At 69.2% G+C, this 56,524-nt stretch carries 53 protein-coding genes and 9 pseudogenes (1 of these 62 cut by a window edge); 36 read left to right on the top strand and 26 right to left on the bottom strand.

Annotated features, from left to right (window positions below; all coding sequences use genetic code 11):
* Positions 1-90: 90 nt before the first annotated feature.
* Positions 91-279, bottom strand: a complete 189-nt coding sequence (locus ACFYRY_RS40145; RefSeq protein ID WP_389157640.1) for a hypothetical protein — start codon at positions 277-279, stop codon at positions 91-93.
* A gap of 356 nt (positions 280-635) precedes the next feature.
* On the opposite strand from ACFYRY_RS40145, the gene ACFYRY_RS40150 reads away from it, so the two are divergent.
* The 6 genes and pseudogenes from ACFYRY_RS40150 (at position 636) to ACFYRY_RS40175 (ending at position 5,464) form a co-directional block, all read left to right on the top strand.
* Positions 636-1,451: an IclR family transcriptional regulator gene (locus ACFYRY_RS40150; RefSeq protein WP_389157642.1), complete on the top strand. Its 816-nt coding sequence runs from the start codon at positions 636-638 to the stop codon at positions 1,449-1,451.
* A 138-nt stretch (positions 1,452-1,589) separates the two neighbouring features.
* Positions 1,590-2,477 carry a 3-keto-5-aminohexanoate cleavage protein gene (locus ACFYRY_RS40155; protein WP_389157645.1) on the top strand — a complete coding sequence of 296 codons (888 nt, stop codon included), beginning with the start codon at positions 1,590-1,592 and terminating at the stop codon, positions 2,475-2,477.
* Positions 2,478-2,525: 48 nt separating this feature from the next.
* Positions 2,526-3,506: a 3-hydroxyacyl-CoA dehydrogenase NAD-binding domain-containing protein gene (locus ACFYRY_RS40160; protein ID WP_389157647.1), complete on the top strand. Its 981-nt coding sequence runs from the start codon at positions 2,526-2,528 to the stop codon at positions 3,504-3,506.
* Positions 3,503-3,994: a thioesterase family protein gene (locus ACFYRY_RS40165; protein ID WP_389157650.1), complete on the top strand. Its 492-nt coding sequence runs from the start codon at positions 3,503-3,505 to the stop codon at positions 3,992-3,994. The genes ACFYRY_RS40160 and ACFYRY_RS40165 overlap by 4 nt, the downstream gene beginning before the upstream one ends.
* Positions 3,987-4,701 (top strand): annotated as a pseudogene (locus ACFYRY_RS40170) (integrase core domain-containing protein); the annotation flags it as partial. The gene ACFYRY_RS40165 and the pseudogene ACFYRY_RS40170, both read left to right, overlap by 8 nt.
* A 196-nt stretch (positions 4,702-4,897) precedes the next feature.
* Positions 4,898-5,464, top strand: coding sequence for a HutD family protein (locus tag ACFYRY_RS40175; protein WP_389157653.1), 567 nt, complete (start codon positions 4,898-4,900; stop codon positions 5,462-5,464).
* Between the two features lie 3 nt (positions 5,465-5,467).
* Here the strand turns inward: ACFYRY_RS40175 and ACFYRY_RS40180 are convergent, their stop codons facing one another.
* The gene (locus ACFYRY_RS40180) at positions 5,468-5,566 is read right to left on the bottom strand and encodes a hypothetical protein (protein WP_389157656.1); all 99 of its coding nucleotides are present in this window, start codon (positions 5,564-5,566) and stop codon (positions 5,468-5,470) included.
* A 65-nt stretch (positions 5,567-5,631) separates the two neighbouring features.
* Here ACFYRY_RS40180 and ACFYRY_RS40185 point away from each other — a divergent pair, with 65 nt between their 5' ends.
* Entirely contained in the window at positions 5,632-6,030 is a 399-nt protein-coding gene (locus ACFYRY_RS40185) for a type II toxin-antitoxin system PemK/MazF family toxin (RefSeq protein ID WP_389157801.1), read from the top strand.
* Between the two features lie 283 nt (positions 6,031-6,313).
* On the opposite strand, the pseudogene ACFYRY_RS40190 reads toward ACFYRY_RS40185, so the two are convergent.
* Positions 6,314-6,394 (bottom strand): annotated as a pseudogene (locus ACFYRY_RS40190) (fumarate hydratase C-terminal domain-containing protein); the annotation flags it as partial.
* A 131-nt stretch (positions 6,395-6,525) separates the two neighbouring features.
* Positions 6,526-7,737, bottom strand: coding sequence for an ROK family protein (locus ACFYRY_RS40195; RefSeq protein ID WP_389157658.1), 1,212 nt, complete (start codon positions 7,735-7,737; stop codon positions 6,526-6,528).
* Positions 7,738-7,920: 183 nt separating this feature from the next.
* Between ACFYRY_RS40195 and ACFYRY_RS40200 the strand changes: the two genes are divergently transcribed.
* The gene (locus ACFYRY_RS40200; protein WP_389157661.1) at positions 7,921-9,555 is read left to right on the top strand and encodes a hypothetical protein; all 1,635 of its coding nucleotides are present in this window, start codon (positions 7,921-7,923) and stop codon (positions 9,553-9,555) included.
* Between the two features lie 438 nt (positions 9,556-9,993).
* On the opposite strand, the gene ACFYRY_RS40205 is transcribed toward ACFYRY_RS40200, so the two are convergent.
* Positions 9,994-10,581: an Imm21 family immunity protein gene (locus tag ACFYRY_RS40205; protein ID WP_389157663.1), complete on the bottom strand. Its 588-nt coding sequence runs from the start codon at positions 10,579-10,581 to the stop codon at positions 9,994-9,996.
* Positions 10,582-11,107: 526 nt separating this feature from the next.
* On the opposite strand from ACFYRY_RS40205, the gene ACFYRY_RS40210 reads away from it, so the two are divergent.
* The 4 genes from ACFYRY_RS40210 to ACFYRY_RS40225 all read left to right on the top strand — a co-directional run bounded on the left by ACFYRY_RS40210 (position 11,108) and on the right by ACFYRY_RS40225 (position 14,591).
* Complete coding sequence (locus ACFYRY_RS40210) at positions 11,108-11,257, top strand: DUF6207 family protein (protein ID WP_389157665.1); 150 nt, start codon at positions 11,108-11,110, stop codon at positions 11,255-11,257.
* A gap of 248 nt (positions 11,258-11,505) precedes the next feature.
* A complete protein-coding gene (locus ACFYRY_RS40215; RefSeq protein ID WP_389157668.1) occupies positions 11,506-13,359 on the top strand; it encodes a peroxidase family protein in 1,854 nt (617 codons plus the stop codon).
* A 203-nt stretch (positions 13,360-13,562) separates the two neighbouring features.
* Positions 13,563-13,952: a signal peptidase I gene (locus ACFYRY_RS40220; protein WP_389157671.1), complete on the top strand. Its 390-nt coding sequence runs from the start codon at positions 13,563-13,565 to the stop codon at positions 13,950-13,952.
* A 369-nt stretch (positions 13,953-14,321) separates the two neighbouring features.
* A complete protein-coding gene (locus ACFYRY_RS40225; RefSeq protein ID WP_389157673.1) occupies positions 14,322-14,591 on the top strand; it encodes a hypothetical protein in 270 nt (89 codons plus the stop codon).
* A gap of 144 nt (positions 14,592-14,735) precedes the next feature.
* On the opposite strand, the gene ACFYRY_RS40230 is transcribed toward ACFYRY_RS40225, so the two are convergent.
* The 4 genes from ACFYRY_RS40230 to ACFYRY_RS40245 form a co-directional block, all read right to left on the bottom strand.
* Positions 14,736-15,503 carry a DUF899 domain-containing protein gene (locus tag ACFYRY_RS40230; protein ID WP_389157676.1) on the bottom strand — a complete coding sequence of 256 codons (768 nt, stop codon included), beginning with the start codon at positions 15,501-15,503 and terminating at the stop codon, positions 14,736-14,738.
* Positions 15,504-15,569: 66 nt separating this feature from the next.
* Positions 15,570-16,124 carry a DUF2182 domain-containing protein gene (locus ACFYRY_RS40235; protein WP_389157678.1) on the bottom strand — a complete coding sequence of 185 codons (555 nt, stop codon included), beginning with the start codon at positions 16,122-16,124 and terminating at the stop codon, positions 15,570-15,572.
* Between the two features lie 139 nt (positions 16,125-16,263).
* A complete protein-coding gene (locus ACFYRY_RS40240; protein WP_389157680.1) occupies positions 16,264-16,614 on the bottom strand; it encodes an ArsR/SmtB family transcription factor in 351 nt (116 codons plus the stop codon).
* Positions 16,601-17,035 (bottom strand): SRPBCC domain-containing protein, encoded by a 435-nt coding sequence (locus ACFYRY_RS40245; protein WP_389157683.1) that lies wholly within the window; start codon positions 17,033-17,035, stop codon positions 16,601-16,603. Before ACFYRY_RS40245 ends, ACFYRY_RS40240 begins: the two co-directional genes overlap by 14 nt.
* A gap of 526 nt (positions 17,036-17,561) precedes the next feature.
* Here ACFYRY_RS40245 and ACFYRY_RS40250 point away from each other — a divergent pair.
* The 3 genes and pseudogenes from ACFYRY_RS40250 to ACFYRY_RS40260 form a co-directional block, all read left to right on the top strand.
* Positions 17,562-18,125, top strand: a pseudogene (locus ACFYRY_RS40250) (RNA polymerase sigma factor); the annotation flags it as partial.
* Between the two features lie 864 nt (positions 18,126-18,989).
* Entirely contained in the window at positions 18,990-20,117 is a 1,128-nt protein-coding gene (locus ACFYRY_RS40255) for a CHAT domain-containing protein (RefSeq protein WP_389157804.1), read from the top strand.
* A 3-nt stretch (positions 20,118-20,120) separates the two neighbouring features.
* On the top strand, positions 20,121-21,314 hold the full coding sequence (locus ACFYRY_RS40260) for a hypothetical protein (RefSeq protein ID WP_389157686.1): 1,194 nt from the start codon (positions 20,121-20,123) through the stop codon (positions 21,312-21,314).
* 106 nt (positions 21,315-21,420) lie between these two features.
* On the opposite strand, the gene ACFYRY_RS40265 is transcribed toward ACFYRY_RS40260, so the two are convergent.
* The 3 genes from ACFYRY_RS40265 to ACFYRY_RS40275 all read right to left on the bottom strand — a co-directional run bounded on the left by ACFYRY_RS40265 (position 21,421) and on the right by ACFYRY_RS40275 (position 24,874).
* A complete protein-coding gene (locus tag ACFYRY_RS40265; RefSeq protein WP_389157689.1) occupies positions 21,421-21,831 on the bottom strand; it encodes a VOC family protein in 411 nt (136 codons plus the stop codon).
* Positions 21,832-22,410: 579 nt separating this feature from the next.
* On the bottom strand, positions 22,411-23,106 hold the full coding sequence (locus ACFYRY_RS40270; RefSeq protein WP_389157692.1) for an alpha/beta fold hydrolase: 696 nt from the start codon (positions 23,104-23,106) through the stop codon (positions 22,411-22,413).
* A 211-nt stretch (positions 23,107-23,317) separates the two neighbouring features.
* Positions 23,318-24,874, bottom strand: coding sequence for an MFS transporter (locus tag ACFYRY_RS40275; RefSeq protein WP_389157695.1), 1,557 nt, complete (start codon positions 24,872-24,874; stop codon positions 23,318-23,320).
* Between the two features lie 125 nt (positions 24,875-24,999).
* Here ACFYRY_RS40275 and ACFYRY_RS40280 point away from each other — a divergent pair, with 125 nt between their 5' ends.
* Positions 25,000-26,022 (top strand): Lrp/AsnC family transcriptional regulator, encoded by a 1,023-nt coding sequence (locus ACFYRY_RS40280; protein ID WP_389157698.1) that lies wholly within the window; start codon positions 25,000-25,002, stop codon positions 26,020-26,022.
* 355 nt (positions 26,023-26,377) lie between these two features.
* On the opposite strand, the gene ACFYRY_RS40285 is transcribed toward ACFYRY_RS40280, so the two are convergent.
* Positions 26,378-26,920, bottom strand: a complete 543-nt coding sequence (locus ACFYRY_RS40285; protein ID WP_389157700.1) for an SRPBCC family protein — start codon at positions 26,918-26,920, stop codon at positions 26,378-26,380.
* 134 nt (positions 26,921-27,054) lie between these two features.
* On the opposite strand from ACFYRY_RS40285, the gene ACFYRY_RS40290 reads away from it, so the two are divergent.
* From ACFYRY_RS40290 to ACFYRY_RS40315, 6 genes and pseudogenes are all read left to right on the top strand, one after another.
* Entirely contained in the window at positions 27,055-27,939 is an 885-nt protein-coding gene (locus ACFYRY_RS40290) for a helix-turn-helix domain-containing protein (RefSeq protein WP_389157703.1), read from the top strand.
* 121 nt (positions 27,940-28,060) lie between these two features.
* Positions 28,061-29,023, top strand: coding sequence for an SMP-30/gluconolactonase/LRE family protein (locus ACFYRY_RS40295; protein WP_389157706.1), 963 nt, complete (start codon positions 28,061-28,063; stop codon positions 29,021-29,023).
* 115 nt (positions 29,024-29,138) lie between these two features.
* A complete protein-coding gene (locus tag ACFYRY_RS40300) occupies positions 29,139-29,504 on the top strand; it encodes an MBL fold metallo-hydrolase (RefSeq protein ID WP_389157709.1) in 366 nt (121 codons plus the stop codon).
* A 2-nt stretch (positions 29,505-29,506) separates the two neighbouring features.
* A pseudogene (locus ACFYRY_RS40305) lies at positions 29,507-30,348 on the top strand (AAA family ATPase); the annotation flags it as partial.
* Positions 30,328-31,621, top strand: a pseudogene (locus tag ACFYRY_RS40310) (hypothetical protein). The pseudogenes ACFYRY_RS40305 and ACFYRY_RS40310, both read left to right, overlap by 21 nt.
* Positions 31,617-31,905 (top strand): annotated as a pseudogene (locus ACFYRY_RS40315) (site-specific integrase); the annotation flags it as partial. The pseudogenes ACFYRY_RS40310 and ACFYRY_RS40315, both read left to right, overlap by 5 nt.
* 120 nt (positions 31,906-32,025) lie before the next feature.
* Here ACFYRY_RS40315 and ACFYRY_RS40320 read toward each other — a convergent pair.
* On the bottom strand, positions 32,026-32,886 hold the full coding sequence (locus ACFYRY_RS40320) for an NAD(P)H-binding protein (protein ID WP_389157712.1): 861 nt from the start codon (positions 32,884-32,886) through the stop codon (positions 32,026-32,028).
* Between the two features lie 124 nt (positions 32,887-33,010).
* Positions 33,011-33,892 carry an SDR family oxidoreductase gene (locus tag ACFYRY_RS40325; protein ID WP_389157715.1) on the bottom strand — a complete coding sequence of 294 codons (882 nt, stop codon included), beginning with the start codon at positions 33,890-33,892 and terminating at the stop codon, positions 33,011-33,013.
* An 85-nt stretch (positions 33,893-33,977) separates the two neighbouring features.
* Between ACFYRY_RS40325 and ACFYRY_RS40330 the strand changes: the two genes are divergently transcribed.
* Complete coding sequence (locus ACFYRY_RS40330; protein ID WP_389157718.1) at positions 33,978-34,556, top strand: TetR/AcrR family transcriptional regulator; 579 nt, start codon at positions 33,978-33,980, stop codon at positions 34,554-34,556.
* A gap of 89 nt (positions 34,557-34,645) precedes the next feature.
* On the opposite strand, the gene ACFYRY_RS40335 is transcribed toward ACFYRY_RS40330, so the two are convergent.
* The 6 genes from ACFYRY_RS40335 to ACFYRY_RS40360 all read right to left on the bottom strand — a co-directional run bounded on the left by ACFYRY_RS40335 (position 34,646) and on the right by ACFYRY_RS40360 (position 41,464).
* Positions 34,646-35,683 (bottom strand): ABC transporter ATP-binding protein, encoded by a 1,038-nt coding sequence (locus tag ACFYRY_RS40335; RefSeq protein WP_389157807.1) that lies wholly within the window; start codon positions 35,681-35,683, stop codon positions 34,646-34,648.
* Positions 35,684-35,772: 89 nt separating this feature from the next.
* A complete protein-coding gene (locus ACFYRY_RS40340) occupies positions 35,773-36,831 on the bottom strand; it encodes an ABC transporter ATP-binding protein (RefSeq protein ID WP_389157721.1) in 1,059 nt (352 codons plus the stop codon).
* A complete protein-coding gene (locus ACFYRY_RS40345) occupies positions 36,824-37,792 on the bottom strand; it encodes an ABC transporter permease (RefSeq protein WP_389157724.1) in 969 nt (322 codons plus the stop codon). The genes ACFYRY_RS40340 and ACFYRY_RS40345 overlap by 8 nt, the downstream gene beginning before the upstream one ends.
* Before the next feature lie 6 nt (positions 37,793-37,798).
* Positions 37,799-38,824: an ABC transporter permease gene (locus ACFYRY_RS40350; RefSeq protein WP_389157727.1), complete on the bottom strand. Its 1,026-nt coding sequence runs from the start codon at positions 38,822-38,824 to the stop codon at positions 37,799-37,801.
* Positions 38,821-40,545: an ABC transporter substrate-binding protein gene (locus ACFYRY_RS40355; RefSeq protein WP_389157730.1), complete on the bottom strand. Its 1,725-nt coding sequence runs from the start codon at positions 40,543-40,545 to the stop codon at positions 38,821-38,823. The genes ACFYRY_RS40350 and ACFYRY_RS40355 overlap by 4 nt, the downstream gene beginning before the upstream one ends.
* 22 nt (positions 40,546-40,567) lie before the next feature.
* Positions 40,568-41,464: a proline iminopeptidase-family hydrolase gene (locus tag ACFYRY_RS40360; protein ID WP_389157732.1), complete on the bottom strand. Its 897-nt coding sequence runs from the start codon at positions 41,462-41,464 to the stop codon at positions 40,568-40,570.
* A 301-nt stretch (positions 41,465-41,765) separates the two neighbouring features.
* On the opposite strand from ACFYRY_RS40360, the gene ACFYRY_RS40365 reads away from it, so the two are divergent.
* On the top strand, positions 41,766-42,533 hold the full coding sequence (locus ACFYRY_RS40365) for a FadR/GntR family transcriptional regulator (RefSeq protein ID WP_389157735.1): 768 nt from the start codon (positions 41,766-41,768) through the stop codon (positions 42,531-42,533).
* A gap of 93 nt (positions 42,534-42,626) precedes the next feature.
* Here ACFYRY_RS40365 and ACFYRY_RS40370 read toward each other — a convergent pair.
* Positions 42,627-42,746: pseudogene (locus ACFYRY_RS40370) on the bottom strand (IS3 family transposase); the annotation flags it as partial.
* 9 nt (positions 42,747-42,755) lie between these two features.
* Positions 42,756-42,911, bottom strand: coding sequence for a hypothetical protein (locus tag ACFYRY_RS40375; RefSeq protein ID WP_389157737.1), 156 nt, complete (start codon positions 42,909-42,911; stop codon positions 42,756-42,758).
* Positions 42,912-42,932: 21 nt separating this feature from the next.
* Here ACFYRY_RS40375 and ACFYRY_RS40380 point away from each other — a divergent pair, with 21 nt between their 5' ends.
* Positions 42,933-43,850, top strand: a complete 918-nt coding sequence (locus ACFYRY_RS40380; protein ID WP_389157740.1) for an alkaline phosphatase family protein — start codon at positions 42,933-42,935, stop codon at positions 43,848-43,850.
* 268 nt (positions 43,851-44,118) lie between these two features.
* Here the strand turns inward: ACFYRY_RS40380 and ACFYRY_RS40385 are convergent.
* The 3 genes and pseudogenes from ACFYRY_RS40385 to ACFYRY_RS40395 all read right to left on the bottom strand — a co-directional run.
* A pseudogene (locus ACFYRY_RS40385) lies at positions 44,119-44,716 on the bottom strand (response regulator); the annotation flags it as partial.
* A complete protein-coding gene (locus ACFYRY_RS40390) occupies positions 44,706-44,846 on the bottom strand; it encodes a hypothetical protein (RefSeq protein ID WP_389157743.1) in 141 nt (46 codons plus the stop codon). The gene ACFYRY_RS40390 and the pseudogene ACFYRY_RS40385, both read right to left, overlap by 11 nt.
* Positions 44,847-45,147: 301 nt before the next feature.
* Positions 45,148-45,849 (bottom strand): FadR/GntR family transcriptional regulator, encoded by a 702-nt coding sequence (locus ACFYRY_RS40395; protein WP_389157746.1) that lies wholly within the window; start codon positions 45,847-45,849, stop codon positions 45,148-45,150.
* Positions 45,850-46,112: 263 nt separating this feature from the next.
* On the opposite strand from ACFYRY_RS40395, the gene ACFYRY_RS40400 reads away from it, so the two are divergent.
* From ACFYRY_RS40400 to ACFYRY_RS40450, 11 genes and pseudogenes are all read left to right on the top strand, one after another.
* Positions 46,113-47,381, top strand: coding sequence for an aminotransferase class V-fold PLP-dependent enzyme (locus ACFYRY_RS40400; RefSeq protein WP_389157749.1), 1,269 nt, complete (start codon positions 46,113-46,115; stop codon positions 47,379-47,381).
* A 47-nt stretch (positions 47,382-47,428) separates the two neighbouring features.
* On the top strand, positions 47,429-48,727 hold the full coding sequence (locus tag ACFYRY_RS40405; protein ID WP_389157752.1) for an ABC transporter substrate-binding protein: 1,299 nt from the start codon (positions 47,429-47,431) through the stop codon (positions 48,725-48,727).
* Positions 48,724-49,716, top strand: coding sequence for a carbohydrate ABC transporter permease (locus ACFYRY_RS40410; protein ID WP_389157755.1), 993 nt, complete (start codon positions 48,724-48,726; stop codon positions 49,714-49,716). The genes ACFYRY_RS40405 and ACFYRY_RS40410 overlap by 4 nt, the downstream gene beginning before the upstream one ends.
* Positions 49,713-50,549 (top strand): carbohydrate ABC transporter permease, encoded by an 837-nt coding sequence (locus tag ACFYRY_RS40415; protein WP_389157758.1) that lies wholly within the window; start codon positions 49,713-49,715, stop codon positions 50,547-50,549. The genes ACFYRY_RS40410 and ACFYRY_RS40415 overlap by 4 nt, the downstream gene beginning before the upstream one ends.
* Before the next feature lie 537 nt (positions 50,550-51,086).
* A complete protein-coding gene (locus tag ACFYRY_RS40420) occupies positions 51,087-51,356 on the top strand; it encodes a hypothetical protein (protein ID WP_389157761.1) in 270 nt (89 codons plus the stop codon).
* 130 nt (positions 51,357-51,486) lie between these two features.
* Complete coding sequence (locus tag ACFYRY_RS40425) at positions 51,487-52,692, top strand: permease (protein WP_389157811.1); 1,206 nt, start codon at positions 51,487-51,489, stop codon at positions 52,690-52,692.
* 85 nt (positions 52,693-52,777) lie between these two features.
* The gene (locus ACFYRY_RS40430; RefSeq protein ID WP_389157764.1) at positions 52,778-53,077 is read left to right on the top strand and encodes a hypothetical protein; all 300 of its coding nucleotides are present in this window, start codon (positions 52,778-52,780) and stop codon (positions 53,075-53,077) included.
* Positions 53,071-53,514 (top strand): methyltransferase domain-containing protein, encoded by a 444-nt coding sequence (locus tag ACFYRY_RS40435; RefSeq protein ID WP_389157767.1) that lies wholly within the window; start codon positions 53,071-53,073, stop codon positions 53,512-53,514. The genes ACFYRY_RS40430 and ACFYRY_RS40435 overlap by 7 nt, the downstream gene beginning before the upstream one ends.
* 553 nt (positions 53,515-54,067) lie before the next feature.
* A pseudogene (locus tag ACFYRY_RS40440) lies at positions 54,068-54,544 on the top strand (site-specific integrase); the annotation flags it as partial.
* On the top strand, positions 54,541-54,888 hold the full coding sequence (locus ACFYRY_RS40445) for a helix-turn-helix domain-containing protein (RefSeq protein WP_389157770.1): 348 nt from the start codon (positions 54,541-54,543) through the stop codon (positions 54,886-54,888). The pseudogene ACFYRY_RS40440 and the gene ACFYRY_RS40445, both read left to right, overlap by 4 nt.
* Positions 54,889-55,020: 132 nt before the next feature.
* Positions 55,021-56,524: the 5' portion of a hypothetical protein gene (locus ACFYRY_RS40450; RefSeq protein WP_389157773.1), read on the top strand. Its footprint extends 722 nt past the window's final position; 1,504 of the gene's 2,226 nt are visible here — the first part of the coding sequence; the start codon lies at positions 55,021-55,023; its stop codon lies beyond the right edge, outside the window.

Consider the following 56,524-nt stretch of genomic DNA (forward strand, 5'->3'; position numbering starts at 1 on the left):
CAGCCACGTGATCATTCTGGCCCTCTGGGACTTCCCGACGCAGCAACTGGGCGACACATCACGACAGGGCGAACGAAGCTTGATGCGGCACTAGAAGTCCTGCTGGACGCTGGTGACCTGGACGTTGTGCGCCCTGGTGTTGCCTTCCGAAAGGACGGAGACCGGAACGCGCTTGGCGTTGACCAGGTTGAGGATGTCGGTGGCGTGCGCCGGCCCGGTGACTGCTAGCAGGGCGCCGCCCACGGCGGTCACGGTGAGGATGCGAGAGGTGATCTTCATGACCTGCGTAACGACCGGCTCGTACGACCGTCACCCACAGCTCCCACCGGACATGCGGGCCTGTGTCTGGCACGCATGCTGCGACGTTCAAACTTCGGTGCCATGCGCTCACGGTTCGCTGGCGCCGGACATCGGGACACACTCCCTGGCATGCTGACCAGCCGTGGTCGGGGCTGGACGCGGCACAGCCGAACGTGGTCGGGGCTGTTCCGCCTCAGCCGACCTTGTCTCTGTCTCAACCGCCAGACGTTCAGGGCGTTCATATGACGCGATGGCCGCACGGATGATGAGAAGATGGGGATGAGAGTCAGGTAGGTCAAGGGCCGGAACCGTCACGAGCCGAGGATGAGATGGGCATGCCGAAGTCCCAGCACACCACCGACACCAACAACTCCGCACCGGTCCCCGAGCAGGGCGGAACATCGGGCAAGGTCCAGTCGCTGGAGCGGGCCATCACGCTGCTGCAGGCGACGGCCGACAGCTCGCCGGACGGCGACACGGCCTCGAATCTGGCCGCGCAGTGCGGGCTCAACCGCGCCACGGCCTGGCGACTGCTGTCCACGCTGGAGCAGTTCGGCCTGGTGGAGCGCAGCCCGGTCACCAACCGCTACACGATCGGTTTCGCGGTCGCGCGGATGGCGTCGGCCGCCGGTTTCGACGGTCTGATCCGCCGGGCGCACGGCACGCTGCGCCGGGTCAGCGAGCAGACGGGGGAGACCGCCAACCTCGCGGTGGTGCAACAGCTGGGGCTGACGTACATCGCCGAGGTGACCCCGCCCGTCGTGCTGAGCGCCAAGTGGCTCGGCCGGCCGGTGCCGCTGCACGCCACGTCCACGGGGAAGGCGCTGCTGGCCTGGATTCCGGAGGAGGAGGCCCAGTCACTGCTCTCCGGGCCGCTGGACGCGTACACGGACACCACGATCACGGACCGGGCCCGGCTGCGGGCCGAGCTGGAACAGTCGCGGGAGCGCGGATACAGCGTCTGCGTGGGCGAGATGGAGCGGAACCTCTACGGGGTCTCCTCACCGGTGCTCGGCAGCCGGGGCCGACCGTTCGCGGTGGTCAGCATCTGGGGGCCGCAGGACCGGGTGCCCGAGTCGCGGTTCGCGGCGCTGGGCGCGCTCGCCCGGGCCGCGGCAGAGGAGATCGCGAAGGCGGCACAGGCGCTCTGAGCGTCTCCGACGTTCACTTCGTGCGACGCGCGCCCGCATCATGAAACCGGGGTATTGAGTTTTCCGTCTCCTCGCGGCTAGGGTCGACGTATCCCTTCCGTCGCCCCTGCCTCCGTTCCGAGAGGAACCCGCGCGACCATGAACCAGGACGTGATCATCACCTGCGCCCTCACCGGCGCCGGCGACACCGTGGGCAAGAGCCCGCACGTACCCGTCACCCCCGAGCAGATCGCCGCCTCCGCGGTGCAGGCCGCCGAAGCCGGCGCCGCCGAGGTCCACATCCACGTACGCGATCCCGAGACCGGAGCCCCCTCCCGCGATCCGCGGCTGTACCGCGAGGTCGTCGAGCGGATCAAGGAGACCGGGACCGACGTCGTCATCAACCTCACCGCGGGGATGGGCGGCGACCTCGTCATCGACCCGGAGGAGCCGCTCAAGCAGCTACCGGGCACCGATCTCGTCGGCGGCCTGCAGCGATTGCCGCACGTCGAGGACCTGCTGCCGGACATCTGCACCCTGGACTGCGGTTCGCTCAACTTCGGGGACGGGTCGAACCTCTACGTCTCCACGCCCGACATGCTGCGCACCGGCGCCCGGCGCATCCAGGAGCTGGGCGTACGGCCCGAGCTGGAGATCTTCGACACCGGGCATCTGTGGTTCGCCAAGCAACTGCTCGCCGAGGGGCTCCTCGACGATCCGACCGTGTTCCAGCTGTGCATGGGCATCCCGTGGGGTGCGCCCGCGGACCCCGGAGTTCTGCAGTCGATGGTGAACATGTTGCCGGAGGGCGCCCAGTGGGCCAGTTTCGCGCTGGGCCGTATGCAGATGCCCTGGGTGGCGCAGTCGGTGCTGCTCGGCGGACATGTGCGGGTGGGCCTTGAGGACAATCTCTATCTGGGCAAGGGAGTCAAGGCGACCAACGCCCAGTTGGTGGAGCGCGCCGTGACGATCGTCGAGGCGCTCGGGGCGCGGGTCGCGAGTCCCGACGAGGCGCGTCTCAAGCTCGGCCTCAAGCCGCGTGGCTGAGCGGCGGCACACCCCGGTTCACCCCTCCCCCTTTTCAAGGAGCCCTGGATGACGGAGACTTGTGCGCCCGAGCAGGTACGCCGTGTGGCCTGCGTGGGCGCCGGTGTGATCGGCGGCGGCTGGGTCGCCCACTTCCTGGCCCGCGGCTACGACGTCACCGCCTGGGACCCGGCCCCCGATGCCGAGGCCCGGCTACGACGACTCGTGGAGGCCGCCTGGCCCGCCCTCGAACAACTCGGCCTGGCCCCCGGCGCCTCGATCGGCCGGCTGACCGTCACGGCGACGCTCGAAGAGGCCGTCTCCGAGGCGCAGTTCGTGCAGGAGAGCGCCCCGGAGAAGCTCGACCTCAAACGCGAACTGCTGACGAAGCTGGATGCCGCGACGCCCGCGGGGGTGGTCATCGCCTCGTCCACCTCCGGCTACCCGATGACCGACATGCAGACCGAGGCGGTCACCCCAGGTCGCCTGGTCGTCGGACACCCGTTCAACCCGCCGTATCTGATCCCGCTCGTCGAGGTCGTCGGCGGGGAGAAGACAGACCTGGAGGCGGTGCGCTGGGCGTCCCGCTTCTACGAGACGGCGGGCAAGTCCGTCATCACCATGGACCGCGAGGTGCCGGGCTTCATCGCCAACCGCCTCCAGGAGGCCCTGTGGCGCGAGGCCCTGCACATGGTCGCGAACGGTGAGGCGACGGTCCGCGACATCGACCTGTCCATCACCGAGGGCCCGGGCCTGCGCTGGGCCATCATGGGGCCGATGCTCACGTTCGCCCTCGCGGGCGGCGAAGGCGGAATGGCCCATATGCTCGACCACTTCGGACCGTCCCTGAAATCCCCGTGGACCCGTCTCGAAGCCCCGGAACTGGACAAGGCGCTCTACGACGCCGTGGTCGCCGGGTGCGCCGACGCCGCGGACGGCCGTACGATCGCCGACCTGGTCTCCGAACGCGACCGGGGTGTCATCGCGGTCCTGCGCGCCACCGGACGTCTGCCCGGGAGCGAAACCGGTGACGAGGCCGGTGCCGAGTGAGCTCGCCACACCCGCCACGCCTGCCGCTGTTCCGCGAGACCGTGCGCCCCGAGTGGATCGACTACAACGGGCATATGAGCGAGGCGTTCTACGTCCTGGTCTTCGGCTTCGCGACCGACGCGCTCATGGAGCGGACGGGCATGGACTCCGCGTACCTCAAGAGCACCGGCTGCTCGATGTACACGGTCGAGTCCCACATCCGCTATCTACGGGATGTGCCGGAGGGCGCCTCATTGGCGGTACGTACGCGCGTGCTGGGCGCGGCGGGGAAGAAGGCGCGCTTCACGCACGAGATGTACGTCGTCCCCGACCCGCGGGCCGAGCCGGAGGCGGATGCCGACCCGGTCGCCACCACGGAACTGCTCGCCCTCCATGTCGACCAGGAAGCCGGCCGTGCGACCGTGTTCCCGGACGCGGTCCGCGACCGCCTCACGAAGCTGACAGAGCAGCCGCCCGGGTGGGCGGGGCGCTCGATCACAGCGCCCTGACACAGCAGCGAAGCCGGTCCAGGGCGCGCCTGGGGAAGAGGCCGTAGGGGTCGGCGAGGCCGATGCACTCGTGTGGCCGCGGCCAAGCTCTACCGCGCCGTGGGCGGGAAAGCGGACGTACGCGGCGGCGGCCGCGGATCTTTGGATCGCCGGGCAGCTGCCTATTTCGCTCCGGAGGTGAAGTGAGCCCTCGCCGCAGGGACTTCATCTGCGGGAACCGCGCCAGATTCGGCGTCAAGCGGATCTGCCGTGTGCTCGGAGTCTCCCGCTCGGGCTACTACCGGCACCTGGCCACCGCGCAGGCCCGCGCCGAGCGCCAGGCCGAGGAGAAGCGGACCGTGAGCGAGATCCGTGCCATCCACGCCGAGCACCATGGCGCCCTACGGCGCTCCGCGCGTCCATGCCGAGCTGCGTGCGAGGGAAAAGAGGATCACCGCGGCCGCGTTCGCGGCGTCGTCTTCCACACCGACAGGGGCGCCCAATACAGCGCGGCCGCCTTCGCCGAGGTGTGCCGCCGGCACGGCATCCGCCGCAGCACGGGCCGGGTCGGCTCAAGCTACGACAATGCCCTCGCCGAGTCGTTCGTCCAGGGCCTCAAGCGCGAATTGCTCCATGGCTGCCGCTGGACCTCGAAGGCACAGACCCGGTTGGAGCTGTTCCGCCGGCTGTCGTACTACAACCGGCACCGTCGGCACTCCCCGCTCGGCCCGGGGATCAACCTCAGACGGTTCACTGGTCCTTCGAGGCGGACAGCTCTTGCCCTGGCCGGCCTCCCCGCGTCCCGGCTTCTGCGAGGCGTCGGAGGTCGTCGCGTACGGTGCTGTGTCGAGGGCCTCAAGGCCTGTCCGGGCCGCCGAGCTGGGGGAACGGGCTCCGCAGCCGTCCGATCCGGAAGGAAAGCGCATGGCACTGCAGGTTCTGCGGGCGCAGGACAGAACACCCGCGCCGTGGAAGAACGGCGGAGGCGTCACCTCCGAGGTGGCGGCCCGCCCCGAGGGAGCGGGGACCGGCGATTTCGTCTGGCGTGTCAGCATCGCCGATGTCGCGCAGAGCGGACCGTTCTCCGTCTTCGAGGGCGTGGACAGGATCATCACCGTCGTCGACGGTCCCGGCATGGCCCTGACGGTCGACGGCACTTCGCACGAGATGGCCGCCCCGTACGAGCCGTTCGCCTTCTGCGGTGACTCCGAAACGGAGTGCGGGCTGCTCGGCGGCCCGATCGTCGACTTCAACGTCATGGTGCGGCGCGCCGAAGCGACGGCGGGGGTCCGGATCATGCGCGACCGCTTTGCGGTGCGGCCGGAAGCCGGAACCTGCGTGCTCGCAGTGGTCCTTCACGGGTCGGCCACCCTCGGCCGGGAGTCCGTCCGCCTCGACCGCCTGGACGCCGTACTGTGCGCCGAAGGGGACGCAGACGACATCGACGTCGACGGGGTTCTCGCACTGGTCACCGTTGCCGTCGCGCATTGAGCCTCACCCCTTGTAATGGAAACGCACCCTGCTCCCCAGCCAGACCGTGCGGGTGGTCTCCAGCAGGCGACCGTCGGCGAGGCGGGAGACCGACCAGACCACGAAGAGAGCGGCGTCCAGCGGCGTGCTGAGCAGCCGGGCCTCATCAGGGTCGGTCGTTCCGAGTACTGCTATCGGTAGACGACGCCTCCGGGATCTCGGCGATGCAGGTCATCGCTCCGGCAGGCGTGGACATCAGCGGTCTGGGCGTCGAAGTGCGAGTTGGCGCCATGGAAGGACTGCCCTTTGAAGGCGTGCTGCGGTTCGGCTTCGCGCATCCAGGCCATACCCCTTGCACGTGGCTGACCACCGTGTCCCGGGACGACCTGATCAAGCGGGCAGGCGTCCTGTCCTCCCCGAAACTCAGCGAGATTGAGGATGCCCTCCATCTCGTCGGACAGCCGAAGGAGTGGACCCCGGCGACAACCGCGAAGCTCAGCGAGATGAGGGACGCCCTTGCGGGACGTGTAGTTGTAGTAGGTGAGCGCCGGGACGCTGCCGGACCATTCGCTGTCGGTCACCAGTGAGGGAGTCTCCACGGGGGCGGGCTCGGGGGTAGGCCCAGTGAGGCCAGACGCAGAGGTTGCCCTGCTGGCAGTTCCCGGGAGGCCACGCTTCCGATGCTCCCGCGGTGCGTGAAATCGTGATAACCGTGGATCTGGGAAATGAATAACCCAAGTCAGGCTTGTCCGTAATCACCGCACACCGTGACCGCCACCCTCGCCCCCTCGCCGCCCAGGGCCGCCCAGGGCCGCCCAGGCCGGAACCCCGTACCGGAATGGACGTGAACGTCGGCTGCGGAGCCGGATTCTGGAAGAAGCCCTTGTCGTCCACCACGACGAACGCTGGGAAGTCCTCCACCTCGATCTTCCAGACGGCCTCCATGCCGAGTGCCCAGGGCGGCGTCGTTCAGGGGATCTGCCCGACTTGATGCCGGTTCAGGTGGCGGACGTGACTGTGGCGTTCGCGGACGAGGCGTGAGCGGAGGCAGGCAATGGCCTCCGGGCGATCTGGTGCCGGCGCTACGGGAGCATGAGCCCGCGGGCGGCCGCATTCGTGGTTTGTGCAAGGTGCGCGGCTCCGAGGAGCTCGGCGTCGTCGGCGAGCCGGCCGAGGGTGAGGGCCAGCGCGCGGTAGGCGCCGGCGGGCATGTGTCTGCGCAGCCCGTCGTGGAGACCCTCGATGACGGGAGCGGCGGCGGGTCCGAGCGTGCCGTCCACGACGATCATCTCAGGGTTGAGCATCACGCAGGCGGGGGCGAGGTGACTTCCGACGAGGCGGCCGAAGTCGTCAAGGACACGGCGGACGGTCGCCTCGCCCTGTGCGGCGAGTCCGAGGACGTCGTAGATGCTCACGTCGGGGCCGAACAGCGGGCGAGCGGCTTCGAGGAGGTGATCGGTGGTGGCGATCACACCGAGGCATCCGCGGGCACCGCAGCGGCACATGGGGCCGACGGAGTCGACGTGGAGATGGGACAGTTCGCCGGCCAGGCCGTTCGCTCCGCGCACGAGCTGCCCGTTGACGATGAGCCCCGCGCCCATTCCGGTGACCAGATGCAGGTGGATCACGTGCCGACGCCCTCGTGCCGCGCCGAACGCCAGCTCGCCGAGGGCGGCGAGGTTGCACACGTTGTCGACGCTCGCGGGTACCCCGAAGGCCCTGGTCAGATCCGGTGCCACATCCCTGAACAGCCACGCGGACATGGGCGGGCGGTCCGCGGGTACCGGGTCGGGTGCCGGCGCGAGCATCGACAGTCCGGCACCCTGCCGATAGGGCACTGGCAGACCGAGCACCACGCCACTCATGGGCGCCGTACTGCGTGCGTCGTCGCGGGCCCTGGCCAGCAACCGGACGGATTCGGCGACGATGTCGGGGCACTGCATCCAGTCGTACGGCGTCTCGAACCGCCCGAACACCTGGCCTTCGGTGGACACGAGCCCGGCGCGGGCGACGCGGTGCGTGATGACGACCGCGCCGACGAGGGTGGCGTGCCTGGCCAGCCGTAGCCTGGCGGCGGGGCGGCCTCGCCCGCGCGCCTCCTTTGCCGCGGGGCCGGGCGCCTCCTGAAGCAGTCCGCGCGCCAGGAGCCGGGCCGTTGCCCCGGCGACCGTGGAAAGCGGCAGTTGTGCGAGCCGGGCGAGCTGGGAGCGGGTGAGAGCCTCGTGCCGGCCGAGCAGCTCGACGACACTCCGCTCGGCACCGCGTGGGCCCGCCGGGCCGTGATTCACCGTCACAGTCGCACCGTAGGGCTTTTACAGCTGATTCCGCGAATATTAATCCGAACCGCAATGGTCGACTCGTTGTATCGGAGCCCCGGGGAGACGTCTACTTTTCCTCCGTGTGATCACGCGCCGCCAAGGACCGGTGAACAGCGCGAGCCCGCCTGTCCGTTCCCCCCGTACACGCCGAGGAGAGCCATGACCGAACCCCACGCCCGCTCAACTGGGCCCACGCGGCGCCAGATCCTCCTCACCGGTGCGGCCGCGGCCGGTACGGCCCTGGGCTCGGAACTGCTCGACGCCGGCCCCGCGGTGGCGGCCGACACCTCGTCCACCGCCGCTTCGGCCGCCGTGGACCTCACGCGGCCGACGTCGCCGTTCCCCCACGTGTGGGAGCGCGTCGTCAGCGGCGACTGGGCCAAGCAGGCGCTGAGACGCGACTATCAGGACCAGCTGTTCGACTGCCATGACGAGCTGGGCTTCGAGTCACTCCGCTTCCACGGTGTCCTCAACACTTCGATGAGCACGTACTTCCCGACCGTGAACGGACGGCCGAGGAATCCGGCGTTCTCGAACGACGACTACTCGTTCTTCAACGTCGACCAGATCTACGACGCTCTCGTGGATCGCGGCATGCACCCGTTCGTCGAGCTGAGCAGCATGCCTGCCAGTCTTCAGGCGTCCGCCCCGCCGTTCAGCCTCATGCTGTACGACTTCAACCAGATGGAGCCGAAGGACTACGCGCTCTGGGGCAAGGTCGTCGGCGACTTCGCGCGGCACATGGTGGACCGGTACGGTCTCCATGAGGTCCGCAAGTGGCCGTTCGAGGTGTGGAACGAGCCGAACCTGTCCGTGTTCTTCAACGGGGACCAGCAAGCCTATTTCAGGCTCTACCAGTACGCCGCGGAGGCCATCAAGAACGTCGACGCGAGCCTCCGGGTCGGTGGCCCGGCCACCTCGGCCGGACAGCTGAGCTTCGGGCCTCCCCGTTCGCCGGGTGTGCGGTACTACCGGGAATTCATGCAGTGGGCCACCGCCAAGGATGTCCCGGTCGACTTCGGCAGCGCCCACGGCTACGAGAGCGACACGGGAACGGGGCCCCAGGGCCCGGCGTCGTTCTTCAAGCAGAACCGCGCCGACACGCCGTCCGGCCTTCCGCTCTACATCTCCGAGACCAACGTCACCTCCGACATCGGAAACCCCGTCCTGGACCGGTCCGACGCGGCGGCGAGCTTCCTGCGCACGATCGCCGAGACCGTCGGGGTCGTCGACGCGCTCGCCTACTGGTCGTTCACCGACATCTACGAGGAGATGGGTCAGGCCGACAAGCCGTTCCACGGTGGGTTCGGGCTGCGGACCATCCACGGCGTCAAGAAGCCCGCCTACCGCCTGCTGCAGATCCTGCACAAGGTGGGCGAGCACCGCGTGCCACTGACCCTGGCAGGCGCCCCGGACACGGTGGGCGGGCTCGCGGTCATCGGCGGCGGGCGCGGCGGTGTCGACGTCCTGCTGTACAACCACGCCCTAGCCACCGGCGACGGCAGCGCCTCCGTCCCGGCGCGGCCCGCGACCCTCACCGTCACCCTGCGCGGCGTGCGGGCCGGGGCCCGGGCACGAGTCCGGCGGATCGACGAGGACCACACCAACCCCTACCGGGAGTGGGTGGAGCTCGGCTCGCCGGAGTATCCGACCCGCCGGCAGCTGCACGACATCGAGAAGGCGAGCGAGGTCGAGGACCGGCCCCTGGAGCTCAAGTCCGACCGCGGAACCGGTGTCGCCCGGTTCACCCTCACCCTGCCCCCCGAAGGCGTCGCCGCGGTCCACGTCGGCTGACGCTCCTCGTCCGCGCGTCGATCAGGGGTAGAACACCTCTTGGCCGTCGACAAAGATCCGTCGGGAGGTCGACGACCAGATCATCCGAGACGCGCGACGGCGGGAAATCTCAGATGATCTGCTCCCTGGGGCACGAACGGTGGCTGTTGTCTCAGACGATCGCTGCCGCGGCGTTCGAAGGACCGGACTTGATCGCGCTCAACTACGCTCGGCCAATATGACGAGCACCACCCCCCAGTCGACAGTCCGGAAGCCATCGAGCGGGCTGACGGGGACCTCGACGAGATGCCGAGCGAAACTGAACAGACCGACTGAGACCGGGACCAAGTCACCGAAGACGGAGCAGCAACAGGGGTTTCGGCGTGCCGGTCACGGGTGTCCTGCGACAAGAACTTGAGCGCGTGCCATCGAAGTTTGAGTGGCGGGGAGTGCTGACCTTCAGGCCGAGCCGTCCTCAGCAACAAGCTGCACCAAGCCCACCCATGCGAACTCGTTCTTCGTATGGACTGCGCGGACCCTCCATCGGCCTGCCGGAAGATGTACGGGAGCGTGTTCCGGCTGGCCCTCATCGGGATAATCCACTCCCAGATCGGCGCCCGCTTCAGCCGAATCCATCAACACAGCCGGGCCATCGGCGACCCACAGGCCGCCGTCTTCCCAAGCGGTGTCCGGATCAGCCAGGACCGCGTCGGCTGCCGCGAACAACTCGGCCTCGGAGTCCGCAGCCAGCCACCGCACGAACAGCAGCTTCTCTGGCAGGAAGCACGTCTTTGCAGGTTCATCGGCCAGGACAAGCGCAGTGACGGCGCCCGTGCCCACGGCGATCGCACCGGCCCAGTCCTCCACCTCGCAGGCGCGGTCGTAGTCATCACGGCCATCGGCATCACCGAGGACGGAGCCGGCCTCCGTGCATCCGCCCCAGGCGTTTACCGAGGACTCCGGAACGACGATCAAGGGGCCGCCCATCGACCGGACCCACACCAGCTCAGCCCGGTCACAGCGATCGGTGTCGTGAGAAACATCCATGCGCGCAGTCTGTCGCCACCCAGTGACACCCTCGGAGGCGGACCCTGGTCGGCCGACCTAGCCACTCAAGCTTCGATGGCATGCGCTCAAGGTTCACTGTCACAGGACAACGGGTCTGGAGACGACCAGGTCCAGCAGACCGACATACAATCAAACGCATATCCGATCTTCCACTTGCTGAGCGCCGAGTCACCATCCACGCCGCCGAATGCCCCAGGATCAGCCAGCCCGTCGCCACTCTCGACGCCGCCAAAGCCCGGTACGCGCTCATCAAAGACCCCGCCTTCCACCACCCCTGCCACTGCCGACCCGACAAGACGCTCGGGATCGTGAAGGGCTAGGCGGATACAGCCCTCAGCGTCGGGGCTCAGGAACCAGCTCTCTTACCCGGTCGGGTGAAGACGGCGGGATCGGAGAACTTCTGCGGATGCCCACGCGTAGTGCCGTGCATGGGGCCGACCGACGAAACGCATGTGGCGCAGCCGGGGCCGCCGTCCGGGGCGCGGGCGCCGCACGGGAGCTCTCTGTGTCCTGCCTGGCCGTGGTGGAGATCGCGGCGTGCGTCGGCCAGACCGCCTTCGCCGACCAGGAGCTGCTCGCCAAACGGTGGGCGACCGCGACAGCGGACCGTACGACCCGGGATCCGGGACAGCCCGGCGTCCGGCTGCGCCGCTGATTCCCCAGGCTGAAGTTCATGCACATCCCCATGGGGAATCAAAAGGGCTTCGCGGCCCAGGTCTCCTGGGTGCACAGCACGGTCGCGACGCGCGATGGTCAAAAACCGACAGCCGGTTCCCGTTCGCCGCCGGGCCCGGCTCGGCTGGAGGCCCCTTGTGCCACTCGAGGTGCGGAAAGGAGAAGGTCCCCATACTGTGTTGATCGGGGGCTTTCCTGATGTTCTGCCCCTCCCCCTGGAGCGCTGCGATGAGCAAGCAACGACGCGCCGCCCGCCATTCCCCGGCCGGTTACCGCACGTCATACCCCTGGCGGGTCGTCACCAGTGCCGCCCAGTACGTGGACCGGCGCATCGGCTGGGACAAGCTGCCCGTGATTCCGGGCCTGTTGACACTCCTCGGACTGCGTGTGAGGCTCCGGCAGAAGAACCTTTACGACACCGACCACCTGCCCTCCGTCAACCTGCCCGATCCCGCGCCGCCGTCCGAGAGCCACAAGGTCAACCGGACTCCCGACGGCAGCCACAACGACCTCGGTGATCCGCGGATGGGCATGGCGGGCGCCCGCTTCGGCCGTAACATCCCGCTGGACCGGATCGCCCCGGCCGCCCCCGAGGACGTCCTGTCCCGGCCGAACCCCCGCGACGTGAGCCGCGCACTGCTCACCCGCGATCAACTGGTCCCCGCCGAATCGGTCAACTCCCTGGTCGCCGCCTGGCTCCAGTTCATGGTCCGCGACTGGTTCAGCCACGGTACGAGCCCCGCCGACCACCCCTGGGAAGTTCCCCTCATGGACGACGACCCATGGCCGGAACGGCCCATGCGGATCATGCGGACACCGGACGACCCGACCCGCGACCCGCAGGCGCCCGCCGGCACGCCCGACACCCGGGTCAACACGTCCTCCCACTGGTGGGACGCGTCGCAGATCTACGGGACGAACGAGACCGAGCAGCGCCAGATGCGCACCGGCGAGCTGGGCAGGCTGCGTCTGTGGGACGGCGAGCAGGCTCCGGTGCCCTCGGATCCCTCCCGCGACCCCTCCCGCGTCCCCGGCTTCTGGCTGGGCCTCGCCATGATGCACGACCTGTTCGCGCGGGAGCACAACGCCATCTGCGACCATCTGCACGCCGCGTACCCGTCCTGGGGCGACGAGGAACTGTTCCAGCGCGCCCGCCTGGTCAACGCCGCGCTCCTCGCCAAGATCCACACCGTGGAGTGGACCCCCGCCGTCATCAGCCACCCCACGACCGTCACAGGTCTGCGTGCCAACTGGTGGGGCCTGGCCGGCGAACGCGTCCACAGACTCTTCGGCCGGATCATCGACAGCGAGGTCATCAGCGGCATCCCCGGAGGCGAAACCGACCACTACGGCGTCCCGTACGCCCTCACCGAGGAGTTCGTAGCCGTCTACCGCATGCACCCGCTGATCCGGGACGAGTGGCATCTGCGCTCCGCGAACGACGACGGAACGCTGCGTCACTGCACGCTCCGTGACATCTCCGGCCCGGGGGCGCTGAAGTTCCTGGAGACCACGGACATGACCGACCTGCTCTACAGCTTCGGCACACTCCACCCAGGACTGGTCACCCTGCACAACTTCCCCAAGTTTCTGCAGGAGTTCGAGCGCCCCGACGGGCACTTCCAGGACCTCGCCGCCACCGACATCCTGCGCACCCGGGAACTGGGCGTCCCCCGCTACAACGAGTTCCGGCGACTGCTGCGGCTCAAGCCCGCGGCGAACTTCCTGGACCTCACGGGGAACCGGGCGTGGGCCGAGCAGATCGAGCAACTCTACGAGGGCGACATCGAGAAGGTCGACCTCATGGTCGGGCTGTACGCGGAGAAGCTGCCCACCGGATTCGCCTTCAGCGACACAGCGTTCCGCATCTTCATCCTGATGGCCTCACGCCGGCTGAACAGCGACCGCTTCTTCAACGAGTACTACACCCCTGAGGTGTACTCGAAGGCCGGCATGGCCTGGATCGAGGACAACAGCATGATCACCGTACTGCTGCGCCACCATCCGGAACTGCGCACCGCACTCGCCGGTCTGACGAACGCCTTCGTGCCGTGGAACACCGCGGGACCGACGTCGGGCTGAGCTGTCACCCCGCGGTGCATCGTCCTGGGCCGTTTCGACCGGCGCCGCTCGCTACAGTTGCCCAGCTGCGAATGGGACCGGGACGAGAAGAGGGCATGGCCAAGGAAGGACTGTGGATCACCGTCCAGGGCGACCTGCCGGCCGAGGCCGTGTGTCGAAAGCGCTGACTGCGAGCACAAAAGCGGCTGCTAGCGTTCGGCCATGTGAACGACAGCGTGTACGTGGGCAACGCGGGCCAGGATGCGGCCCTGGACAGAGGATGGCTCCTCGGGCACTTCAAGGACGTTGGCGACCCGCGCCACAGCGAGGCCCTGGAAATAAAATGGGGCGTCCACCCCCGTGCTGATGCGCGATCGCAGTGGGTGAGAGGCGAGGAACGCACGGCTCTCCTGGTTCTCATCCGTGGCCGCTTCCGCGTCGAACTGCCCGGCCGAAGTGTCCTTCTGGAAGAGCAGGGTGATTACGTTGTCTGGGGGCACGGAGTCGATCACTCGTGGCTTGCAGAGGAAGAGTCGGTGGTACTGACCGTTCGATGGCCGTCCGTGCCAGGCTATGCAGTCACTGAGACGGACCAGACGCAACTGCGGGCCTGAAAGGACACCGGCCGGTGTGTGCTGTACTCGCGAGTCTGGGAGGAGTGCGGGAATCCGGTGCGATCGCCGCAGAACCGGCTGTGTCGGGACCGCCGGCGCCGAGCCGAACGGCTGGCCTCCCAAGAACAGTGTCCCCGCTGTGTAGGGGCCGGATATCTACGCGAGGCGACCGGCTGGTGCGGCTCCTGTTCGCGGCCCCGGCAGGAGAAACAGCCACCGCGGAACTGACGTCAGCGCGGGCAGCTCAGGCGTCATACCCGGCTGGTACTGTGCTCGGCCTACTGGCAACGACACCCCGGACACCCCTTCATCCGCGGCGAACATCTCCGTGACCAACTGCCCGACCCGCCCGCGTGGCTGGCCGAATTCGTGGCTCACGTCGCGGCCCGCCATTGCGTCGGCCGGGCGTGCGGCTTCGTCGTGGACCTGGGCCGCCTCCTTCAAGACGAGCACTCCAACCCGCCCCAGGCCCTCGCTCGCCACCTTCACGACGCCGGCGTCTTTGAAGGCGCGATCGGCAAGCCTGTGCCCGTGGTCCTTCACGAGCTCGATTACTACGACGGGATCGCCCGCCGAACCGAGGCCGCCAACCCGCTCGGACTCGCCGACGCCGTCACGGCATGGGTCCGTAATGGCTGAGGTATTCCGAGACTTCCAGTACCCGACTCCACCATTAGCGATCTACCCCAAGCACGCCATCGAGGCCCACCGCGCCGTCCTCGCCCAGCGCGCGGCGGCGAAGACGCAGCCGGGGGGGCGAGGTGATCATCCGCTGAGAAACCCTCACTGGTTGTCGTACTCATCGTGGCGGCGCCACCAGAAGCCGTTCTCGTTGCGCCCGAGGGGGGCGCGGTCGAGCCACTGGTACATGCCCCACAGGCCGTCCAGGCCGCGGGAATACGACGAGTAGGTGTGGTAGACGGCGTCGTCCTGCAGCGCGAACGCGCTCATGCCGGGGCCTTCTCGCCGATACGTCTGCCAGTCCGTGTCTACGATCGACTGGCTGAAGGCGTCGCGGGAACCCTTCTCTTCGGCCGTCGCCGGCCGCAGGTCCTGCTCACCGAAGTTGTACGCGACGGCTCCCGCTTCCCACTCCTGCTCGGTGTGTGCCACCCCGAAGTCGAAGTTGAAGTCGCTGCCGTAGGACGACGCCCACGGGAAGCTCCAGCCCATCCGCTGCCGGTACATGTGGAGCTTGGCGAGCGGGGCCCGTGACACCGCCCAGAACGCGACGTCGTGGTGGGCGAGATGGACCACGGAGCCGTCGAAGCCGTCGGCGATCGCCGAGCAGGACGGGCATCCGGCGGTGTAGTCGGGCCCGAACATGAAATGGTAGACGAGCAGCTGCGAGCGTCCCTGGAACAGGTCGGCGAGTGACACCGTGCCCTCGTGGGTCTCGAAGCGGTAGTCCTTGTCCACCCGGACCCAGGGCAGCTCCTGCCGTTGCCGTGCCAGCTCGTCACCGCGCCGGGTCAGCTCCTTCTCCGCCCTGAGCAGTTCCAGCCGCGCAGCCAGCCATTCCTCGCGTGTCCCCCTCTTATGAGTTGTCATCGCCTGTCTCCTTGTCTTGTTTCTTGTTTCTTGTTTCTTTCGATGTACTTGTCTTGCTGCCTGCCGTTACATCGGTGGTGGTGCGAGCCCCGGGACCAGGGAGGGTGCGACGACGATCACCAGTCCAAGCCCGGTGATCGCCAAGGCCGCCGGAACGTCGATCGCGATCTTCGCGGGCAGCAGCTTCTGGGCGCACATGAGGACGGCGACCACCGTCATCCACAGCGGGCTCATCACGTCCAGTGCCACCAGCATCGCCATCAGCCCGATGCCGGAGCCGACGCAGTACAACCCGAACCTGAGTCCGCCACCGGCGTCCTCGTGGCAGCGTTGCCGGAAGTGCCGCTTGACCGGCGTGAGTTCATAAACGCCCGCCGCGATCACCACCACGCCGGCGGCCGCTGACCCGTGTGGCCGGTCCAGCGCGTACGCCACCATGCCTACGAGTACCCAGACGGCCAGGTAGGACCCGGCGAACGGCAGCGCACCACGCAACCCGCCGTTCCGGCGGACATGCCTGGCGAGGACCGGAGCCGCGCCCGGCAGCATCATCGCCGCCATCATCGTCGTCCACGTCGCGGCGAAAAGCCCCGACGACCCGGGCCTGGTCGCGAGCCCCATGTCATGCCGCGCATCAGCCAGAGCGAGACCGCCCAGCAGGCCGCGGCGAGCCCGAGTGCCACGCCCGCCGCGATCGCCGGCTCGGTCGGCCGCTGGGATTCGGCGTGCACCATCGGATCTCCCTCCGCGCCGGTCCCCGTCACGTGGATCCGCGCGCCTGGTCGTCGAGGTGGTCCTTCAGCGCACCGAGCGGGCCGTCCCAGTCGCGCGCCAGCGCGGCCAGAAACTGTTGCGCCACCTGCATCGGCGCGGAGCACAGCCGGTACCGCACCCGGCGCCGCTCACCCGGTTCGGCCATCACCAGGCCGGCCTCGGCCAGCAGGGCCAGGTGTTTGGCGATCGCCTGCCGGGTGATCGGCAGCCGCGCGGCCAGGTCCGTGGCCGTGGCCGGCCCTCCCGAAGCCAGCGAGGCCAGGATGGCGCGCCTGCTCGGGTCGGCCAGGGCGGCGAAGACCTGTTCGGCGATCGCCTCGGTGTCAGACTGCGGCATCGAGGTGGTCTACCAGTTCGCCCAGTTCGTGCGTCCAGCCCTGGGTGTGGTCGTCGTACTCCTTGCCACGGACCTCGTCCGGGAGCTGGGCGAAGCCGGTCTCGACCACCGTCAGCCGGGTGCCGGAGGCGACCGGTTCGAGCGTGAACTCCACATAGGTGCGGCGCGGATCGTCCTCGGGCAGTCCCGGGACCTTCCAGGTGTAGCCGAACACCGTCGGCTCCTCCACCCGTTCCACCCGCATGTCGGCGGTGTGGCCGCCGTCCCATTTCATCCAGGCCGAGCCGCCCGGGCGCAGATCGATCCCCGCCTGCTGGCCGAACCAGGCGCTCAGTCCCTCGGCCGTGGTGAGCGCGGCCCACACCGTGGCCGGCGTGTGCGCGATCTCGATGGTCCGCTCGATGCGGTCAGGGAATGCCATGACTACCTCCACAGGTATAGCAACCATCTGATTGCGATATTATGGCAACCAGGTGGTTGCGTCAACGGCGACCGGCGTGCGCGGGCGGAACCCCGTCGCGGTTGCCGGGCCCCAGTGAGCCTGCCGAGGATCTGTACCTGCTTTTCCGGATCCTGGAAGACCCGGCCAGGGCGAGGAAGTCAGGATCCTGGGAGCGTTCCTCTCGGAGGAGGAGACTCACGAGGCGGCCTCAAACTGTCTGGAAGGTCGAACCCGCAGGTCATCGGAGGCTCACTGACGAAGGCCGCGCATACTCGAAGTGGTCCACACCGGATCCCGCAGAGACGTCGAAACTTAGCCTTTGAGAAAACCTCACTGCGCTCATTCGACACGACCGCGATCACGGCCCGACGCAGGCTGGAGGAACGGTAGCCGGCTGGACAGTCTCTGCCGCGTTCCGCCGTTCCTTGTCTGCTGAATTCCGTCGATCTCGCGCCGTCGCATTTCGAGACGTGCATACGATGGTTTGCCGTAGGAGGGGTGTGCTGTGGACCGAACAGAAGTTGGCGCGCTCGTCCGGTCGGCCGTCGATGGCGACGCGGCAGCATGGAAGGCGCTCGTGGAAGGGCTGAGCCCGCTGGTGTGGTCCGTCGTGCGCGCGCACCGGTTATCCGATGCCGATGCCCACGAGGTGTACCAGACTGTCTGGTTCCGCTTCGCCCAGCAGGCCGGGCGGATCCGCGAGCCGGACAAGACGGGGGTGTGGCTGGCCAGCACGGCGCGCCACGAGTGCCTGAAGGTGCTCAAGAGCCTAAGGCGGCTGGCCCCGACGGACGATCCGCAGCTGCTTGACACAGTCAGCGAGGACCGTACGCCTGAGCAGTCACTCCTCGACTCCGAGGAGGCGGCAGCTGAGACAGAGCGGGTCAGGCAGTTGTGGCAGGAATTCGAGCAACTCGGCGAAAACTGCAGGATGTTGTTACGCACGCTGATGGCCTCTCCGCCGCCCACCTACCAGGAGGTGTCCGCCGCACTGGGTATCCCCATCGGCAGCATCGGGCCGCTGCGCCAGCGCTGCCTGCGCCGCCTTCGAGCCCGCCTCGCCGCCAGGGATCGCAGTCATACTGACGCTGCCGCTCCCGAGCGGTCCGTACCCCAGTGCAACTTCACGTCCCATGCTCCCGCTGCCGAAGCTCCGAACGTATTCAGCCCCCGTGCTGAGAGCCCGCAGCGTCCTGCTCCCGGTCCACGGAGTGCCGCGCCGCCAGGTCCCTTCGAGCTATACCGGCTTACCACCGCAGTCGCGGTGCTCGAGGAGGCCGAAGCCAACGACGAGCTGGACGTCCCGGGTGCGCCAAGCGACGAGCCTGCTGCCTCGACGGGCCGGCTCACGGCGAATTGGGACCGTGACGGGTGGACGACCTCCGACGACGCTGGCGAAACGGGCGAGTCCACGATCGACTTCGTCCCGCCAGCCTGGTACATGCAGAGCGGCTCGGACGATTCGGAGCTCGCTTCGACGCCACCGTCTCCGGTGACCGGTCCCGCCGCCCCGCCCGCGCATTCCCCGCCGAACGTGACCTCGGCGAATTCTCCGCAGCCGCCGTTCACTGCGCCTTCTGGTCTCGACCCCAGCGAAGACGGTTCGATGGAACCGCGGTCGCTGGTCGCGGAGTTGGCCGAGCAAACCTCGCCCGGCCAGGTGGTGCCACTGCATGTGCAGATCGTCCAGGGCGGTAAGAGGGGTGTGCAACTGCGCTCCTTCCTTCTCCCGCCGGGCGGGGCGCAGGTGATTGTCACCGTTCACGCCCCTGGTCTTGAGGCCGTCGATGACCTGTACCAGGAACTGCACGTCGTGCCCGGCCGGGACTCGGACGTGCTGCTGTTCCGGCTGCGGGCAGAGAAGCCAGGGCTGCATGAGGTGATGGTTCGGGCGTTTCGGGGTGGCACCTTCCTCGGTGAGGTGACCTGTCAGATGTCGGTCGGGCTCGGCAGTGTCACAAGAGACGGTCCAGAGCGCCACGCACCGCTGGCCTCCGTGGCGTTCGATCCCGGAGAGGTCACTCTCCAGGTCCTGAAGGAGAGCGGGGACGGCGCCTTCAGCTTCCAGCTGATCAGCGAGACTTTCTATGCACGAGAGATCGTCGACTTCCGGGGTGGTGACCCCCGCAAGGCTTCGGAGGCCATCTACGCCGAGCTGAGGAAAGCCGCGAAGGCCGCAGCGACGGGTGGAGGCGGGGATATCTCGTGGCTGAGCAACCGTCTGAAGAGTCAAGGCGTAGAGCTGTGGAAATCCGTTGTCCCTCAGCGTATCCAGAGCCAGTTCTGGGAACAGGTCGACCACGTCAGAGCCTTCACCGTCCTGGGAGAACACGACATCATCCCCTGGGAGCTGCTATACCCGCTGAACGAGGGACATGAGGGAAGAGGTTTCCTGGCGGAATGGCTCCCCGTCGTACGCAGGGTGCACGGTCAGGACAGAGTCCGCAGCCTGAGCCTGCCGGGCGTAGCGTTCGTGGTACCTCCCGGCTCCCCGGACGACGCGGGCGAGGAAGTGACATCCCTTCGTGCTCGCTTGGGCACGGCGGTGTCCGATGCCGGAGTGGTGACCGAGCGGGCAGCGCTGACCGCGCTGATCGAGGGCGGGCACGCTGGCCTGCTCCACTTCGCCTGCCATAACGCCTTCACGGGCTCCGGTTCGTGCGTGACCATGGCCGACGGACCGTTCGACCCCATCGACCTGGCGTCGGCAGCACAACTGCGCTCCCTGCGCACCCACCGCCCTCTCGTGTTCTTCAACGCCTGCCGAAGCGCCGGAGAAATCGACTGGTTCGGCGAGAGCCTGGGATGGGCACCTCAGTTCCTCAACGCGGGGGCCGGGGCGTTCGTCGGCACTCTCTGGCCCGTACGGTCACGATCGGCACTGCAGTTCGCCGAAGCCTTCTACGACCAGTTGATCACCCACCGGCAGCCGCTCGGCAAGGCTTCACTCGTGGCCCGACAGGCAACCCGCGACCTGCACGAAGGCGATCCGACATGGCTGGCCTATGCCGTGTACGGCAGCCCGGCCGCGACCGTGCACATCACCGCATCGAGGGAGTAGTACGTGAAGGATCCGGTCTTCGTCATCCACGGCGTCGCCCATCGCGACCAGGCCGAATTCACCGCGGCCGTGTCGGCGCTCGCTGCGGCGGCCGGAGTGGACATGGTGCCGGTCCACTGGGGTGACCTGGGGGCACAGGACCAGTTCATCGACGCCGCACTGCCCACCTACTACCGCGATCGAGACACCTTGCGCGACGGCGAGGAACCGGAGCCCGTAGCGGCTGAGCCCGTCACTCCAGCCCTGTTCGCCGAAGCGATCGACGAAGCCCGGCAACTGTCGCAGTTCGAGGACGCAGTCCGTACACAGCTGAGTGAAGGAAACCCTGCGGAAGACGATGGACTGAGACAGGGAGACCGTCCCTGGCTCGATCCTGATCAGATCATGGCGTATGTGACGGAGGCGTGGGCCGACACTGAGTGGCTGTGCCGCACCGGCGATACACAGTTGCTGAGGGAGGCTGGGCGGTCTCCGGCACGGTCACTGCTGGATGAAGCCGATCCCGAGGGAGACGACTCGTACCACGGACTGCGCGGCAGCTCGGGCGTTCACAACCGAGTACGTTCCTTGGTGCGACGTCGGCTGAACGATCTCGACCGTGTCGCGGGCGCGGCCGTTCAGGCGGTGGGCGCGCGGCTGAACCACGCCGTACGGAGCCGATTCGCGCCCGGCACCACACGCTTCCTCGGCGATGTGCTCGTCTACCAACGCCACCGGGACGCTATCCACGCCCGCGTACGCCAGGTCATCGACAATGTACATCCCGACCTTGGGCGCAGCGCCGCCAGCCCGGTGCGCATCGCGGCCCACAGCCTGGGTGGTGTCATCGCCGTCGACATGGCCACCGCCACGGTGCCCTTGTGGACCGAGTCCCTGGTCACGTTCGGCTCCCAGGCGGCCTTCTTCCATGTCTGCGACCCACGGGGAGGACAACTGGCTCCCTACGGAGGCAGCATGCCCGTGGGCTTGCCGGCTTCACTGAACCGCTGGACCAATCTGTGGGAACCACTGGACGTTCTGGCCTTCGCCGCTTCCAAGGTATTCCAACTGCACGACGGTACGGCCCCGGTAGACCTCCCCGTCAGCCATCAAGCCAGCACCGGAATGTGGACCCACTCGGCGTACTGGAGCCTTCCCCACGTCGCCTCGGTCATTGGCGACGTCATGAGCCGCGATCAGCCGGCGGAGGCCCCGTGAAGCACGAGACCCGGACAGCCACCTCGTCGGCCTCCACTTACGCGCCTCGATGATCTGGATGAAAGACCTCACCCGAGGCGCCCCTTGATCACCGCCCTGTCATGCCTTATGGGCGGGCGTAAGGCCGAGTCATGACCTCCATATTGTGACCGTCCGGGTCGCTGAAGTAAGCGCCACGACCACCGAACAGATCGTTGACCCGGCCGGGGTCGGTGTGGCCAGGGTCCGCATAGTAGGTGACCCCGACCGCCTCCAGACGGGCGATCACGGCGTCGAACTGCTCGTCAGGCACGAGGAAGGCGTAGTGCTGCGGCTGGATCGGCTCGTCCCTCTTCTCGCAGTAGTCGAGCGTCACGCCGTTGCCGAGGTCAACTGGCAGGAACGGCCCAAACGGTGCGCCGACTTTCAGCCCCAGGATCGCGGCGATGAACTCGGCGGACAGGTAGCGGTCGCTCGCGTAGACAGCCGTGTGGTTCAGCTGGACGCCGGCATGTGGGTACGGCTGGTCGTAGGACATCAGTGAGGTGTCTCCGGTCTTGGGTTCCGTTGGAAAGGCGCCGTACGACGGCGCCGGGAGCAAAGACGCGGACAAGGGGGGCGGGCCTCTGGCCCGCCTCGGGCTCACGCCGAGGCCGGGAAACTCACTCGTGCATGGCCCAAGGCCGACCCGGCAGTCACGCGACCGACCTTAGTGATCACCGCAGGCGAGGGCAACACCGTTTCTCGGCCGTGCTCCGGCCGCGGAACTAACCGCTGTCTCTGGTGATCACGACTCGATACGCGCCCTGGCCCGCCGTGCCCCGTGCCCCCGCGCCGCCGCCAGTTCGATAGCCGCAGGCCGAAGCCGCAGGGCGGTCACCACCCCCTCTGAGCCATGACGGTCCCACCTGGCACAGGTCGTAAGGGCCGTCCAGGGGCGTTCAGTTGATCCAGGGCGGCGACGTAGGGCCAGGCGGGGCACGCACGTCGGCGGATCTCGCCGATGCCGCCGGGCTGAGCCCGGCGTACCCGCCGCGCTCAGCCCGCTTCGGCCCGCGCGGGACCGGACATGAACCGTGCCAGCGCTGGGAATCGAAGGGCAGGGCCGCAGCTCGGATCAGCTTGCGGAATCCTCTTCGGGCCGCAGCAACGCCGAGATTGCCGCGGCCACTTCCTCGGGATGGGACAGTGGCGAGAAGTGACTGCTGGGGAGCTCGGTGACTACGGCTCCGGCGCGTGTGGCGAACCATCGCTGCAGTTGCGGATCGAGGATCCGGTCGTGGGCGGAGAGCACGTAGCCGCAGGGGAGGTCGTGCCAGGCGCCCGCAGAGGCCGGGGCCGTCAGGCAGGCTCCATGGGTCGGTTTCTGCACGGCGGCGAGGCGCCGGGCAAGGCGGGGCGGCAGGTCGTGGGCGAGTACGTCACCGAACAGTTCCGGGTCCACGTCCGACCAGCCGTCCGCAGCGAACCGCAAGGCCGCGCGGCCCGGCATCTCGGCACCCTTGTCGCTCAGCATGCCGATCGTCTCCCCCGCGCCAGGCACGTAGGCGGCCACGAAGACCAAGGAGTTGACCTTGCGATGCTCAAGTGCCGCGCCGGAGATGACGGTGCCGCCGTACGAGTGTCCGACGAGGGTGACCGGTCCCTCAAGCGCGTGGATGTGCCGACGGGTCCAGGCGATGTCGTCCGCGAGTGAGGTCATCGGCAACTGGACGGCCAGTGCTTGATGGCCCTGTTCGTGCAGGTGGCCTATGACCTCCTGCCAGATCGAGCCGTCACTCCAAGCCCCGTGGACCAGCACTGCATTTCCCATTTCGCACGTCCTTCTGTCATGACTGTCTTGAGTGGTTCCTGCCACCGCTCGGTGTGTCCGCCTGCAGGCCGATCACTGGGCGCCGTGGGGTCAGCCCGTCGCCGCAGCCCGGCGGCTCGCGGGCGGCGACCGCGCCCTGTTCGCCGTCCTGTCTCCCACCGGTTCCGAAGCCATGGACCGCGCCCTCGTTCCCGCCGGTCCCGGCGTGGCGTCACGTCCGTGCAGGGGTGGATGCCTTGCCCGCGGTCTCGGTGGTTCGGTCGGAGCCGGACGCGGGTGACGGACGGACCAGGAGCAGTACGGCCACGGCGCCGGCGGCTGCGGCCAGAGCCGAGAGGAGGAAGACGTGGTCCAGCCCAGCGGCGAAAGCCTGGTGGGCGAGGTCGGCCGCCGCCTCGCGGTGCCCGGCCGGTGCGGAGGCGATCACCTCGTTCGCCTGGCCCGAGGCCAGGGCGTTGGCGGCGTCGGCGGCGTACGGCAGCTCGCCGTCTGCAAGCGTGGTGGCCGCATTGCTCGCGAAGACGGCGCCGAGGACGGCGATGGCCAGGGTCATGCCCAGTTGGCGCGCCGTGTTGATGGCTCCGCCCGCCATGCCGGCGCGCTGCCGCGGCACGGCGGAGGTGGCGGCGGAGACAAGGACGGGCGTGGCCAGGCCCACCCCGAGACCGGTGACGACCATCCCCCAGGTGAGCGAGGTCGCGCTCGCGCCCTCCGTCATACCGGCGCGCAGCAGGAGCATGCCCGCCGCCACCAGCAGCAGACCGAGCCCGATGGGCAGGCGCGGGGAGAGCCGCTGGATGTGCCGGCCGGTCACGGCCGAGACGAGGAACGACGCGGCCGCGAGCGGGGTCAAAGCGAGTCCTGCCCCGATGGGAGCGAGTCCGGCCAGGGACTGCAGCCACAGCGACACGAGCGCGAGGCAGCCGAAGGCGCTGGCCTGCAGGAGAAGCGCGCCGGTCAACAGCCCGGTGAAGGAGGCGTTGCGCAGCAGCGCCAGGTCCAGCATCGGGGTTTCGCCCCGGTGGGCGGTGCGGTGTTCCACCACCACGAAGGCCACGAAGGCCAGCGCGGCGACAGCGTAGGAGACCAGGGTGCCGGGCGAGCCCCAGCCGTCGTCGGACCCGCGGATGAGTCCGTAGACGAGGGCGCCGGCGGCCACGCTGAAGGTCGCGGCCCCGGGGAGGTCGATGCGGTTCTCCCGGTCGGCCGCTGCCGGCCGGTCGGCAGCCATGAAGCGCCGGGTCAGAACGATGGCTACGACCGCGACGGGCAGGTTGATCCAGAAGATCACGGGCCAGTTGAGGCGCTGCGTCAGGACGCCGCCCAGCAGCGGACCCGCCGCCGCCGCGGCCCCGTTGGTCGCACCCCACAGCCCGAAGGCCGTACCGCGGTCCCGCCCCTGGTAAGAGACGAGCAGCAGAGCGGGAGCGGTGGCGAACATGGCGGCTCCGCCGATGCCCTGCACAGCCCGGGCGGCGATGAGCGCCCCGGCATCGGGAGCGAAGCCGCACCCGAGCGAGGCCACGGCGAACAGTGCGAGCCCGCCCGCATAGGCTCGCCGGTGCCCATAGCGGTCGGCGAACGCGCCGGCGGCAAGCAGCAGCGCCGCCAGAGCCAGCGCGTAGGCGTCGATGACCCACTGCAGCGACGCGAAGGACGCGCCGAGGTCACGGGCCATGCTGGGCAGCGCGACGTTCACGATGGTGACGTCCACCAGCAGGATGCACGCGCCGAGACAGACCGCTATGAGCGGTCCCCACTTACGCATGTCGTCATCTCCATTCAGGGATCGGGGAACGGACCGAAACCCGGTCCTCGACAACTGTTGACGACGTGCGCGCGATCAGATGACTCCCGCGGCTGAATGTGCGCGGATTCCCTAGAATCGATGTCGTGAAGACGTATCTCGACAGTCCCGACAGTGTGGGGCGTCGCCTCACGGATGAAGACCTGGCCCTGGCACACGCCCTCCAGCTCAACGGCCGCGCCTCCTTCACCGAGATCGCGGCCGTGCTCGGCGTTTCCGACCAGACCGTGGCTCGCCGCTTTGCCCGCCTGCGCGCCACCGGGAAACTGCGCGTGCTGGGTCTGACCGATCCGTTCCGGCTGGGGGACCTGTCCTGGGTCGTGCGCGTGCGGTGCACTCCGGACGCAGCCTCCTCCATCGGTTCGGCGCTGGCCCGGCGCACGGACACCACCTGGGTCAACCTCACCTCGGGGGGAACGGAGACGATGGCCGCGGTTCGCGCGCGCGGGCCCGGCCTGGAGGAGCCCATCCTGGTGCAGGAGCTGCCCCGGACCCCCCGAGTGGTCGACGTCTCCGCGCACTGTGTCCTGCATGTGTTCTTCGGCCAGGACCTCGGCTCCATCAACAAGAGCGGACCGCTGACCGAGGCACAGGTCGCCGCGCTGACCCCGCGGCCGACGGACGGAGGGCGGACAGTCGGCTCGGAGCCCGTCGTGCTGGACGACCGCGACCGGCTGCTGCTCGACCTGCTGGCCCGCGACGGAAGGGCCCCGGTGGGCCAACTGGCCGCGGCCACCAAGCTGTCCGAGTCCACAGTGCGCCGCCGCATCAACGATTTACGCGCCGAAGGCGTGCTGTACTTCGACGTGGACTACCACCCCGACGTCCTGCACCGAAAGCTCAGGATCGCGCTCTGGCTGGAGATCGACCCCGCGCGGCTGGCCGAGGCAGGCCAGGCCCTGGCAGCGCATCCCGAAGTGTCCTTCGCCGCGGCGGTGACCGGCGCGACGAACCTGCACGCGAGCATCCAGGTGGACTCGGCGCAACTCTTGTACCGCTACCTGACCCAGAGTGTGGCCGGACTGCCCGGACTGCGCCACACAGTGACCTCCCCGATCCACCGAACCCTCAAGGGCCCGGGCCCCTACCCGCTGCCACCGGAACGGTAATGTCCTATGCCGCCTTGACAACGCGCGAGTGGGAACGGTTCCTGGCCGCGGCCTACGCCCGGCACTATGGCCGCCTACCCGGCAAGGGCGCAGGGGCCTCAACACCGGGACCGTGCTGCGGCGTTACTAGCAGATGCTGTGGCCAGCCTACGACCAGCGCTCCTGGTGGAAACGCGAGGTCTGGGATCCCGTGCTGGACCCGCGGATCCCGCCGCGGGCCCACGAACCGATGGCCGACCACAGCCTGTACTTCCAGTCCCTCCAGCCACTCCCTCGGTGAACATCGGAGAGGTTGACGCCAAGCCGGTGATCTTGGTTAGGGCGGGGCTCCGAGGGCGGTGTGGCGGTTCTCGTACTAGCTGGAGGTGCGGCGTGGGCTGCGTGCGGTGTGGGGGTGGCGTCCTTCGGCGATCCATTGGGCGAGGGCTGCCAGTGTGGTTTCGGCGCTGTCCGCCATGTAGTCGCGCAGTGCGTCGAGGTCGGCGGAGGTGGTGCCCAGCACCGGGTCGAGGCGCAGGAGTTGCCAGGACTGCTGGACGAGGGTTCCGCGCCCTCGGGGCTCGAAGGTCCAGCTCCATCGCACGATGCCGTCGTCGGCGCCGCCGACGACGAAGGTGAAGGCGGTGCCGGGTTCGGCCCGCGTGATCTGGGAGCGGGTGGTCCACTGCTTGCCGTTCCTGTGGTTGCGGCCGCTGAACCAGGCGCCGACCAGGGGTCCGGCGTTCTGGTCGTAGGCGACGTCGGTGGCGTTGGGGCTCCACCGGTGGATGGCGGACACGTCGCTGATGAGGTCGTAGACCCGTGCGGGGGCGGCGTCGACCCATGCGCCCCTGGTGAAGGCGAAATCCGACGCGTTCAGGATTTCGATGCGGTCGTGTTCGCGGGTCGTGCTACTCAAGGCGTTCCTCCTGTACGAGTGCGGGATGCGGTGGGACTCAGCTCATCGCCGTTCGGGCCGGGGAGCCAGTCCCGCTGGTGCCTATCCCCGGCGGGGAGAGGCTGTGCGTCGCGGGTCGGCACATACTCGGTGCCATGAACGGGACATCACAGCTCGGGGACTTCCTGCGGACGCGGCGCTCGCAGCTGCGCCCCGAAGAGGCCGGCGTGCCTACCTACGGAGAGCGCCGGCGGGTGCCGGGTCTTCGCCGCGAGGAGCTGGCGCTGCTGGCGGGGGTGAGCGCCTCCTACTACGCCCGCCTGGAGCAGGGGCACTCGCTGGGCGCCTCGCCCGACGTGCTGGACGCGATCGCCCGGGCCCTGCGCCTGGACGAGTCCGAGCACCGGCACCTGCACGACCTGGCCCGACCGGCCAAGCCCCGTAGCGGGCGGCGCCCGGCGCCGGAGCGCATGACGGAGGCGACCGCCCAACTGCTGGACGCGCTCGGGGACGTTCCCGCTGTCGTGATCGACCGGCGCAGTGACGTCCTGGCGTGGAACCGGCTGGGCCACGCGCTGTTCGCCGGGCATCTCGCCCCCGGTGCACCGGACGTACCGGCGCAGCGCCCCAACATGGCCAGGCTGGTATTCCTGGACGCCCATATCCGAGACCTGTACGCGCACTGGCCGGGCAAGGCCAGGGCGGTGGTGGGGAATCTGCGCCTGGTGGCGGGCCAGTACCCGCAGGACGCCGCACTGCACACGCTGCTGGGTGAGCTGAGCACGAAGAGCGAGGACTTCGCCTCGATGTGGGCCGACCACCGGGTCAAGGCCTGCGCGGTAGCCGAGTACGAGATGCGTCACCCGCTGGTCGGCTCACTGACCGTGATGCAACAGACCCTGAGCCAGGGGCCGGGCCCCAGCGTCGTCGTCGCCACCACCGCGGCGGGCTCACCCTCGCGCGCCGCCCTGGAACTCCTCGCCCAGGCCACCACCCGGGCCGCCCCTGCCCGTTCGGACAGCCGGCTCAGCACCGGCTGACCCCGTATCCCTCCCTCCCGTCGGCGCCCGCGCATGCTGGCCCGGCCGGGCATCTTTCCACCCTCCACCCTCATGCGTCGGCGTGCCGCTGCCGCATGCCCGAAAGCAGTGAAGGAACCCCGTGTTCACCAAGCTCTCCAAGGCCGCCGTGTCCGCCGCCGTCCTGGCCGCCGCGGTCGCGATGGCCGCTCCGGCCCCGGCGTCGGCCGCCTCCGACCCGCTCAGCTGCGCGCGTACCACCGTGCACTTCGACCTGGCCAAGGGCCAGACACCGGAGAACCTCGCCCTTGCCCCGGACGGCACCGCGTACGTCACCCTCGCCAAGGCCCGCCAGGTCGCCGCGATCTCCCGTGGCGGCGGCGTACGGATCCTGGCCACCCTGCCCGAACCCGCCGACGGCGGCATCCACACCCCGGCGCTGGGCTTCCCGCTGACCACCGGCGTCGTCCGGGCCCAGGACGGCACCTTGTACTTCCTGTACGCCACCGGCACCGCGGACCTGACCGGCGTATGGCGCCTGCGCCCAGGCGGCCGGCCGCAGCGCATCGCCGCACTGCCCGCCGCCGGCCTGCCCAACGGCCTGGCCCTGGACCCCCGTACCCGCACCCTGTACGTCACCGACTCCACCCTGGGCACCATCTGGCGCGTGCCCGCCTCCGGCGGCACCGCCACCACCTGGTCCACCGACCCGGCGCTGGCCCCCGCCGGGTTCCTCGGCGCCAACGGCCTGAAGATCCACAACGGGGCGCTCTGGGCCACCAACCTCGACAAGGGCACCATCGTCCGTATCCCGATCCTGGCCGACGGGCGCGCCGGCACCGCCCAGGTCACCGCCACCGGCCTGACCGGGATCGACGACTTCGCCTTCACCGGCCACGGCGACCAGATCATCGCCGCCCTCAACACCGTCAACCAGGTCGCACTGATCCGACCCGACGGCACCCTCACCACCGTCCTGACCGCCGCCGACGGCCTCCAGGGCCCGACCTCCATCGCCCTGCGCGGCAACACCGTCCACGTCGCGAGCGCCGCCTACCTCACCGCGAAGGACCCCAACCTCATCCTCGCCCACCTGGGCGGCTGAGCACCGCTCAGCACCGCGCCCGTCAGCGCACCCGGCCGGGGAGCACACCTCCCCGGCCGTCGCGGCGTGGGACCACCTGCGGCTGGACTACCTCGGCACCCTCGCCCGGGCCGGCGTGCGGCCCGAGGACGTCGACCTCGTGGTCAACGCTCACCTGCACGTCGACCACGTCGGCTGGACCACCCGCCTCGTCGACAGCGCCTGGGTGCCGACCTTCCCCAACACCACCTACCTGATGCCCCGGGCCGACTTCGAGCGCTGGAACCCGGCGACCCACCCGGACATCGCCGGCAGTGTCAACGAGAACGTCTTCGAGGACAGCGTCGCCCCCGTCCATCCCCGGCTCGGTGGCGTCGCGCACTTGTCCGCAAGTTCGGCCGGCAGGTCTGTATCCAGCGCTCGGCGACGGAGTTCATTCGCGGCATCTGGATCCGGGAAGGGTCGTATCGCGCCCAACAAGGCTTCACTGGCGAGGAGTTGAATATGGGCGCGCAGGACGCGCAGGACACGGCCAAGCGGCTGCGGGCGATCAGCGACGAGCTGTCGGACCGTTCCTACGAGCGGGATGACGTGGTACGGACCCTCGTGGTGACGCTGCTGGCCGGACAGCACTCGTTGGTGCTCGGCCCGCCCGGAACGGCCAAGTCCGAGATGGCCTGGGGCGAGTACCGCCAGGTCTACGAGGGCCGCGCCACGACCGCGCATGTCGCGTTCATCGACGAGATTTTCAAGTGCTCCACGGCGGCGCTGAACGAGACGTTGGGCTACCTCAACGAACGGATCTACCACCCCGAGAGCGGCGGCGAGCCGATCCGCTGCCCCCTGATCGGGGCCATCACGGCGAGCAACGAACTACCCGGCGAAGAGGATTCGGCCGCGATCTAGGACCGGCTGCTGGTGCGGATCGAGGTCGGGTATCTGGAAGACCCCTCGAACTTCGCCGCGCTGGTCCGCTCCGCCGTCCGCCGCCCGGAGGCGCCGACACGGACCACCATCGAACTGGCCGCGTTGCAGCACGCCGTGACCGAAGCCGTCCCGGCCGTGGACGTCCCCGACGTGATCGTGGACGCGGTGTGTACGCTGCGGGCCGCTCTGCGCCGCAAGGAACTCGTCGCCTCCGACCGCCGCTGGCGGCAGGCGGTGGGCCTGCTCCAGGCGTCCGCGTACCTCGACGGCCGCCCGGCGGCGCCGAGACCGACCTGTCGGTGCTGACCCACGTGCTGTGGGACTCCCCCGCCGAGCGCCCGACCGTCGAGCGCGAGGTGCCGCAACTGGTCAACCCCGACGCCAAGGAGGCGCTCGACCTGGCCGACACCTACGAACAGTCGGCCGGACTGCGCGATCTGGCCGAAGAGCTGAACGAGCGGTATGACCACTACGACCACACCACCGACCTCCTGACCGACGTGTTCCTGTCCGCCTACAAGGTCAGCCCGCGGTTGCGCGAGCGCGCGGAGATGACCCCCTCCCGGCTGGTCAACCACCAGGTCATCACCTCACTGGTGGAGTCACCGGAGTTCGCCGAGCTGCACCGGGAGACGGCCGGCGACCCCTACGCCGCCGCCATGGCCGTGCTCGCCCAGGCCGCCGCGCTGCGCCGGATGCTGGAGCGCTCCCTCGACGCCCAGGAACAGGCCGAGCAGGCTAGGAAGGCCCGGCGGGACGCCGAAGGCGCGGCGACCGCAGTGGGCGACGCGCTCCAGCAGGCTGCCGACGGGGCGGACTGGTCCGATGGCGCCGACGCCGTACACCAGGCGATCGAGGCTGCCGGTGCCGCCGAGGCCGCTGCGCGGCAGGCCGCCCAGGACGCCGCGCAGGCCCTCGCGGCTACAGCCCCCGGTATCCGTGCCGAGGCGCGGAACGTGGCGGCGAAGGCTGCCGAGGCTGCGCGGGAAGAGACCGCGCTGATGCGGGCATGGGGCGTTGGTCCCGGCGAGCTGGAGCGGATGCCGTTCGACCAGCGCGCCCGGCTCACCGAGCGGCTGCACACCGGCCATCTCGCACAGTGGGCCGAGCTGATCGGCCGATTCCGGCAGATGGCCGACGGTGAGCGCGCCCGCAAGGTGGAGAACGCCGTCGGGGAGCTGATCGGCGTCACGCTCGGCGATGACCTCTCCCGCATCATCCCCTCCGAACTGGCCAATCTCGGCCTGCCTGAGCTGCGTGCGGTGTTCGCCGCGCGCTACGCCGCCGGGGAGCTGATGCTCTACGACAGCCAGGGAGAGCAGACGACCGGCCGGGGCGCCATCATCGCGTGCGTAGACACCTCGCATTCCATGTACGAGGCAGGGCCCGGCGGGGTCACTCGGGAGGTGTGGGCCAAGGCGCGGCGAACTGATGGAGGAGGAGTTCAACGACGCCGCTCGCACACGCGGCGACACCGTGATGCTCACCGACGACGATTGCGGCGTCACCGAGGAATGGATGCGCGGCTGGAACGACGCCAAGCGACTGCTGGGCTTCCGGGTCTTCGGCGTGGCCGTCGGCGCTCCACGCGTCGCCGAAGCTGATTCGGTCCTGGAGGCTCTGTGCGACAACCTCCGCTCCGTCGAGGACCTCACCGACGTCCACGCCGCCGACCTCTTCCGCGTGATCTGACGACGAGATCGGCGAGGCCCTGGAACTGCGGTGGGGCACCGCAGCGGTCAACACCCTGGAACGCCCGCCGGGCGGCGGTGCGGTCGTGGCTGGGCTGGTGCGCGGAGTACGGCTACGACGGCCCGGCGGCCCCGGCCTGGACGAAGCGGCTGGCGGTGCCGGACTCCGAGACCCCGGCCCGCTCGAGGCTGGCCGTGGACCGGCTCATCGCCCGGCGCGAGGTTCACCTGCGGGAGAAGACGCTGTGGCGGATGCTCTACGAGACGGCTGGGCGGTCGGAGGAGGCCCCGGTGCCCGCTGCTCGCCCACGACTGCACGGTGGAGGGCAGGCGCTGGGGGCACGTGGTCGGCCTCGGGACACATCGGTACAGCGGTTGACGCCACGCCACTGATCTCCGACAAGCTCAGCGGAAGTCGTCGGCGTGGTCGACGGCCCACTGGGCGTATGTGTGCGCCGGCGTGCCGGTGATCTTTTCGGCGATGACGGAGGTCAGGGCCGGGACGCCGTCGGCAGCGGCCCACTGACTCACGATCGCCTCGGCCACGACCGGATGCATTGTTCTGCCGATGTCCACGCGAGCCTGCTCGTCGGAGACGTGTTCGACCCGGATGCGGCGGCCGAGGGCCTCGCCGATGTACTCGACCTGCCGTTGCAGGGTCAGGGACTGGGCTCCGTAGATGGTGTATGCCTGGTGCGAGTGACCCGGTTCGGTCAGGGCGGTCACCGCAAGCGCCGCGATGTCCTTCTCGTGCACCGGTGCCGACTGTGCGAGCGGATAGGGAAGACGGACGACGTTGTCCGTGCGGATCGATTCGGCCCACCAAGTGCGGGTGTTGATCGCGAACGTCCCTGGCCTGACGAACGTCCAGTCCATGCCGGACCGTTGGATGACCTGCTCGATCGTGCGGTTCAGGCGGGGGACCGGGTGGTCGGCGTCGTGGTTCACCACCGACACTGACGAGAGCAGGACCACCTGCCGGATCCCCGCGGCTGTGGCCGCCGCAGCGACCTTCTCGATGTCGTAGGGCTTCTGGGGGTCGAGCATTCCGTACAGGAACATCTTGTCGGCGCCGTCGAGCGCCGCGGGCAGCGTCTCGGGACGGTCCAGGTCGGCGGCGACGGCTTCCCACCCGGGCGTCGAGCCCGAGGATGAGGTCCTGCTGACTGCTCTGACCTGCTCACCGGCGGCCAGCAGCCCGTCGGCCACGTGACGAGCGACGTTACCGCGAGCGCCGAAGACAACTGCCACCACGATGGGGGCCACCTATGTGGTGTGGACCTGTTGGTTGTGGACGTGAATGGCCGCTAAGCGGCGATGCGGAGTGGGTGGGGGGTGAGGGTCTGCCACTGTCGGCGCGAGCGCCGTAAGCGGACCTTCCGGTCGCCGCTCAGGGCTGGATGTTCTCCAGGTCCTCCAGGAGGCTGAGGTGCTTCGGCTCCCAGCCGAGGGTCTGCCGGGTGCGGGCGCTGGACGAGGCCTGGTCGTTCGCGAAGATCGGGCCGAGAGGGCCGTACGTCTGCGACGGCACCGACTCGACCGGCAGGTCCAGCCGTCGGCCGATGACCGCGGCGATGTCACGCACCTGGTCTCCCTCGTCGGCCACGGCGTGCCAGGAGGTGCCGGCTTCCGCCTGTTCCAGCGCGAGCCGGAAGAGGACTGCCGCGTCGAGCGCGTGCACGGCCGGCCAGCGCTGTGTGCCGTCGCCCGGGTAGCCGGACACTCCGGTCCGGCGTGCGATGTCGGTCAGCAAGCCGGCGAACCCGCCCGTGCCCTGGTTGTGGACCGTGCGCGGCAGGCGTACGGCCGTGCTCCGGACCCCGCGCGAGGCCAGGCCCAGGACCGCTGTGACGGCGCGGCCACGCCCACCGACCGGCCCGTCGGTCGGCAGCGGGTCGGCCTCGGTGGAGGCACGGCCCGGCACATGGGGCGTACCCGAGCAGGTGGCCAAGGGCCGGTCGCTGCCGACGAGTTCCTCGCCGAGGGTCGCGAGGGCGGCACTCTCCTCGGCGACCGCCTTGGCGACGGCGTCGGGGCTGCTGAAGTCGTTGGCGAATGCCAGGTGGATCACCCCGTCGGCCTGAGCGACGCCGGAGCGAAGGACGTCCAGATCTGCGAGAGCTCCCCGGAGGGGCTCGGCGCCGGCCGCCTCGGCGGCCAGCGCGGAGGCGTCGGAGCGGGCGAGCGCGAGGACGCTGTGGCCGTTGCCGAGCAGTTCGGCGATGACGGCGGAACCGATCAGACCGGTGCCACCCGTGACAAAGACGTGCATGGAGCTCTCCCCCAAGTGATGGGACTCTTGTCCCGTCACCCTAGCAGGGTGACGGGACAAGAGTCCCATCACGTATGATGGGGCCATGGCTCGATGGGAACCAGGCGCACGCGAACGCCTTGTCGTGGCCGCAGTCGACCTGTTCACCGAGCAGGGATACGACGCCACGACGGTCGCGCAGATCGCCGAGCGCGCCGGGGTCACCAAAAGCACCTTCTTCCGGTACTTCCCTGACAAGCGAGAGCTGCTGGTGGCCGGACAGGAGACGCTGAGCCGGCTGCTGACCGAGGGGATCGCCGAGGCGCCCGATGACGCCAGCCCGCTCGAGGCGGTCGCTGCCGGTCTTGAGCGCGCGTCGAGCGCGATGGGTCCCATGAATCGCGAACTCGCCCCGCGCCTGAAGGCTGCCGTCGCCGCCAGTGTCGAGCTTCAGGAGCGTGACGCACTCAAGACCGTCAGCCTCGCGGCCGCGATGACGACCGCCCTGGTCGCCCGCGGCCTGTCCGACCCTGCCGCGGCCCTCGCGAGCGAGCTGGGCATCCTCGCCTTCAAGCGCGGGTTCGCCGAATGGTCCGAGGGCGACCGTGACGGAAAGGACGGGCTCACCGGGTACGTCCTGGAGGCCCTGGACGAGTTGCGTACGGTGAGCGCATCGCTGGGCTGAGCGGACAGATCGTCCCGCTCATTGGTTTCACACATCTCCAGGCTCGACGCTCCTGGGAATTCCGGGAGGGCGCAGGTTCACGATTTCCGTCATATACGGGGTTGCCGCGATGCGGCGTCAGCCGCATCTCCCACGTCGGGTGACGCGCTCGTCAACGGGTAGTGGCAGGCGGTCTGGCGGCCGTTGCCGGTCGGGGTGAGCCGGGGACGTTCCAGCGCGCAGCGCTCGCGGGCGTACGGACAGCGGGTGCGGAAGGGACACCCCGTGGGCTTGTCCACGGGGTTGGGCACCTCCCCGGTGAGGACGATCCGTTCCCGACGCGCACCGTCGGCCGCCGGGCTGCCGTCGTCGATGTCGGGGACCGCGGACAGCAGGGCCTGGGTGTAGGGGTGGTCGGGGGCCTCGTACAGCGCCTCGGTCTCGGCGAGTTCGACGATCTCGCCGAGGTACATGACGGCGATCCGGTCCGAGACGTGACGGACCACGCCGAGATCGTGGGCGATGAAGACGTAGGTGAGCGCGAACTCCTCCTGGAGGTCGGCGAAGAGGTTCAGCACCTGGGCCTGGATCGACACGTCGAGGGCGGACACCGGTTCGTCGGCGACGATCAGCTTCGGGTCGGTGGCCAGCGCCCGGGCGATGCCGATGCGTTGGCGCTGGCCGCCGGAGAACTCGTGCGGATACCGGTCCAGATGCCCGGCCGCCAGCCCTACGACGTCGAAGAGCTCGGCGACCCGGCGGCGGACCGCGGCCGCGTCCCCGTAGCGGTGCACCAGCAGGGGCTCCGCCACGATGTCCCCGGCCCGGCGGCGAGGGTTGAGAGAGGCCTGCGGGTCCTGGAAGACCAACTGCATCCCGGGCCGCACGGGCCGCAGCCGGCGCGTGGACAGGGTGCTGATGTCCTGCCCGTCGAACTCGACCCGGCCGCCCGTGAGGTCGGTGAGACGGACCAGACAGCGGCCGAGGGTGGACTTGCCGCAGCCCGACTCGCCGACGACGCCGAGCGTTTCTCCGGCGCGGACCTCCAGGGACACCCCGTCCACGGCGCGCAGCACCCTGCGCCGCCGGGTGAGTCCGTCGGCCCGCAACTGGTAGTGCTTGGTGACGTCCGTGGCGCGCAACAGCACGTCCCCGTCGAGCCCCGCGTTATTGGAGGGGTCCACCCGGTCGGGCCGGGCGTCCCTGGTGTCGTCCGCCGCCGCGATGTTCTGCGCCGTCACGGTGTCGCCTCCTTCTCCATGTCGGGCTCCAGGGTTGGACCCCCGGTCGCCGCCGCCCGTGCCGTCAGGCGCAGCGAGCCGCGGTCGTCCGGAGGCAGCCAGCAGGCGTCGCGGTGGGTGGCGTCGCCGTCGCCCGCGGCCAGCGCGGGCAGCTCGGCGCAGCGGTCGTGCCGCAGCCGGCAGCGCGGCGCGAACGCGCATCCCTGCGGGAGCGCGCCCGGAGAGACCGGCACGCCCGCGATGGTGGGCAGGCGCCGCAGCCGGGCACCGCCGACCCGCGGCACCGAGTCGAGAAGGCCCCAGGTGTACGGGTGCCGAGGGCCGTGGAACACCGCCCGACGCGGGCCTTCCTCGGCCGCCCGGCCGCCGTACATGACCAGGACCCGGTCGGCGATCTGCGAGATCACCCCCATGTCGTGGGTGATGAGCACGACCGCCGATCCGCGCCCGTTGAGCTCCCGCATCAGGTCGAGGATCTGCGCCTGCACGGTCACGTCGAGGGCAGTGGTCGGTTCGTCGGCGATCAGCAGGGCGGGATCGCAGGACAGGGCCATCGCGATGACCGCGCGCTGGCGCATGCCGCCGGAGAACTCGTGCGGGTACGCGTGCACCCGCGAGCCCGCGTCGGGGATGCCGACGTCCGACAGGAGCCGTACCGCCCGCGCCCGGGCCTCCCGCCGGGACACCCGGTCGTGGGCCCGTATCTGCTCGGCGATCTGCCAGCCGACCGTGTACACGGGGGTGAGCGCGGTCATCGGATCCTGGAAGACCATGGCGATCTCCCGGCCCCGCACCGCACGCATCTCCTTGTCGGGGAGCGCGAGCAGGTCGCGGCCCCGGAAGCGGACCTCGCCCGACACCGTCACGTTCGGGTTGGTCAGCAGCCGCAGCACGGCCAGCATGGATACGCTCTTGCCGGAGCCCGACTCGCCCACCACGCCCAGGATCTCGCCGGGCGCCACCGAGAGGGAGAGGCCGTCGACGGCGGTGACGGAGCCTTGGCGGGTGCGGAAGGACACCCGCAGGTCACGTACGTCCAGCAGGGGTTCAGGCATGGCGGGCCCTCGGATCGAGTCGCGCGTACAGGATGTCCACCAGAGCGTTGGCGAGGACCACGAAGAACGCCGCGTACAGCACGGTTCCCATGATCACGGGCAGGTCCAGGTTCTGCAGGGCGTCAAAGGTGAGCTTGCCGATGCCGGGCAGGCCGAACACCACCTCGGTGAGCAGCGCGGCGCCGCCCACCAGCGCCCCGAAGTCCAGGCCGAACAGCGACACGATGGGGATGAGGGAACAGCGCAGGGCATGACGGACCAGGATGCGCCGCTCCGACAGGCCCTTGGCGCGGGCGGTGCGGACGTAGTCCTCGTTCAGCGCGGTGACGACCTCGCCGCGCAGCAGCCGGGCGTAGATACCGGCGTACAGCAGCGCCAGGGTCAGCCAGGGGAAGAGCATGTGCACCGCCCACTGGCCCGCGTCCTGGCTCAGGCCGACGTATCCCGGTGGCGGCACCCAGGAGAACACCGAGTCGTGCAGCTGCTTCTGGGTGATGAGATTGACCACCTCACCGAGCCAGTACGCCGGCAGGGAGACGCCGACCACGCCGACGAGCATGATCAGCGGGTCGGCGGCCTTGCCGCGCAGGGCCGCCGCGGCCGTGCCCATGATGATGCCGACCGTCATCCAGATCAGCGCCGCGCCGATGACGAGCGACAGGGTGACCGGGGTGGCCTGCAGGATCTGGGGGATGACGCGGGAGCCCCGGTTGACGAACGACTCCAGGTCCCGGTCGACGAGCAGGTGACGCATCATCAGCAGATAGCGGACGGGCATCGGCCGGTCGAGTCCGAAGGAGTGCCGTACCTGGGCGAGCGTGGCCGGGTCGGCGTTGCGTCCCGCGATGCGGGCCGCGGGGTCGACTCCCGGGGTGGCGAAGAAGATCAGGAACACCAGCACGCTGATCGCGAACATCACCAGCAGGGCCGAGCCGAAGCGCTTGAGCGCGAACTGGAGCATGGCCGGTCACACCCCTCCGCGCAGTCGGGCGCCCGGATCGAGCGCGTCGCGCACTCCGTCGCCGAGGACGTTGAGTGCCGCCGTGGTCAGGGCGATCAGCAGGCCGGGGGCGATGGTGACGGCGGGGCGGGTGTAGAGCAGCCCCAGACCGTCCTCGATGATCGTGCCCCAACTGGCGTCCGGCGGCTGGACGCCGACGGACAGGAAGGACAGCGCCGACTCGGTGAGCATGGCCAGCGCGGTCATCAGCGGAACGAAGACGATCGCCGTGGGCAGCACGTTCGGCAGCACTTCCCGGCGCAGGATGCGCAAGGTCGGGGCGCCGGAGCCGACGGCCGCGTGGATGTACTCCTTGTTGCGCAGCACCAGCACCTGACCGCGCAACGGCCGGGCGATGTACGGCACATAGATCGCCGCGATGATCGTGACCGGCAGCCACAGGCTCCCCGCGTCCACGGTGAGCGGCCCCAGACGCAGCCCGTCGGTGAGCAGGACGACCGACAGGCAGATGGCCAGCAGGTACACCGGGAACGCCCAGACGACGTCCAGGATCCGGGAGATGACCGCGTCCACGACACCGCCCGCGTACCCGGCGACCACTCCGACAGCCGTACCGAGGACGCAGGTGAGCAGGGCCGCCGTGAACCCGATGAACAGGCTCGTACGGCCGCCGTACAGCAGGCGGGCCATCACGTCGCGGCCCTGGTTGTCGGCACCGAGGAAGTAGTGGGCCGGATCCCAGGTGGGGCCGATGGGCGTGACGCCGAGGCCGAGCCCGGTGCTGCTCGGGGTGAGCACCGGAACCGTTGTGCCGTCGACGACCGTGGTGCCGGAGACATGGGACTGGAACGGGTCGGTGTGGGCGATGTGGCCGGCGTACAGCGGCGCGCACAGGGCTGCCACCACGACGATCAGCAGGACGACGGCCGCGGCCGTCGCCGACCTGTTGCGCACCAGGTCGGCGGCGGCCGTCCGCCAGGGGCCCGGCGAACGCCGGGCCTCGGTCGACGGAGCGGGAAGCGTGCGGCTCATTTGACCCACGTCTGCCCGACGAGCATGTAGAACTGCTTGCTGAACTGGTAGTTGCCGACCCGCTTCGACGTGAAGTCGATCAGCTTCGGGTTGATCAGCGGAACGACCGGGGACTGGGCCATCAGCTCCTGGTCGATGGTGCCCCACTGCTGGTCGGCACTCTTCTGGTCGGTCTGCGCGGTCTTCAGCGCGGTCTGCATCTTCGCGTCGATGCCCTTGTCGCAGAACCCGGCGATGTTGATGCTGGAGTCGCTGCCGGGGTGGTACGAGGCGCAGGACAGCAGCACGTTGAGGAAGTCGGAGGCCGCCGGATAGTCCTGGTACCAGGACGTCAGCGCCAGCTGCACCTTGTTCTTGGTGTTCTGGATGTAGGTGAACTGGATGTTCGCCGACAGCGGCTTGAGCTTCGCCTTGTAGCCGAGCTGGGTGAGCAGGCTCTGCAGGTACTGCCCGATCGATTTGTTGACGTCGTCGTCCTGGACGACGATGCCGACCTCCTGCCCCGCCGTACCGGACTGCTTCACCAGCTCCTTGGCCTTGGCCAGGTCCGCGGCCGACCAGGTCGTCCCGCCGCCCTTGGTGTAGGCGCACGTGTCGACGTGCCCGGGGAAGCCCGCCGGCAGGATCGTGCACGCGGGAGAGGCGAGGTTCTTGCCGCCGTACAGCCGCACCACGGCGGACCGGTCGACGGCCCAGTTGATCGCCTGGCGCGCCAGCTTGTTGTTGAAGGGCGCCATGTTGACGTTGAGCGTCGCGTACCAGAACGCGGTCAGCGGGTTCACATGCGCCTGGGAGGTGTACTTGGTGCCGATCTCGTTGAGCCGGTCGGCGGGCGGCGGGTCGTACATCCAGTCCGCCTGGCCGTTCTCGACGGCGGTGACCTCGGACTCGACGGTCTGTCCGAAGGCGTAGTCGATGACGTCGGGATAGCCTTCGGGCTGGGCCGGCCGCGACCACTCCTTGAAGTGCGGGTTGCGCACCAGCTTCAGCGCCCGGTTCGGGTCGTACGAGGCGGCCATGTACGGGCCGGTGGTCGGCAGCGGCGTGGTGCCGGCGTCCTTCGTCGGCGAGTCCTTCGGTACGACGCTGGCGTGCGGGACGGCCAGCTTGTACGGGAACTCCGAGTCCGGGGCGGTGAGGTTGACGGTGACGGTGTTGGCCGTCGCGTCACCGACCACGCCTGCCTTGAGCGTGCAGGAGGCAGGCGTCTTCAGACAGGCGTCGGCGCCGACGATGCCGTTGTAGAAGGTGCCCGCGGTGGGGCTGGAGACCTTGAAGATGCGCTGGAAGGACGCCACCACGTCGTCGGTTGTCAGGGCCTTGCCGTTGGAGAAGGTGATGCCCTTGCGGAGCGTGAAGGTGTACGTCTTGCCGCCGTTGGTCACTTTCGGCATCGCCGTGGCGAGATCCGGGACCACGGTGAACGACTGCTGGCCGCCGACCTTCTTGAACGAGAGCAGCCCGTCGTACATCGACTGGTACAACTGCCAGTACTGGAGTGTGTAGTTGACCTGCGGGTCGAAGCTGCCCGCGGCCGCGTGGGCGACGAGCTTCAGCGTGCCGCCTTTGTGCTGCGGCTGGAACGCGGCGGAACCGGAACCCGACGTGGACGCGGTCGGGCCGGAGGAGGAGCCGTCGTCGGAGGACGAACAGGCGGCGGCGCTCAGGGCCAGGACGACGGTGGCGGCGGCGACCGCGCTGCGTCTTGTGGTGCGGGACATCGAGGGAACTCCCGTCGGAGGATCAGTCGGTGGAGTCGAGAAAGGAGCCCACGACCCGGAGGAAGAGCTCCTCCTCCTCGACGTGCGGCATGTGGCTGGAGTGCTCGAAGAAGTGCCAGCGCACATCGGGGATGTGGTCGGCGAAAGGCTTGACGGTCTCGGGAGTGGCCTCGTCGTACCGTCCGGACACCAGCAGGGTCGGCGCCTCGATCAGATGCAGCCGGTCGATGACCGACCAGTCCTTCAACGTCCCGACGACATGGAACTCGTTGGGCCCGTTCATCGTGTGGTACACGGTCGGGTCGGACTCGATGTTGTCCCAGGTGGCCTGTACTTCCGGCGGGTTGGGGACCAGACGGCACACATGGCGCTCGTTGAAGACCTGCTCGGCGGCCCGGTAGTCCGGGTGGTCGGTGGTCCCGGCCGTCTCATGGGCCAGCAGGGTGTGCTGCACCTGAGGGGGCAGGGCCGCACGCAGCTCGTGCGCCGCCGCCAGCCACAGTTCCATGGAGGCGGGAGAGTCGGCGATGACCAGGCCGCGCAGGCCGGGCGGTTGGCGTACGGCGTGCTCGGCGGCCAGCATGCCGCCCCAGGACTGGCCGAGGAGGTGGTAGCCGTCGGCCATGCCCAGCGTCTTGAGCAGGCAGTCCAGCTCGTCGAGGAAGAGCTGCACGGTCCAGAAGTCGGCGCCCCTGTCGGGCAGGTGGGTGGACAGCCCGGTGCCGAGCTGGTCGTAGTGCACCACGGGGCGGCCCTGCCGGGCGATGCCCGCGATGCTCAGCGTGTAGTCGTGACCGGCGCCGGGCCCACCGTGCAGGACGACCAAGGGTGTCCTGCCCGGCTCGCCCGTGATCCGGTACCAGGTGGACCAGCCGTTGAAGTCGACGGTTCCGGTGTGGTTCGGTTCGGGGATCGCCACGAAGAAGCCTCCCAGACCGGCCGGGAATCAGCCGACCTCTGTCTGAAACGAGATGGGTGTGACGGATGGATGAGATAGTGAAGGGGTAAAAGGTCAGCGCACAAGACCTTTTGGTCGGGGCTGGGCGAGACGTAACAGCGAGTTCACGTGGAGCCCGCGCGTTCACAGAGGCGTCGCTTGCTGGGGAGGACTCCTGACATCCGTATCTGAGTCACCGGAACCCGGGTCACGGGAACGTGAAGCACCGGAGCCCGCGTCACAGGAGCCCACGTCTCCGGAACCGGAGGACGAGTTCTCCCGCGTGCTCGACCGTGTCCTGCTCGCCGGTACACCGACGTCCTCGCTGCGCCCGGTCCGCGTGACCTCGGCGGTCGACGAGGTCTCCGACCGGCTGCTCACCGCGATCGCCGTCGGGGACTTCCTGCCGGGCGAACGGCTGCCGCCCGAACGCGAGCTCACCGGGCTGCTCCAGGTGAGCCGCCCCACCGTGCGCGAGGCCGTCGCCCGTCTGCAGGCCCTCGGTGTCATCGAGACCCGCCGGGGCCGCAACGGCGGCGCCTTCGTCCGCGACAGCTGGACCGCGTCCTCCGGGGCCGCGGTCCGCCGTACGCTGCTGCCCCGGTGGGAGGAGTTCGAGCAACTCTTCGACCTGCGCGGGCTGGTGGAAGGCATGGTGGCCGCGACGGCCGCCCGGCGCCGGAAGCCCGAGGACCTGGAGCCGATGCGCGAGGCACTGGCCGCTCACCTCTCCGCGAGCAGCCCCCGTGAGGAACAGGCCGCCGACAGCGCGTTCCACCGGAGCATCTGCGCGGCCACCCACAACCCGCAGATCGCCCTGCTCAGCCGGGACCTGCTGACCCGGATCAGTCTCGGCTTCCCGGTCGAACCCTGGGGTCGAGGCGAGCGGACGCACTTCCACCGGGCCGGCGAGGGACACACGGCCCTGTACGAGGCCATCGCGGCGGGCGAGCCGGAGCGTGCCGAGGAGATCTCCCGCGAACACTTCATGATCAGCGCCGGGATGATCCGGGACGTACTGGCCCGCGTCCGGGCCGCGGAGTCACCGTGACCATCTGTCCCGCCTGCTGCCCCACCGGTCGACGTGCGCGCCGGACCGGCCGGTAGGGCAGCAGCAAGTCCCGGTCGCGCCACAACGGCCTTGTGCGGCGGCCAGGGCCTCGTTGAACAGTTCGGAGCGCATGTGGTCGGCGATCGCCCAGCCTGCCAGGCGCCGGGAGGCGAGGTCGATGACCGTGGCCAGATACATGAACTTCCCGGCGGCGGAAGCGGTTCAGCAGCGCGTCTCCCCGGCGAAATACTTCGCCGCCTTCCGCGGGATCTCGCGCTCCTCCCCCAGCTCGCGGACCTTCTTGCGCAGGGCCGCATTCTCCGCTTCCAACTGCGTGGGCGGCTCGGCGGGTACCTCCGCCCGGCGTTCCCGGGTCAAGGCTCCCCCTATAGTTCCCCCATGCTTCGCGCGCATCGCCCCACCCCACACGGCAGGGTGCTGGTCGTCGGTATGGACGGGCTGCGCTACGACCGGCTGACCCGCTCGCCGCCCGTCGCGCCCGTCCTGCACGGTCTGCTGGCCTCGGGTGCCCACGGCACCAGCCTGTTGCCCTACGGCGAGGCGGACGGTCAGGCCGACGCGGGGCCGACGACCAGCATGGCCTACACCGACTCCGGGCCCGGCTGGTCGAGCGTGCTCACCGGGGTGTGGCCCGACCGGCACGGGGTGACCGGCAACGACTTCACCGGTGCCGACTACCTCCGCTACCCCGACTTCCTCACCCGCGCGACCACCGTAGGGCCCGGTCTGCGCACGGCGGCGACGGTGTCCTGGGCGGAACTGGTACGCCGCGGCACGCTGGGCTCCGCCATCGGCGACCTCGTGCACTACGACGGCGACCGCGACGGCTACGGCCCGTCGGACGCCCTCGTCGCCGACAACGTCGCGCGCCTGCTCGCCGAAGACGACCCGGACGCCGTGTTCGTGTACTTCGGCGCCACCGACGAGGCCGGACACGACACGGGCCCCCTCAGTCCCGCCTACGACAGAGCTCTGCGGGACCAGGACGCCCACCTGGGTCGCCTCCTGGAGGTGATAGAGGCCCGCCCCTCCCGAACCGACGAGCACTGGACCGTGCTGGTCACCACGGACCACGGCCATCTCGACGCCGGCGGCCACGGCGGCGACACCCATGCTGAGCGAGAGGTCTTCGTCATCCTCGCCGAACCCGGGACGCCGGGCGGCACGCGCCTCGACGATCCCCGGCTCATCGACATAGCCCCCACGGTTCTGGACCGTCTCGGCATCGACCTCGACGCCGAGTGGCAGTTGCAAGGCCGCGTGCTGCCCCGGAACATCAGTTTCGATGCGGTGTAGTTTCGTGCGGTCGGGGTGAACTTGCGGCAGGTGGCCAGCTCACGGCCCAGCGGCCGACCGAACCAGGACCGCATCTGGTCCAGGTGCCCCACGTCCCCGCGGGTGGTGCCGTCCGCCAGGCCCGCGCAAGCACGAAGTCGGCGAGCACGTCGGTCTCGAGCTGCTCCAACTCCTCCGCTTTACAAGGATCCTGAAGTTACGTCACCAGCTCGAAGAGCACCCCAAGGAGACAGAACACCCTGACCACCGGGACAAGGACCAGCAGGGCTCAGGGGAACTCATGGAATGTCGCACACCCCGTACCGCACCCCGCCCCCGGTGTAACCACCCCCGACTCGTACGCCACGATCACCAGCCGGGCCCGGTCCCGCGCGGCCAGCTTGCCCATGATCCGGCTGACGTGGGTCTTCGCGGTCAGGGAGCTCAGACCCAGGCTTTCCGCGATCTCCGTGTTGTTGAGGCCCTGGACGACCAGTCTCAGCACCTCGCGTTCCCGAGAGGCATTCGGGGCCGCCCGTCGGGGTCGGTGCCTCGGCGTTGCGCAGGAGGCGGGCGATCAGGCGGGCCGTGGGACCCGGTGAGAGCAGTGCCTCGCCCGCCGCCACCGTGCGGATCGCGTCCAGGAGTTGCGCGGGCCTGGTGTCCTTGACCAGGAAGCCCGACGCGCCCGCGCGCAGCGCCTCCACCATGTGCTCGTCCGTGTCGTACGTCGTCAGGACCAGCACCTTCACGCCCGCCAGGTCCTCGTCGGCGGCGATCAGACGGGTCGCCTCGATACCGTCGAGGTCGGGCATCCGGAGGTCCATGACAACCAGGTCGGCGCGGGCACTTCGGGCCAGTTCGACGGCCTGATGGTCAGATCCTGCACACGCTCGCGGTGGAGCGGGAGGAGAGGCGCACGCCTCGCAACCGGTCGGTCTTCAGGCCGACCAGTTGCAGCACGGCGCGGGCGCCGTCGATCTCCATGCGGTCCATGGTGATGTTCCGCACGGACACCGGCAGTGCCCGCCCTCGCTGCGCAGCTTCTGGCCGGCGTGGATCTACGCGCCACCACCCTGATCACCCATATCGCGGCGCTCGCCCGCGACGCCGGCCGCACCGACGCCGACATCGACGACCGCGATCAGGTGCTGCCAACGCCTCCGGAGCCAGGACGGGCCTCACCGAGGTCAGGGTGTACAACCGGGGCGGCGCCCAGCCACCGGCCAACCTGGCGGGGTCCGCGACGGCCTCCGCGTCGTACACCTCCTCCTGGGAGAGCGTCGCCGCCGTCACACGGCGCCCGCCCCGTGCACCGTCAGTCCGTGTCGTCGTCCTCCTCCACGGGAGGCGTGAAGGCGCGCAACCATCGCTCGGTCTGGGCTACGTGGGCCTGAGCCGCGCCGGCCGCGGCGACGGGGTCGTGGTCGGCTATGGCGGTGGCCAGCACACGGTGGTCCTCGTCGCTCTTGTGGCGCAGTTCGGGACCCTCGGGGAGGGTGAAGACCTGGTACTTGCGGGACCGGGCGCGGAACACCGACAGCAGTGAGGCCAGGGTGGGATTGCCGCCGATCCGGGCGACCTCCGAATGGAACCGGTGGTCGAGTTCGGAAGCCTTGGTGGGATCGTCGGTGGCCTCCATGGCCTCGATGAGCGAGAAGAGCGTCCCCACCTCCTCCGGGGTGCAGCGGGCCGCGGCCTGGGCGGCGACATGGGCCTCCAGCACCCGCCGGATCTCGTAGACCTCCAGCAGGCCGGACAGCGGCAGGAGTTCCAGGGTCAGCGAGAGGCTGCCGATGACGTCCTCCGGCCTGAGCTGGGAGACGTACGTGCCGGAGCCGTGCCGCGGCTCGATCACTCCCAGGGCGGCGAGCATCCGCACGGCCTCGCGCAACGAGCCTCGCGACACGCCGAGTTCCTCGCAGAGGTCGCCCTCGGGCGGGATGCGTTCCCCCGCAGAGAGGCGGCCCGTGGCGATCATGTGCCGTAGGCCGTGGAACGCCTTGTCGACTGCGGACATCGGTCTCCTCCCCTGGCGGGCCCGTGGCACGGCCAGGGCCCTGCCCGGTGCACTGTACCGAGGTCCAGTCATCAGATGTCTCCCCCGTATCGAACGCGAGTCATCTGATGACTTTTCCTTGCAGGGCTCTTGTAGGCCTGAAATCGACGTGCCAGCATCCAAGTCATCATACGTCTCCCGGCGCAGAATCTGATGTCCGACTGATGTCCTGACTGATGTCCTGATGCGCGCCGGGGCGCCCCGTGCGGCAGAAGTGGAGTCTTGTGAGCGAGACCGAGGTCACCACCGCACCCAGCCCCCTGCTGCTGGCGAACGGACGGCCCGCCGACCGGGCCTGGTCCCTGGACCCCGCCCTGCGGCACCTCAACCACGGTTCGTTCGGGGCGGTCCCCCTGGTGGCACAGGAGCGGCAGAACCAGCTGCGCGCGGAGATGGAACGCTCTCCCGTGGTGTGGTTCCCGGCGCTGCCGCCACGGCTGGCCGCCACTCGGGTCGACCTCGCGGCCTTCCTCGGGGCGGCCCCCGACGATCTTGCCCTGGTGCCGAACGCGAGCGCCGGCGCCAGCGTCGTGTACGCCTCCCTCACGCGCCGTCGCGGCGGGGAGATCCTCGTCACCGACCACGGGTACGGGGCCGTGACCATGGGTGCCGAGCGGCTGGCCCGGCGCTGGGGCGGCCGGGTCCGCACGGCGGAGGTACCGCTGGACGCGGACGAGGGGCAGGCGTACGAGGCCGTGATCTCCGAGGTGAGCGAGGCCACCGACCTCGTCGTCGTCGACCAGATCACCTCGCCCACGGCGCGCCGGATGCCGGTGGAGCTGATCGGCGCGGAGCTGCGCCGGCGTGACATCCCGTTCCTCGTGGACGGCGCGCACGCCCCCGGTCTCCTCGCCGCCCCACTTGCCGGTGCGACGGGCGACACATGCGACTTCTGGGTCGGCAACCTCCACAAGTGGGGCTGCGCACCGCGCGGCACCGCGGCACTGGTCGCCGGCGGCCCCTCGCGGGAGCAGCTCTACCCGCTGATCGACTCGTGGGGCGCCCCGGACCCGTATCCCGACCGCTTCGACCAGCAGGGCACGCTGGACGCCACCTCCTATCTGGCGGCACCGACGGCACTCGACTTCATCGAGCGCGCCTGGGGCTGGGACACCGCCCGCCGCTACATGGACGACCTGGCCGGGTACGCCGAGCACGTCATCGGCGCCGCGTTCGCCGAGAAGACCGATGCCGGGGAGATGACCGATGCCGGCGGCCGGGTGGACGTCGGGATGCCCGTGCCCGGCATGCGGCTCGTGCGGCTGCCCCCGGGTCTGGGGGCCAGCCGCGTCGAGGCCGACGCTCTGCGCGACCGGGTGGCCCAGGAGCTGGGCGTGGAGGCGGCCTTCACCAGCTTCGGCGGCGTCGGCTACCTGCGGGTGTCCGCCCACGTCTACAACACCGCCGCCGACTACGAGTACTTCGCCGAGGCCTGCGTCCCCGTCCTCGGCGACTGGGCCCGCGCGGCCCGCGAGCAGCACGGCACTCCGTAGCCGCTCACCACAGCACGCCCCTCCCCTCCACCGAAGAGGTCAGCACGATGAGAAGAAGGACGGCAGCCCTCGCCACAGCCGCCGCGCTGGTCCTGACCGGCTGTTCCACCATGAGCCCCGGCGGCAGTGCCGGCGGCGCGGTCACCCTGACCATGGTCGAGAGCCTCACCAACCCCGCTCGCACCGATCTGCTCAAGGGCCTGATAGGCGACTTCGAGAAGCAGAACCCCAAGATCAAGGTCAATCTGATCTCGCCGCCCACCGAGCAGGCCGACCAGAAGATCCAGCAGATGCTCCAGTCCGGCACCGGCGTGGACACCCTGGAGGTGCGCGACACCACCGTCGGCCCCTGGTCGAACAACGGCTGGCTCTACGACATGAACAAGGACCTGACGGGCTGGAAGGGCTGGCAGGCCATGACGGAGAACGCCGTCAAGGCCTCGAAGGACGCCGACGGCAAGACCTACTTCATTCCGTACGGCTTCTACGGGCTGAGCCTCTTCTACCGCACCGACCTGATCAAGAAGGCCGGCTTCAGTGCGCCCCCGGCCACCTGGGAGGACCTGCTGAAGCAGGCCACCGCCATCCAGGACCCGGCCAAGCGGCAGTACGGCTACGCCTTCCGGGGCGGGGCCAACGCCAACGGCAACGCCTCCGCGATCATCGAGGCCTACGTCGCCGACGACGTCGACCCCGCCAACGGGTTCAAGCTCAAGGACGGGAAGACGATCTTCTCCGCTCCGGGGGCGCTCGACGCGATGGAGACCTACCTCGAGCTCTTCAAGAAGGCCTCGCCCAAGTCGTCGGTCTCCTGGGGCTATCCGGAGATGGTCGAGGGCTTCTCCAACGGCACCACGGCCTTCCTGCTCCAGGACCCCGAGGTGATCGCCACGGTCTCGGAGTCCAAGTCGATCACGAAGAGCCAGTGGAACACCGCCCCGCTGGTGGCCGGTCCCTCCGGCAAGACCGTGCAGCCGCTGGCCACCGCCGGGTGGGGCGTCGCCAAGGGCAGCAAGCACAAGGCCGAGGCCATCAAGCTGGTCGAGTTCCTGTCCCAGGGTGAGGCGTCCACGAACTTCACCAAGAAGAACAGCCTGGTGCCGATCCTCAAGTCGGCGACAGTGGACCCCTTCTACAAGACGGGCCCCTGGTCCAGCTACGTCACCATGACGCAGCACCCGGAGAAATACCTCGTCGTCACCCAGCCGCGCGGTGTCTCCTGGTGGACCGAGTGGCAGCAGAAGGCCGACGCCGACGTGCAGAAGATGATCCTCGGCAAGCTGACGCCCAAGGAGCTGCTGGCCGACTGGGACGGGTACTGGACGGCGAAGTGGAAGCAGGCATGACCGCCTCGTCCACCACGACGAACGCGCGACCGGAGCCGGGACGCCCTTCCCACAAGGGGGGTGCCCCGTCCGGCCACGGCGGTGGAACGGGTCGCCGCAGGCGGGAGTTCACCACCCGGCGCGGGCTGCTCATCGCCACCTTCATGGCGCCGGCCGCGGTCTTCGTGGCGGTCTTCACCTACTACCCCATGATCGCGGGAAGCCAGATGGCGTTCCGCAACTGGAAGCTGACCGACCTGACCGACACGTCCTGGGTGGGCCTGGGGAACTTCCGCGAGGTGTTCGCCGATCCGGTCTGGGGCACGGTGCTGGCCAACACCGCCCTGTGGGTGGTGGGTTCGATCGTTCCGCAGCTGGTGATCGGCTTCGCGCTCGCCCTGTGGCTGCGCCGGCACTTCCGCTTCCGGGGTCTCTACCAGGCGCTGGTCTTCTTCCCCTGGGCGATCTCCGGGTTCCTCATCGGCATCCTGTTCCGCTGGATGTTCAACAGCGAGTTCGGTGTCGTCAACGACCTGCTGCAGAAGGCCGGGCTGATCGACCAGCCGATCGCCTGGCTCGCCGATCCGGACAAGGCGATGATCGCCGTGCTCGTCGCCAACACCTGGTACGGCGTCACGTTCTTCGCCATCATGATCCTGGCCGCGTTGCAGTCCATCCCCGACGAGCTGTACGAGGCGGCGGCGCTGGACGGCGCGGGCAAGGTGCGCACGCTGTTGCAGATCACCATCCCGTACATCCGCACCACGCTCGCCCTCACCGTGCTGCTGCGGGTCATCTGGATCTTCAACTTCCCCGATCTGATCTTCGGGATGACCGGCGGCGGCCCCAACAACGAGACACAGATCGTGACCACCTGGATGATCAGAATCACTCAGCAGGGCGACTACGGCCAGGCCTCCGCGATCGGCCTCCTCGTGGTCGGCGGGCTGCTGCTGTTCTCGACGTTCTTCCTGATGGCCACGCGCGAGAAGCGAGGGGTGAGGTCGTGATCGGCAAGGAGAGCGCGGCCGGACGGACCGCGCGGTTCACCTTCCTGGGGATGTGGCTGGTCTTCACCGTCTTCCCGCTGTACTGGATCGCCGTCACCTCGCTGAAGGCACCGGGTGACATCTTCCGCTTCCCTATCGCCTACTGGCCCGAGCATTTCTCGCTGGAGAACTACACCGACCTGTTCTCCAAGGCCGACTTCGGCGTCTACCTCACCAACAGCCTCCTCGTCTCGACCGTCGCGGGCGCGGTCGCCACGGCGATCTCGATGCTGTCGGCGTATGTGCTGGCGCGGTTCGAGTTCCGTACCAAGTCCGCGCTGCTGATGGCCGCGCTGGTCACCCAGATGATCCCCTCGTTCATCGCGCTGGGGCCGCTGTACCTGCTCATGACCGACCTCCGGCTGGTCGACAACCGCCTCGGGCTCATGCTCGTCTACATCGCCGTGTGCATCCCCTTCTGCACGGTGATGCTGCGCGGCTTCTTCGAGAACATCCCCGACGCGCTGGAGGAGGCCGCGATGATCGACGGACTGTCGCGGTTCGGGGCACTGTTCCGCGTGCTGTTGCCGGTGATGCGTCCCGGGATCGTGGCCGCGTTCATCTTCAACTTCGTCAACTGCTGGAACGAGCTGTTCCTTTCGGTGACGCTGATGAACAGCGACGCCAACAAGACCGTCCCCACGGCCCTGAACGGATTCATCTCCAGCTTCAACATCGACTGGGGCTCGATGTCCGCGGCGGCCGTGCTCACCATCCTGCCCACGATGGTCCTGTTCGCCTTCGCCAGCCGGCACATCGTCCAGGGGCTCACCTCCGGTGCGGTGAAAGGCTGAAACGGATGTACGAGATCGATGTCGCCCTCCCCGACTCCGTCCATGTGATCGCCGGGGCGGACGACCGTCCTCGCACCGCCACACCCTCGGGCAGCGGTCGCTGGACAACCCCGAAGCGGAGATGACGCTCCGTCAACAGCCGACGGTGCCCTGTCGATGGCACTGGCGGCGGCCGGCCGATCTCCACAGCCGGTCAGAGGTATCGCACCCCCTGTTGTGTGCTGCCGGCCAGGAACCCGGAGACGGTGGCAGGAGAGACACGGGCCTCGCTGCGATTCTCGCGACCGTCGTCTGTGCGTAGCCAGGCACAGGTACAACTTCCGCGCAGCCTTCACCACCTCTTGCCGAGTCATCCTGGCGTATTCGTCACGACGGCTCGGTGCTTGACCTGAAAACGTCCTACTCCTCGTTCCGGTAGCGACCGGTGTCGCTGGACCATGTGCGGCCGAATGCTCTCATGGCGGTCCAGGGCCGCTGCCCGCACCGGCCACCCGTACCCAGGCCGATGGATACACCGTCACCGTCAAGGGCGAGCCCATGGCGGACATGGCGCACCCGCTGACCGTCTCGATCGCCAAGGACGGCAAGGACGGCAAGGACGGCAAGGACGGCAAGGACGGCAAGGACGGCAAGGACGGCAAGCCTGTCACCGACCTTGAGCCCTACCTGGACACCTACGCCCACCTGACCGCCTTCCACGAAGGCGACGCCGCGTTCGCCCACCTCCACGCGACCACCAAGGTGAGCGGCGACAACGGCGGCCCTGACCTGTCCTTCCACGCCGAGCTGCCCACCTCCGGCAACTGACGGCTGTTCCCGCAGTTCCAGACCGGTGGCAAGCTTCACACCGCCGCCCTTACCCTGCGCGTCGGCTGAACCCGGGCGATGCGCCGCCCACATGGCGGCGAGCCGCACCCTATGGAGGAAGGCTTCACAGATGCACGCCGTACTGCACGCACTGTCGATTGCCGGGTCCATGACCTGGGAGATCACCTGGGCCCTGATTCTGGGCTTCGCCCTGTCCGCTGTCGTCCAGGCCGTGGTCCGCAAGTCCACCGTGGTTTCACTCCTGGGCGATGACCGGCCCCGCACGCTTGCCGTCGCCGCCGGCCTGGGCGCGGCGTCCTCATCCTGCTCGTACGCGGCCGTCGCGCTGGCCCGCTCGCTGTTCCGCAAGGGCGCGAACTTCACCGCCGCGATGGCCTTCGAGATCGCGTCCACCAACCTGGTCGTCGAGCTCGGCGTGATCCTGGCCCTGCTGATGGGCTGGCAGTTCACCGCCGCCGAATTCGTCGGCGGCCCGATCATGATCGTCCTACTGGCGGTCCTGTTCCGCATCTTCCTGCGTGACAAGCTCCTGCGCAGTGCCCGCGAGCAGGCTGAACGCGGAGTGGCCGGCTCGATGGAGGGGCACGCCGCGATGGACATGTCCGTTCACCGTGAGGGCTCCTTCGCCCGGCGTCTGTTCTCCCGCGAGGGTTTCACCTCGACCTCGCACGTCTTCGTCATGGAGTGGGCGGCGATCCTGCGCGACCTGGTCGTTGGCCTGCTCATCGCCGGCGCCATCGCCGCGTGGGTTCCCGACTCGTTCTGGCGCACCTTCTTCTTCGACGGCCATCCTCTGGCATCCAAGCTGTGGGGCCCGATCGTCGGCCCGCTGGTAGCGATCGCCTCATTCGTGTGTTCCATCGGCAATGTGCCGCTGGCGGTGGTGCTGTGGAAGGGCGGCATCAGCTTCGGTGGCGTAGTGGCGTTCATCTTCGCCGACCTGCTGATCCTGCCGATCCTCAACATCTACCGGAAGTACTATGGCGCCAAGACAGCCGCCTTCCTGCTCGGCACCTTCTATCTCGCGATGGTCATCGCCGGGTACATCGTCGAATTCGCCTTCGGCGGGCTTGGCCTGATCCCCGACCGGGCCGACGCGAAGGTCCCCATGGAGGGCGTGAGCTGGAACTACACCACCTGGCTCAACATCGCCTTCCTCCTCCTGGCCGGGGTGCTCCTGGTGCGCTTCTTGCGCACCGGCGGGCTGTCCATGCTCCGCATGATGGGCGGCTCACCCGACACCGGCCACGATCACACCGGCCATCTGCAGCACGGGCAACAAGCAGGGGACGCGCACAGCGGGCATCACCACTGAAGGGTGTCTCTCCACCCGTGGGTGCAGAACCAGTTCTGCTCACGTGCCGATCCGTGAACCTCCGTCGGCATGCTGGAGTAGTGCTGTGATTGCCACCTTGCCGCGCGTCCTGCCCAGCCCGGACGGCAAACCGGTTCCGCCGCCCGGCACCGCCGACGTCTTCCGGGCCTTCGCCCAGGACCTGGCTGCCGGCCGGCGGCCCTGGACGGCCGAGACCGCCCAGTTCATCGCCGCCCAGCTCGACCAGCTCGCCGCCGGCTGGGACACCACCCGCGCCACCGGCCGCGACGACCCCTGCACGACGCCCTCACTCGCGGCGGACCACTGCCTACGGGCCCCTGCCTCGAACTCGGCTCCGGCACCGGCCTGTTCACCCTCGTGCTGAGCACCGTCTTCCCGCAGATGATCAGCGTGGACCTGTCGCTGCGCATGCTGCAGCAAGCCCACGGCCGCTCACCGGCGCGCGTCCAGGCCGACGCGAGCACACTGCCGCTGCCCGACTCCTCCGTCACCGTCATCGCCGCGATCGACACGCTGCTGTTCCCCACCGAGACCGCCCGCGTCCTGGCGCACGACGGGGCACTGCTCTGGATCAACCAGCTCGGCAGCGACGGCCCGCTGTATCTGAACGAAACCGGCGAGCGTCAGCAGCGGGCGCGACGCACTGGCGGGATAACCCAGGGCATGATGCCGATGGTCACCGAGGTCATCCAGGCGTACGGCGTCGGCGACTACGACCCCAACAGGCTGAGCATCTGGACGCCGCCGTCGAGGACGTCGCCGCTAACGGCCGTACGGATCGCGCCGCGGCTGACTCCGTAGTCGCGGGCGAGGGCGGCGATGGAGCGGCCTTCCAGGTAAGCGGCTCACACGTCGGCGGTCCTCGCGGCCGCAAGGGCAGGGCGGTTCGTCAAGTTTCCGCGCAGAAAGGCCTGCCGTGCTGCGCGTGGCCGACGCGGGTCGACCATGGACCGCTGACTCATGCCACCTTGCCAGTTAGTCAGCCCTTCCACCCACAGGTGAAGTGCCTTGAACTGCTGCTGACGAGCCATTCCGGTACGCAGAACACCCCGTACACCGAGTCGTTGGTGTGCTCGCGGTTCGTGCCGCTGGATGAGTGCCCGGCGAATTCGGAGTCGTGGTTCCTCGCGAACTGCCTAAAACGCCTGCTCACCCGTGGTGTACACGGAGTCGTCTCCTTCGCGGACCCTGTCCCGCGCCGAACTGCTTCGGGAGTTCTGGTCATGCCCGGGCACGTCGGCACGCTCTACGCCGCGACGAATGCCATGTATGCCGGCCGTGCTACCGCGCGGACGGTGAAGCTCCTGCCGGACGGCACGGTCTTCCATAGTGGAGTACGCGCGGGTTCCCGTCGGGCGCCCGAGGCTCAGGTCCCCGGCCGCGTGAGGCGTACCTGTTCCAAGAGGGCCGCGCCCTCTTGTGGTGGTACATCGAGGAGATCCGAGGCGAGTTCGGCGACGACGCGGAGCACCCACGGGCGCCGCTGTGGCCGTCGGAGCGAAAGTCGAAGGCGATCGCGGATCTGAATGTGCCGATCGCGCCAGCGATCGTGCCTTCGACGTTCCGGAAGGCGTTGCACACCGCGGCCGCGCAGTACCTGACCGGGCCGATCACCGACCTGTTTCCGCACCTGCTGCGGCATGCCTGCGCGACCCACAACTATGAGCGCGGGATGACACTTTGGGAGGTCCAGAAGGTCCTCGGACACGACTGGGCAACTACGACTCTTCGGTATATGGCGACTGCTCACGCTGACCCAGAGCTCGCGAATCTGGCGGCCAGCTCCCGGGCGGCCCAGCGACTGGTGATGGACAAGGGGAACCTTCGGTGAAGTGGAATCTGCGGATGGTGGCCGCCCAGGGGGACCTGTGGCGGCCGACCGAGGTGCTCGCCACCTTCCAGCAGGTCGGGTTCAACCCGTCGCTGAGCAAGGTGGCCGCACTGTGGAGCGGCACGCCGGTCACGGTGCGCCTCGATGACCTGGACAAGATGTGCGCCGCGCTGAACTGCACGGTCGCCGACCTGCTCCAGGCCGAGCCGCTCGTGGCGGGCCAAGCCGCGCCGGAGTTGGGCCAACGGGCCGTCGGCGCTGAGGAACAGCCGGCAGCGGGCCCGATGCGGCCCGTGCCGCGCGACCGTCGTGGTACCGGGCCGCGCTCGCTCCCGCCGAGCTGAGGGGCCTCACGGTGACGGCGGGTCGTGGGAAGGGGCTAGCGCGGAGCTGCCCGGTGTGCCTGGGGTGGCTGGTGGTGCACTGGTACCGGGTGTGCGACGGGTGCCGGCCCTGGGTGAGGAAGTACCCCGAGCGTGGGGTGTGCCCGCGGTGCCCGGCACGAGGCGCACCTGAACACGGACGGGCTGTGCAAGCCCTGCCTGGTGGCGATCCGAGTTGAGGAAGATGCCGAGTGGGCTTTGGGCCTGGAGGAGGCACGACCTCGGCCGGTCCAGCTCACGGTGGGCGGCACGTACGGCGACCGGTCGGCGTCGGCCCGGCCGCTGCGGCGGCCCACCAAGAACGGGCTGAGTGTGGGGGGCGAGTGGTGGACCAAGCTCCGGCAGCAGCGTGCCGCTCCCGCCGGGCCGCCGGTGCTGGAGGCGCAGATACGTGGTCAGGTCCCGCTGTTCACCGTGCCCCGGGTGTTGGGTGACGCCACGGTCAGTGCAATCGTCGGTCGGCCGGTCGCCGGATGGGAGCGGGCCCGGCCGGTGATCGAGGCGATTGAGGCCGAGCATGGGTTGACTGCGGGCTGGCGCTACAAGGTCGCCGAGATGGTCCGCCTGGCCCTAGCCGTGTGTGAGGCCGAGGGCGCCGGGCGGTTGCCCGAGGCCATGCTGCGGGACCTCCCGACCAACGGGGACGCGGTCCGCCTGATCCTGCTGCGGGCAGGGCTCTTGGACGAGGCTCCCGAGCCCATGCGGTTCTCCATCTCGGATCAGCCCGTCCGCACCCCGTACATCACCACGCCGACGCCGCTGCCGCTTCCGGCGCCCCGCCAGCGCACCGACTGCTACGCCTGGATCCCCGTCGGCCGACGGGCAGGTTTTGTCTGCGATCCGTGTCGGCATTGGCGGGAACGCGAGGGGCGGGGCCGGTGCTGCCGCTGCGGCCGCGACGGACTGGCCCTGCGCGACGACCGTTGCCGCAGCTGCCACCCCTACCGCCTCATCGACCAAGCCCGTCCGGCTTCCCGGCGGTTCACACAGTTGTTGATCGCACTGCCGACCGGCAAGGGCGGGCCGTTCGAGGCGTTCCCCGTCGGCGACGGCCAGGCGCCCGACTACGACGAGCAACGGCCCGCTTTGCACATGAGCCGCGGACAGGAAGCGCTGTTCACCAGCCGACGCGACTGGGCCCCGGTGCTGGCCCGGCTGCGGAGCATGCCTTCGGGCGAGCCGCCGCTGACCGAGGCCGCCCAGTGGTTGCTCGAGGAGTTCACCCGTCATCGTCCGGGGCAGCGGCCGGACTACCGGAAGAACACCCGTACTCTTACCATCCTCTTGTACTGGCTCGGCACCGAGACGGCCTTCTCCGAACCCGACGTACACGACCTGGCCCGGATCGACGTGAACCTCGCTGCCAAGCCCGTCTGCCAGTTCCTGCGCGACCGCGGCCTGCTGGTGGAGGACCCCGAACTGCATCGGGACGCGGATCTGGCGTGGATCGAGTCGACCCTCACCGCCTTGCCAGAGCCGGTCGCGAGCGAGGTGGGCACCTGGGTGGAAGGCATGCGCGAACAGGGCCGCCGCGAAGGCGAGCCGCGCGGGTACGACGGCATCCGCCGCTACCTCACCACGCTCCAGCCCACCCTCA

The organism is Streptomyces sp. NPDC005263 (assembly GCF_042872365.1).
Taxonomy (GTDB): Bacteria; Actinomycetota; Actinomycetes; order Streptomycetales; family Streptomycetaceae; genus Streptomyces.

Coding starts and splice junctions, on each gene's coding strand:
- ACFYRY_RS40395 (WP_389157746.1), bottom strand. CDS start 45,849: ATGTCCGCAGTCGACAAGGCGTTCCACGGCCTACGGCACATGATCGCC.
- ACFYRY_RS40405 (WP_389157752.1), top strand. CDS start 47,429: ATGAGAAGAAGGACGGCAGCCCTCGCCACAGCCGCCGCGCTGGTCCTG.
- ACFYRY_RS40230 (WP_389157676.1), bottom strand. CDS start 15,503: ATGACAACTCATAAGAGGGGGACACGCGAGGAATGGCTGGCTGCGCGG.
- ACFYRY_RS40420 (WP_389157761.1), top strand. CDS start 51,087: ATGGCGGACATGGCGCACCCGCTGACCGTCTCGATCGCCAAGGACGGC.
- ACFYRY_RS40205 (WP_389157663.1), bottom strand. CDS start 10,581: ATGGATGTTTCTCACGACACCGATCGCTGTGACCGGGCTGAGCTGGTG.
- ACFYRY_RS40215 (WP_389157668.1), top strand. CDS start 11,506: ATGAGCAAGCAACGACGCGCCGCCCGCCATTCCCCGGCCGGTTACCGC.
- ACFYRY_RS40235 (WP_389157678.1), bottom strand. CDS start 16,124: ATGGGGCTCGCGACCAGGCCCGGGTCGTCGGGGCTTTTCGCCGCGACG.
- ACFYRY_RS40275 (WP_389157695.1), bottom strand. CDS start 24,874: ATGCGTAAGTGGGGACCGCTCATAGCGGTCTGTCTCGGCGCGTGCATC.
- ACFYRY_RS40355 (WP_389157730.1), bottom strand. CDS start 40,545: ATGTCCCGCACCACAAGACGCAGCGCGGTCGCCGCCGCCACCGTCGTC.
- ACFYRY_RS40265 (WP_389157689.1), bottom strand. CDS start 21,831: ATGTCCTACGACCAGCCGTACCCACATGCCGGCGTCCAGCTGAACCAC.
- ACFYRY_RS40290 (WP_389157703.1), top strand. CDS start 27,055: ATGAACGGGACATCACAGCTCGGGGACTTCCTGCGGACGCGGCGCTCG.
- ACFYRY_RS40245 (WP_389157683.1), bottom strand. CDS start 17,035: ATGGCATTCCCTGACCGCATCGAGCGGACCATCGAGATCGCGCACACG.
- ACFYRY_RS40345 (WP_389157724.1), bottom strand. CDS start 37,792: ATGCTCCAGTTCGCGCTCAAGCGCTTCGGCTCGGCCCTGCTGGTGATG.
- ACFYRY_RS40330 (WP_389157718.1), top strand. CDS start 33,978: ATGGCTCGATGGGAACCAGGCGCACGCGAACGCCTTGTCGTGGCCGCA.
- ACFYRY_RS40200 (WP_389157661.1), top strand. CDS start 7,921: ATGACCGAACCCCACGCCCGCTCAACTGGGCCCACGCGGCGCCAGATC.
- ACFYRY_RS40175 (WP_389157653.1), top strand. CDS start 4,898: ATGGCACTGCAGGTTCTGCGGGCGCAGGACAGAACACCCGCGCCGTGG.
- ACFYRY_RS40150 (WP_389157642.1), top strand. CDS start 636: ATGCCGAAGTCCCAGCACACCACCGACACCAACAACTCCGCACCGGTC.
- ACFYRY_RS40240 (WP_389157680.1), bottom strand. CDS start 16,614: ATGCCGCAGTCTGACACCGAGGCGATCGCCGAACAGGTCTTCGCCGCC.
- ACFYRY_RS40325 (WP_389157715.1), bottom strand. CDS start 33,892: ATGCACGTCTTTGTCACGGGTGGCACCGGTCTGATCGGTTCCGCCGTC.
- ACFYRY_RS40340 (WP_389157721.1), bottom strand. CDS start 36,831: ATGCCTGAACCCCTGCTGGACGTACGTGACCTGCGGGTGTCCTTCCGC.
- ACFYRY_RS40255 (WP_389157804.1), top strand. CDS start 18,990: ATGTCGGTCGGGCTCGGCAGTGTCACAAGAGACGGTCCAGAGCGCCAC.
- ACFYRY_RS40270 (WP_389157692.1), bottom strand. CDS start 23,106: ATGGGAAATGCAGTGCTGGTCCACGGGGCTTGGAGTGACGGCTCGATC.
- ACFYRY_RS40425 (WP_389157811.1), top strand. CDS start 51,487: ATGCACGCCGTACTGCACGCACTGTCGATTGCCGGGTCCATGACCTGG.
- ACFYRY_RS40380 (WP_389157740.1), top strand. CDS start 42,933: ATGCTTCGCGCGCATCGCCCCACCCCACACGGCAGGGTGCTGGTCGTC.
- ACFYRY_RS40350 (WP_389157727.1), bottom strand. CDS start 38,824: ATGAGCCGCACGCTTCCCGCTCCGTCGACCGAGGCCCGGCGTTCGCCG.
- ACFYRY_RS40145 (WP_389157640.1), bottom strand. CDS start 279: ATGAAGATCACCTCTCGCATCCTCACCGTGACCGCCGTGGGCGGCGCC.
- ACFYRY_RS40155 (WP_389157645.1), top strand. CDS start 1,590: ATGAACCAGGACGTGATCATCACCTGCGCCCTCACCGGCGCCGGCGAC.
- ACFYRY_RS40410 (WP_389157755.1), top strand. CDS start 48,724: ATGACCGCCTCGTCCACCACGACGAACGCGCGACCGGAGCCGGGACGC.
- ACFYRY_RS40160 (WP_389157647.1), top strand. CDS start 2,526: ATGACGGAGACTTGTGCGCCCGAGCAGGTACGCCGTGTGGCCTGCGTG.